This window comes from Corallincola spongiicola, assembly GCF_004284785.1.
Lineage (GTDB): Bacteria > Pseudomonadota > Gammaproteobacteria > Enterobacterales > Neiellaceae > Corallincola > Corallincola holothuriorum.
In genome coordinates, this window is record NZ_SHLY01000009.1 from 1 (window position 1) to 57,671 (window position 57,671).

General features: G+C 49.7%; 57 protein-coding genes (1 of these 57 running past the window's edge). 11 read left to right on the plus strand and 46 right to left on the minus strand.

All coding sequences use genetic code 11. The features are described 5' to 3' along the window. The first annotated feature begins 524 nt into the window (after window positions 1–524). Together EXY25_RS17620 and EXY25_RS17625 are read left to right on the plus strand one after the other, a co-directional pair. Window positions 525–2,117, plus strand: a complete 1,593-nt coding sequence (locus EXY25_RS17620; RefSeq protein WP_130567874.1) for a peptide MFS transporter — start codon at window positions 525–527, stop codon at window positions 2,115–2,117. Between the two features lie 784 nt (window positions 2,118–2,901). Continuing rightward, window positions 2,902–3,216 (plus strand): hypothetical protein, encoded by a 315-nt coding sequence (locus EXY25_RS17625; protein WP_130567875.1) that lies wholly within the window; start codon window positions 2,902–2,904, stop codon window positions 3,214–3,216. Between the two features lie 103 nt (window positions 3,217–3,319). Here the strand turns inward: EXY25_RS17625 and EXY25_RS17630 are convergent, their stop codons facing one another. The 10 genes from EXY25_RS17630 to ccmA are packed head-to-tail and all read right to left on the minus strand — an operon-like array spanning window position 3,320 to window position 11,527. Next, entirely contained in the window at window positions 3,320–4,135 is an 816-nt protein-coding gene (locus EXY25_RS17630) for an MlaA family lipoprotein (RefSeq protein ID WP_246019585.1), read from the minus strand. 47 nt (window positions 4,136–4,182) lie between these two features. Further along, window positions 4,183–5,535: a c-type cytochrome biogenesis protein CcmI gene (gene ccmI, locus EXY25_RS17635; protein ID WP_130567876.1), complete on the minus strand. Its 1,353-nt coding sequence runs from the start codon at window positions 5,533–5,535 to the stop codon at window positions 4,183–4,185. Beyond that, window positions 5,535–6,077, minus strand: coding sequence for a cytochrome c-type biogenesis protein (locus tag EXY25_RS17640; RefSeq protein ID WP_233496539.1), 543 nt, complete (start codon window positions 6,075–6,077; stop codon window positions 5,535–5,537). Before EXY25_RS17640 ends, ccmI begins: the two co-directional genes overlap by 1 nt. Next, the gene (locus EXY25_RS17645; protein WP_114339727.1) at window positions 6,077–6,670 is read right to left on the minus strand and encodes a DsbE family thiol:disulfide interchange protein; all 594 of its coding nucleotides are present in this window, start codon (window positions 6,668–6,670) and stop codon (window positions 6,077–6,079) included. The genes EXY25_RS17640 and EXY25_RS17645 overlap by 1 nt, the downstream gene beginning before the upstream one ends. Next, window positions 6,667–8,667: a heme lyase CcmF/NrfE family subunit gene (locus EXY25_RS17650; protein ID WP_130567877.1), complete on the minus strand. Its 2,001-nt coding sequence runs from the start codon at window positions 8,665–8,667 to the stop codon at window positions 6,667–6,669. The genes EXY25_RS17645 and EXY25_RS17650 overlap by 4 nt, the downstream gene beginning before the upstream one ends. Window positions 8,668–8,669: 2 nt before the next feature. Continuing rightward, the gene (ccmE, locus tag EXY25_RS17655) at window positions 8,670–9,146 is read right to left on the minus strand and encodes a cytochrome c maturation protein CcmE (RefSeq protein ID WP_114339729.1); all 477 of its coding nucleotides are present in this window, start codon (window positions 9,144–9,146) and stop codon (window positions 8,670–8,672) included. After that, complete coding sequence (gene ccmD / locus EXY25_RS17660) at window positions 9,143–9,346, minus strand: heme exporter protein CcmD (RefSeq protein WP_114339730.1); 204 nt, start codon at window positions 9,344–9,346, stop codon at window positions 9,143–9,145. The genes ccmE and ccmD overlap by 4 nt, the downstream gene beginning before the upstream one ends. Further along, a complete protein-coding gene (locus tag EXY25_RS17665) occupies window positions 9,343–10,119 on the minus strand; it encodes a heme ABC transporter permease (protein ID WP_130567878.1) in 777 nt (258 codons plus the stop codon). The genes ccmD and EXY25_RS17665 overlap by 4 nt, the downstream gene beginning before the upstream one ends. A gap of 45 nt (window positions 10,120–10,164) precedes the next feature. After that, window positions 10,165–10,833 carry a heme exporter protein CcmB gene (ccmB, locus tag EXY25_RS17670; RefSeq protein ID WP_114339732.1) on the minus strand — a complete coding sequence of 223 codons (669 nt, stop codon included), beginning with the start codon at window positions 10,831–10,833 and terminating at the stop codon, window positions 10,165–10,167. A 1-nt stretch (window position 10,834) separates the two neighbouring features. After that, on the minus strand, window positions 10,835–11,527 hold the full coding sequence (gene ccmA / locus EXY25_RS17675; protein WP_114339733.1) for a cytochrome c biogenesis heme-transporting ATPase CcmA: 693 nt from the start codon (window positions 11,525–11,527) through the stop codon (window positions 10,835–10,837). Window positions 11,528–11,698: 171 nt separating this feature from the next. On the opposite strand from ccmA, the gene fliK reads away from it, so the two are divergent. Beyond that, a complete protein-coding gene (gene fliK / locus EXY25_RS17680) occupies window positions 11,699–14,014 on the plus strand; it encodes a flagellar hook-length control protein FliK (RefSeq protein WP_130567879.1) in 2,316 nt (771 codons plus the stop codon). A 15-nt stretch (window positions 14,015–14,029) separates the two neighbouring features. Continuing rightward, complete coding sequence (locus EXY25_RS17685) at window positions 14,030–14,374, plus strand: EscU/YscU/HrcU family type III secretion system export apparatus switch protein (protein ID WP_130567880.1); 345 nt, start codon at window positions 14,030–14,032, stop codon at window positions 14,372–14,374. Between the two features lie 27 nt (window positions 14,375–14,401). Here EXY25_RS17685 and EXY25_RS17690 read toward each other — a convergent pair whose 3' ends face one another. From EXY25_RS17690 to EXY25_RS17845, 32 genes are all read right to left on the minus strand, one after another. Continuing rightward, window positions 14,402–14,809 (minus strand): DUF2802 domain-containing protein, encoded by a 408-nt coding sequence (locus tag EXY25_RS17690; RefSeq protein WP_114339736.1) that lies wholly within the window; start codon window positions 14,807–14,809, stop codon window positions 14,402–14,404. A 27-nt stretch (window positions 14,810–14,836) separates the two neighbouring features. Then, window positions 14,837–15,316 carry a chemotaxis protein CheW gene (locus EXY25_RS17695; protein ID WP_114339737.1) on the minus strand — a complete coding sequence of 160 codons (480 nt, stop codon included), beginning with the start codon at window positions 15,314–15,316 and terminating at the stop codon, window positions 14,837–14,839. Window positions 15,317–15,375: 59 nt separating this feature from the next. Then, window positions 15,376–16,338 (minus strand): chemotaxis protein CheW, encoded by a 963-nt coding sequence (locus tag EXY25_RS17700; protein ID WP_246019586.1) that lies wholly within the window; start codon window positions 16,336–16,338, stop codon window positions 15,376–15,378. Beyond that, window positions 16,335–17,126, minus strand: a complete 792-nt coding sequence (locus tag EXY25_RS17705; protein ID WP_114339738.1) for a ParA family protein — start codon at window positions 17,124–17,126, stop codon at window positions 16,335–16,337. Before EXY25_RS17705 ends, EXY25_RS17700 begins: the two co-directional genes overlap by 4 nt. 31 nt (window positions 17,127–17,157) lie before the next feature. Then, window positions 17,158–18,114, minus strand: coding sequence for a flagellar motor protein MotB (locus tag EXY25_RS17710; protein WP_114339739.1), 957 nt, complete (start codon window positions 18,112–18,114; stop codon window positions 17,158–17,160). Window positions 18,115–18,116: 2 nt separating this feature from the next. Continuing rightward, window positions 18,117–18,860 (minus strand): flagellar motor protein, encoded by a 744-nt coding sequence (locus EXY25_RS17715; protein ID WP_130567881.1) that lies wholly within the window; start codon window positions 18,858–18,860, stop codon window positions 18,117–18,119. Beyond that, a complete protein-coding gene (locus tag EXY25_RS17720; RefSeq protein ID WP_114339741.1) occupies window positions 18,853–19,986 on the minus strand; it encodes a protein-glutamate methylesterase/protein-glutamine glutaminase in 1,134 nt (377 codons plus the stop codon). Before EXY25_RS17720 ends, EXY25_RS17715 begins: the two co-directional genes overlap by 8 nt. Before the next feature lie 59 nt (window positions 19,987–20,045). Then, the gene (locus EXY25_RS17725; RefSeq protein ID WP_130567882.1) at window positions 20,046–22,196 is read right to left on the minus strand and encodes a chemotaxis protein CheA; all 2,151 of its coding nucleotides are present in this window, start codon (window positions 22,194–22,196) and stop codon (window positions 20,046–20,048) included. Between the two features lie 14 nt (window positions 22,197–22,210). Further along, window positions 22,211–22,942 carry a protein phosphatase CheZ gene (locus EXY25_RS17730; protein ID WP_130567883.1) on the minus strand — a complete coding sequence of 244 codons (732 nt, stop codon included), beginning with the start codon at window positions 22,940–22,942 and terminating at the stop codon, window positions 22,211–22,213. Between the two features lie 21 nt (window positions 22,943–22,963). Beyond that, window positions 22,964–23,347: a chemotaxis response regulator CheY gene (gene cheY / locus EXY25_RS17735; protein ID WP_114339744.1), complete on the minus strand. Its 384-nt coding sequence runs from the start codon at window positions 23,345–23,347 to the stop codon at window positions 22,964–22,966. Between the two features lie 48 nt (window positions 23,348–23,395). Continuing rightward, the gene (locus EXY25_RS17740; RefSeq protein WP_114339745.1) at window positions 23,396–24,112 is read right to left on the minus strand and encodes an RNA polymerase sigma factor FliA; all 717 of its coding nucleotides are present in this window, start codon (window positions 24,110–24,112) and stop codon (window positions 23,396–23,398) included. 4 nt (window positions 24,113–24,116) lie between these two features. After that, a complete protein-coding gene (locus EXY25_RS17745; RefSeq protein WP_114339746.1) occupies window positions 24,117–24,989 on the minus strand; it encodes a MinD/ParA family ATP-binding protein in 873 nt (290 codons plus the stop codon). Continuing rightward, window positions 24,982–26,448 carry a flagellar biosynthesis GTPase FlhF gene (gene flhF, locus EXY25_RS17750; protein ID WP_130567884.1) on the minus strand — a complete coding sequence of 489 codons (1,467 nt, stop codon included), beginning with the start codon at window positions 26,446–26,448 and terminating at the stop codon, window positions 24,982–24,984. Before flhF ends, EXY25_RS17745 begins: the two co-directional genes overlap by 8 nt. A 27-nt stretch (window positions 26,449–26,475) precedes the next feature. Beyond that, window positions 26,476–28,590 (minus strand): flagellar biosynthesis protein FlhA, encoded by a 2,115-nt coding sequence (flhA, locus tag EXY25_RS17755; RefSeq protein WP_114339748.1) that lies wholly within the window; start codon window positions 28,588–28,590, stop codon window positions 26,476–26,478. A 151-nt stretch (window positions 28,591–28,741) separates the two neighbouring features. After that, entirely contained in the window at window positions 28,742–29,872 is a 1,131-nt protein-coding gene (gene flhB / locus EXY25_RS17760; protein WP_114339749.1) for a flagellar biosynthesis protein FlhB, read from the minus strand. A gap of 9 nt (window positions 29,873–29,881) precedes the next feature. Continuing rightward, on the minus strand, window positions 29,882–30,661 hold the full coding sequence (gene fliR / locus EXY25_RS17765; protein ID WP_130567885.1) for a flagellar biosynthetic protein FliR: 780 nt from the start codon (window positions 30,659–30,661) through the stop codon (window positions 29,882–29,884). After that, the gene (fliQ, locus tag EXY25_RS17770) at window positions 30,661–30,930 is read right to left on the minus strand and encodes a flagellar biosynthesis protein FliQ (RefSeq protein ID WP_114339751.1); all 270 of its coding nucleotides are present in this window, start codon (window positions 30,928–30,930) and stop codon (window positions 30,661–30,663) included. Before fliQ ends, fliR begins: the two co-directional genes overlap by 1 nt. Window positions 30,931–30,940: 10 nt before the next feature. Next, on the minus strand, window positions 30,941–31,693 hold the full coding sequence (fliP, locus tag EXY25_RS17775) for a flagellar type III secretion system pore protein FliP (protein ID WP_114339752.1): 753 nt from the start codon (window positions 31,691–31,693) through the stop codon (window positions 30,941–30,943). Then, window positions 31,690–32,097: a flagellar biosynthetic protein FliO gene (fliO, locus tag EXY25_RS17780; protein WP_114339753.1), complete on the minus strand. Its 408-nt coding sequence runs from the start codon at window positions 32,095–32,097 to the stop codon at window positions 31,690–31,692. The genes fliP and fliO overlap by 4 nt, the downstream gene beginning before the upstream one ends. Beyond that, the gene (gene fliN, locus EXY25_RS17785; RefSeq protein WP_114339754.1) at window positions 32,094–32,513 is read right to left on the minus strand and encodes a flagellar motor switch protein FliN; all 420 of its coding nucleotides are present in this window, start codon (window positions 32,511–32,513) and stop codon (window positions 32,094–32,096) included. Before fliN ends, fliO begins: the two co-directional genes overlap by 4 nt. Then, the gene (gene fliM / locus EXY25_RS17790) at window positions 32,513–33,583 is read right to left on the minus strand and encodes a flagellar motor switch protein FliM (RefSeq protein ID WP_130567886.1); all 1,071 of its coding nucleotides are present in this window, start codon (window positions 33,581–33,583) and stop codon (window positions 32,513–32,515) included. Before fliM ends, fliN begins: the two co-directional genes overlap by 1 nt. Before the next feature lie 10 nt (window positions 33,584–33,593). Next, window positions 33,594–34,127, minus strand: a complete 534-nt coding sequence (gene fliL, locus EXY25_RS17795) for a flagellar basal body-associated protein FliL (protein ID WP_130567887.1) — start codon at window positions 34,125–34,127, stop codon at window positions 33,594–33,596. 81 nt (window positions 34,128–34,208) lie between these two features. Continuing rightward, complete coding sequence (locus EXY25_RS17800; RefSeq protein ID WP_130567888.1) at window positions 34,209–35,906, minus strand: flagellar hook-length control protein FliK; 1,698 nt, start codon at window positions 35,904–35,906, stop codon at window positions 34,209–34,211. A gap of 101 nt (window positions 35,907–36,007) precedes the next feature. After that, window positions 36,008–36,466 (minus strand): flagellar export protein FliJ, encoded by a 459-nt coding sequence (fliJ, locus tag EXY25_RS17805; RefSeq protein ID WP_114339758.1) that lies wholly within the window; start codon window positions 36,464–36,466, stop codon window positions 36,008–36,010. A 16-nt stretch (window positions 36,467–36,482) separates the two neighbouring features. Next, entirely contained in the window at window positions 36,483–37,880 is a 1,398-nt protein-coding gene (fliI, locus tag EXY25_RS17810) for a flagellar protein export ATPase FliI (protein WP_130567936.1), read from the minus strand. Beyond that, window positions 37,861–38,892, minus strand: a complete 1,032-nt coding sequence (gene fliH / locus EXY25_RS17815; RefSeq protein WP_130567889.1) for a flagellar assembly protein FliH — start codon at window positions 38,890–38,892, stop codon at window positions 37,861–37,863. The genes fliI and fliH overlap by 20 nt, the downstream gene beginning before the upstream one ends. 27 nt (window positions 38,893–38,919) lie before the next feature. Next, window positions 38,920–39,972, minus strand: coding sequence for a flagellar motor switch protein FliG (gene fliG / locus EXY25_RS17820; protein WP_114339760.1), 1,053 nt, complete (start codon window positions 39,970–39,972; stop codon window positions 38,920–38,922). A gap of 20 nt (window positions 39,973–39,992) precedes the next feature. After that, window positions 39,993–41,741 carry a flagellar basal-body MS-ring/collar protein FliF gene (fliF, locus tag EXY25_RS17825; protein WP_130567890.1) on the minus strand — a complete coding sequence of 583 codons (1,749 nt, stop codon included), beginning with the start codon at window positions 41,739–41,741 and terminating at the stop codon, window positions 39,993–39,995. Window positions 41,742–41,770: 29 nt separating this feature from the next. Then, a complete protein-coding gene (gene fliE / locus EXY25_RS17830; RefSeq protein ID WP_114339762.1) occupies window positions 41,771–42,097 on the minus strand; it encodes a flagellar hook-basal body complex protein FliE in 327 nt (108 codons plus the stop codon). A 173-nt stretch (window positions 42,098–42,270) separates the two neighbouring features. Further along, window positions 42,271–43,635 (minus strand): sigma-54-dependent transcriptional regulator, encoded by a 1,365-nt coding sequence (locus EXY25_RS17835; RefSeq protein ID WP_114339763.1) that lies wholly within the window; start codon window positions 43,633–43,635, stop codon window positions 42,271–42,273. A gap of 1 nt (window position 43,636) precedes the next feature. Then, window positions 43,637–44,836, minus strand: a complete 1,200-nt coding sequence (locus EXY25_RS17840; protein ID WP_233496542.1) for a sensor histidine kinase — start codon at window positions 44,834–44,836, stop codon at window positions 43,637–43,639. A 251-nt stretch (window positions 44,837–45,087) separates the two neighbouring features. Next, entirely contained in the window at window positions 45,088–46,530 is a 1,443-nt protein-coding gene (locus EXY25_RS17845; RefSeq protein ID WP_114339764.1) for a sigma-54 dependent transcriptional regulator, read from the minus strand. A 280-nt stretch (window positions 46,531–46,810) separates the two neighbouring features. Here EXY25_RS17845 and fliS point away from each other — a divergent pair, with 280 nt between their 5' ends. Genes fliS through pseI form a run of 7 tightly spaced genes read left to right on the plus strand, consistent with a single transcriptional unit; the run spans window position 46,811 to window position 53,046 of the window. Beyond that, a complete protein-coding gene (fliS, locus tag EXY25_RS17850; protein ID WP_114339765.1) occupies window positions 46,811–47,230 on the plus strand; it encodes a flagellar export chaperone FliS in 420 nt (139 codons plus the stop codon). After that, window positions 47,223–47,528 (plus strand): hypothetical protein, encoded by a 306-nt coding sequence (locus EXY25_RS17855; RefSeq protein ID WP_114339766.1) that lies wholly within the window; start codon window positions 47,223–47,225, stop codon window positions 47,526–47,528. Before fliS ends, EXY25_RS17855 begins: the two co-directional genes overlap by 8 nt. Window positions 47,529–47,560: 32 nt before the next feature. After that, on the plus strand, window positions 47,561–48,568 hold the full coding sequence (gene pseB, locus EXY25_RS17860) for a UDP-N-acetylglucosamine 4,6-dehydratase (inverting) (RefSeq protein ID WP_114339767.1): 1,008 nt from the start codon (window positions 47,561–47,563) through the stop codon (window positions 48,566–48,568). Then, window positions 48,565–49,731: a UDP-4-amino-4,6-dideoxy-N-acetyl-beta-L-altrosamine transaminase gene (pseC, locus tag EXY25_RS17865; RefSeq protein WP_130567891.1), complete on the plus strand. Its 1,167-nt coding sequence runs from the start codon at window positions 48,565–48,567 to the stop codon at window positions 49,729–49,731. Before pseB ends, pseC begins: the two co-directional genes overlap by 4 nt. Then, on the plus strand, window positions 49,728–50,438 hold the full coding sequence (gene pseF / locus EXY25_RS17870; RefSeq protein WP_246019587.1) for a pseudaminic acid cytidylyltransferase: 711 nt from the start codon (window positions 49,728–49,730) through the stop codon (window positions 50,436–50,438). Before pseC ends, pseF begins: the two co-directional genes overlap by 4 nt. Next, the gene (pseG, locus tag EXY25_RS17875; protein ID WP_130567892.1) at window positions 50,438–51,976 is read left to right on the plus strand and encodes a UDP-2,4-diacetamido-2,4,6-trideoxy-beta-L-altropyranose hydrolase; all 1,539 of its coding nucleotides are present in this window, start codon (window positions 50,438–50,440) and stop codon (window positions 51,974–51,976) included. The genes pseF and pseG overlap by 1 nt, the downstream gene beginning before the upstream one ends. Window positions 51,977–51,987: 11 nt before the next feature. Next, window positions 51,988–53,046: a pseudaminic acid synthase gene (pseI, locus tag EXY25_RS17880; protein ID WP_130567893.1), complete on the plus strand. Its 1,059-nt coding sequence runs from the start codon at window positions 51,988–51,990 to the stop codon at window positions 53,044–53,046. Between the two features lie 62 nt (window positions 53,047–53,108). Here the strand turns inward: pseI and EXY25_RS17885 are convergent, their stop codons facing one another. The 4 genes from EXY25_RS17885 to EXY25_RS17900 all read right to left on the minus strand — a co-directional run. Further along, window positions 53,109–55,148 carry a motility associated factor glycosyltransferase family protein gene (locus tag EXY25_RS17885; protein WP_130567894.1) on the minus strand — a complete coding sequence of 680 codons (2,040 nt, stop codon included), beginning with the start codon at window positions 55,146–55,148 and terminating at the stop codon, window positions 53,109–53,111. Window positions 55,149–55,274: 126 nt separating this feature from the next. Beyond that, on the minus strand, window positions 55,275–56,816 hold the full coding sequence (gene fliD / locus EXY25_RS17890; protein WP_114339772.1) for a flagellar filament capping protein FliD: 1,542 nt from the start codon (window positions 56,814–56,816) through the stop codon (window positions 55,275–55,277). A gap of 20 nt (window positions 56,817–56,836) precedes the next feature. Then, the gene (locus EXY25_RS17895; protein WP_114339773.1) at window positions 56,837–57,241 is read right to left on the minus strand and encodes a flagellar protein FlaG; all 405 of its coding nucleotides are present in this window, start codon (window positions 57,239–57,241) and stop codon (window positions 56,837–56,839) included. 97 nt (window positions 57,242–57,338) lie between these two features. Continuing rightward, a protein-coding gene (locus EXY25_RS17900) for a flagellin N-terminal helical domain-containing protein (protein WP_130567895.1) crosses the window boundary here: on the minus strand, window positions 57,339–57,671 show its end. Its footprint extends 1,410 nt past the window's final position; the window shows 333 of its 1,743 coding nt (coding positions 1,411–1,743); the start codon falls outside the window, past its right edge; the stop codon is at window positions 57,339–57,341.

Here is a 57,671-nt window from a genome sequence, read left to right on the forward strand (position 1 = left end):
GCGGCAATGCGCAAGCTGACTCATATTTGCTTCGGCGTGCTTAAGCACCAGAGCGAGTATCAGCCTCAAACAGCGTGAAAATCACTGCTTGAGGCATGACGAGCAAGATGGTATCTCTCCCCTTGGAGAGGGAGCAAAAGCTTATCATGTCGCTGAATGAATTAAACAATGGGGTAGTCTCCACCAGGAGTTAGGCAAAATTAGTTCGTTGTTGCCTTGTCTGTTTACCTCTTCTCCCTTGGGGAGAAGATTGAGATGAGGGGACTTTTGCTGTTGCTACTATATAGTGGCGGTATTTCAACAACTCTGGCGCCAAACACTCGTATAAAAAACAAGCTACACGGCTATGTGACAGGCTCGCTCTAGCGCTAAATCATTGAGTTGACACTACGGGCTTCGCAAAAATACGCTTACTTGACGCGCTTGATTGATTTTATCCCCCCTTTCTAGGTAAGGTTGCAGCGATTTTTCAAACAATAACTATATAAATAATTCTAAATATTACTCCTCCAGGGTGAAAAAACATGAGCAACACACCTTCTCAGGGAACCCTACTTGGGCATCCTAAGGGGCTTTTCCTATTGTTCGGTACCGAACTATGGGAACGCTTCAGTTACTATGCAATGCGCGCCATTCTCGTACTCTATCTAGTTGATAAGGTCAGCGGTCAAGGCGGTAATGGTCTGGGCTGGACCGAACAAGACGCCATCAGCCTTTACGGTACCTTCACTATGTTGGTGTACCTGACCCCCCTGATTGGCGGATGGTTGGCTGATAACCACTTAGGTCAACGCAAGTCGATCCTCATCGGTGGCTTTTTAATGGCCATGGGCCAGTTCACTCTTGCCATGCCACACGGCTGGTTTGTAGGTCAGGAAAACACGGTTTTCTATGCAGGCTTAGCCCTGCTTATCTGTGGTAACGGTATGTTCAAGCCGAACATTTCAACCATGGTTGGTGATCTGTATGAAGATGGCGACCATCGCCGTGACGGTGCATTCACTATCTTCTATATGGGTATCAATATCGGTGCTTTCCTTTCCGGTATCTTGGTTGCCAGCGCTTATCAGTCGTTCGGTTATACCGAAATCGTTAACGGCAAAGAGATCTTCGTAAACAACTACCAGGCAGGCTTTGCTGCTGCGGGTTTCGGTATGCTGCTGTCTCTGGTTATTCAGGGCATTTTTGCCCGTAAATTGCTGGGTGACATTGGCACGGTGCCGGTAGCGAAACTAAAAGCAAACCAAGCATCCAAAGATGAAGGTCAGACAGGTCCTCTGTCAAAAGTTGAGCGTGACCGCATCAAGGTAATTTTCGTATTGGGCTTATTTACTATCGTATTCTGGGCTGGTTTTGAACAAGCTGGCGGCCTGATGAATATCTACGCAGACAAGTTTACCGACCGTATGGTAGGTTCATTTGAAGTGCCTACGGCATGGTTCCAGTCGATCAACGCCTTCTTTATTGTGTTGTTTGCTCCTATTTTTGCCAGCCTGTGGATTAAGCTAGGTGATAAAGAGCCTAGCTCGCCAGCCAAATTTGCACTCGGTTTATTTCTGTTAGGTCTTGGCTTCCTGTTCATGGTTGCTGCATCTATGCAGATCGCCGGTGGCGACGCCAAAGCAAGCCTGTGGTGGTTAGTCGGTGCTTACCTATTCCATACACTGGGTGAGCTTTGCCTTAGCCCGGTAGGACTATCCATGGTAACCAAACTAGCCCCTGTGAAACTGGCCAGTCTATTTATGGGTCTATGGTTCTTCTTTACCGGCTTGGCTAACTATGTTGCTGGCTTTGTGGGCTCCTTGATTGGTGTACACGGCGATGGAGAAGCATTTAGCAGTCAGTGTACCGCTCAAGGCATCACCGACGCCGTTAAGTTGACCGAGTGTGTTGATGGTCTAAAAGAAGCTGCGATGATCGACAAGTCTTTGTCTATCTTCATCGGCTTGGTGATCACCGGTGTCGTGTCAGCGGCTATTTTGTACCTGATTTCAGACAAGCTGATTGATTGGATGCATGGTGCAGAAGACTCTCATCCAACCACAGAAGATGAAGCGTTGGAAGAAGAGATGCAAGTGACAGGTACACACGAAGCGATGCCTGAAACCAAGCGTTAATCTCCAATAGAGCGATTTACGATTGCTATCGAAGCCCCGCACAGTGCGGGGCTTTTTGCTTTCTAATATACCCTGTTTGACCTCTTCTCCGTTGGGGGAGAAGATTGAGGTGAGGGGACTTTTGCTTTTTAATGCGGCAGCATCAGCAAGCGCCAACCTGAACATATTTGCGTTACCAATATTGCTGACTCTCGTTTCAAATACCCCTCACCCCAGCCCTCTCCCCTTGGAGAGGGAGCAAAGCTTATCGCCTTGCTGAACAAATGACATAAGAGAGCAAAGTCCTCTTAAATAGGCAGCAAACCACGCTAGTCGTTGCCTTTAGCCTCTTCTCCCTCGGGGAGAAGAATGAGATGAGGGGACTTTTTCTTTTTAATGCGGCAGCATCAACAAGCGCCAACCTGAACGTATTTGCGTTACCAATATTGCTGACTCTCGTTTCAAATCCCCCTCACCCCAGCCCTCTCCCCTTGGAGAGGGTGCTAACAACAGAGATTAACGACTATGCGCTACTACTGACGAGGAAGATAACAACAGAGATTAACGACTAAGCGCTACTACTAACGAGGGAGCTAACAGCAGAGATTAGCGACTAAGCGCTATTACGAACGAGGGAGCTAACAGCAGAGATTGACGACTAAGCGCTATTACTGACAAGGGAGCTGCTACTGAGATCAGTGGTGAAGCGCGCTACTTATAAAGGAGCTAGCTGCTGATAACAGCGGCTAAGCTTCATACTAACTCTGCGCTCTGTCATAATGCGTTGCGGTTCACAGGAGCAGTTATGACAATACATTTTACTTTGGCAAAGCATCCGCTATTACGCGATTTTCGACCCACAGATCGTCTCGCTATATTTTCCCTTGCCTATATGGATGTGAAAGGTTGGCCCAAATTGGCTGTGAACATCTTTAAGCTGGCTCTTTTGATCCCACCATTTCTGTGGTTAGCCAATATTGATGTCTGGTGGCAAGCATTACCCGTCGTGTTAGCGATCCCGCTTTACCCCCTGCTGACCCGCCCTGTGCAGCTTTGGGCAGTGAGTGAGCTGCTACCGGCGGCAATTAAAACCCATCAGCAGCAAATGGCATCAAATTAGTGTTGCGCAAAGCTCTAAAACCATAAAGCCCAGCAATGGCTGGGCTTTATGGTTAAATATGACGAGATAAACTTATCTGTTCAAACCTGCAGGGATTTCCAACTCAAAGGTCGAGACCGTCGATAAAATCGTCAAATTCCTCTTCCTGTTGAAAATCTTCTGGCACGTTACCGTCATGAACTTTCCACTCCATGTGCTTAAAGTAGGCTTCACGCACAAATGCATAGGGATCCAACGAGTCATACAGAAGCTTTTCCTGACTCATCAACTCAGCACGTTTATACAGGCCGCTCATCAAACCTTTGATCAGCTTTTGGGTAAAACTAAGCCACGATAACGGTGGATACATGTTATCAACGTAATCACCCACCTCTTCCCGCACCGCGGTCGGGCCTAGCACCGGAAACATCAAATAGGGGCCATTACCGACACCATAAAATGCTAGTACTTCACCAAACTCATCCTGCTTGCGCTCCATCCCCATACGTTCTGCAACATCGATGGTGCCTAATAGACCCACCGATGTATTAATCACAAACCGCCCTGCGCTATTGCCGGCATCTGAAAATTTGCCCTGCAGCGTATTATTCACTGTGCTCGATGGCTCGTTGAGGTTCTCAATAAAATTATTGATGCCATCTTTCATCATATCCGGCACGGCATGGACATAAACAACGGCCGTGGGACGGAACAAGTACTGATCGAGGAAGTTAAAGTTAAAGCGCCAGATCAGACGGTTAATCCCTTCGATAGGGTCGCGATCATCGTCATAGCGGGCATCCAACCAGGGATCCTGATACGCCGTCTGCGGCAGATCGGGCACACTGAACTTGGCCGCAAAAGCGGGTTGGCTGACAACGCCAACCGCAGACAAGAGGGCAAGGGTGATCACCCGCTTGATTTGTTTCATCAACATCATTGAAAACGTATTTCCCTAACTTAAAAAACGTCGCGTATTCGCGCTATTTAGTGCTTGGTATTAATTGTCACACTGGTGGCATGTGGCTCACCATTGAGCGACAAGGCATCACCGATCCCTTCCAGTTCACCCGCGGACAATTTGACATCCTGATCCACCGATATCCGCGCAGTAACATACACTTCCGGAAAACTGGACAGCTTCATCGCTGGCATCATCGCATCACTATCCGATAAAACGACTTTAACTGGAAAGTTACCCAACGGCATTCGCTTAACGGCCAGTGGCATCGGCGGACCATCTTTCGCCCGAGCAAACACCACCAAATTACCATTCGTTGGTAACTGACTCCGCAGTTCCGGGGCAAGCTTGACCACCACAGAGAGTTGCTGGCCTTGCACCTCTTTAGATTGGGGCGCAGCTGCCTCTGCCACGGGAGTCGATTTACTAGCCGCAGCAGCGGGTGAAGTTGCTGGTGATGCCGCACCGCCTTGGGCTAACTGCATCTCCACCATTCGCAAGGTGCGCTCGATGGTTGCTTTACGCGGGTCGTCCGCTGGCAGCAGCGTGGCCATTTTCCGCCAAACTGTTGCTGCAGTTCCATGATCGCCCTGCTCAAATGCTTGAAACGCTTTTAATGATAATGCATCTAGATTTTTAGGTTCATGGGCGATCAACGCATCAAGAATGCGGGCACCACGATGAACCACTTGCGGATCCTGCGCATACATCGCCACTTGCGCATATCCCAGCGCCACCGATGAGTTAGTTGGTGCTAACTCATAGGCGCGTTCCATCGATGCCATCGCCAGCTCACCATCATTCACCGCCATACCAACACGACCAAGTAACAACCAGACCGAGGGGTCATCCGTTGGTTTGTGGTGCAGTTCGGTACGCAGGGCTAAGGCGAAATCACGCATCTCTGTTTCAGAAAGCGCCTCCCCCTGCTGCATCACACCGCGTTGGATATACTGCTGCAGTTGGCTGTGAACATTTTGCCAATGGGTCACATGCTGATACGCACCAAACTGCCAATACCAAACCGCTGGCACAGCAACCAGCATAACCACACCGATGCCCCAGGCCAGCAGATGCTTGTCGCTACTAGGTGACTTTACGGGGGCGCTTAGATCACTATCAACGTCATCCAGCAGACTGGATTTCAACTCTAATACCATGGCATCAAAACTGGCTTGCTCTAATTCACCGTTGGCCAGCTCAGCTTCCAGTTCAGTCAGACGCTCACGATAAATGCCTTTATTCAGTTCCGCCTGTTGTCGACCGTCACCCACCAGCTGCTCATCGTCAGCTGAACTTTTATAGCGTCGAAGCGCAGGAAACAGCAGCACAAGCGACAAAACCACCAAGACTACGGCAGCGATCCAAAACAGTGTCATTACTTTTCCTTATTGGCCGAAGTGTTTGGCGAATCTGCTGCAGCAGGTGTGGAACTCGACGCACTGGGTATCGCCTCACCTAACAGCTTCTGAACTCTTTCATCATCGACTTGAATATCGCTACGCTGTGATAGTTTGCGCCCGGCACGAACACGCCATACCACAACGAAACCAGCGATCAGTATTAGCAAAATCGGTCCGGCGATGATCACGGACGCCGCCGAAGACGGCGGCTGGTAATGCACAAAATGGCCGTAACGAGCCACCATATAATCCACCACCGCTTGCTTGTCCTGACCTTCGCTGACCATCTCATACACCTTGGCTCGAAGATCCTGCGCCAATGCCGCATCGGAATCAGCGATATTTTGATTTTGGCATTTCGGGCAACGCAGCTCAGCGGCGAGTTCGCGGAACAGGGCTTCCTGCTCATCAGACTGAAACTGATAGGCTTCAATCGCGGCACTGACAGGGAATACCAATAGTGATAATGCGATAGCCAGCAGTTTAAGCGGCTGCATCAATCTCATTCTGGGCTGCATTATTTAGCCACCTCACGCAATCCTCGAGTTAACGACGCTTGTGGTACCGTCTTTGATTGGCTCGCTTCACGGTACAGAGGCTCCAATAACGCTTTCCAATTACGCGCGTTAACGTCACCAACATGGCGATATACCACCACACCATCAACATCGATAATGTATGTTTCCGGCGCACCATAAACCCCGAGATCCAACGCCAGTGTGCCCCGCACATCCAGCAGATTTACCGCGTAGGGGTTACCCAGTTGGGCTAGCCATTGCTTGGCTTTTACCGGGTCATCTTTGTAGTTAAGACCGATGATATGAACGCCAGTCGCGGCCAATTCATTCAAAAAAGCATGCTCAGCACGGCAAGTGGGGCACCAGGTAGCCCAGACATTCAGCAGCGTAGGCTGTCCCGCCAATACCGCTTGATCACGGATGACGCTTGGCTGATAAAGATCTGGCAGTTTGAACGCCGGCACCGGCTTGCCCACAAGCACCGACTCCAGCTCTCTCGGATCAGAGAACAGTCCGCGCATTAAAAATGCCGCCAAGCCTAGGAACAGCAAAAACGGGATAAGAAAAACGAATAAACGCTGCTGACGGCTCATACTGCCTGCGCCTCCGTGACTTTAGTTTCATCACTTTTGGGTGAAGCAGGCGTAACCACTGTTTTTTTCGCCATACGGTAACGACGATCCATCAACATCAGTAAGCCACCCAAAGACATCAGCAATGCCCCCGCCCAGATCCAGCGGACAAATGGCTTGTAATAGATACGTACTGCCCAGGCACCATCGGTTAACTCTTCGCCCAGCGCCATATACAGATCACGGGTAAAGCCAGCATCAATAGCTGCTTCTGTCATAACCGAGCGTTGCACTGGGTAAAAACGCTTCTCCGCCACCAAGGTGGTCAACTGTTTACCGTCCTCGAATACCGTAAGTATGCCCGCACTGGCGCTATAGTTTGGTCCCTGAACATCCTTAACGCCCTCAAAACGAAACTGATAATCGCGCATTTCAACCGTGTCGCCCGGCACCATACGGAGATCTTTTTCAATGGTATAGCTGCTGGTCAGTGCAATGCCTATCAAGGTCACGGCAAAACCCAAGTGCCCCAAAACCATTGCCCAGTGGGAGCGGGTCAAGCGGGTTAAACCGCGCAAACCGTCATTCTTCACTCCGATACGTAGGCGGATCTCCTGCACCGTGCTCAAGGTGACCCATAGCGCCAGGGCTAGCCCCAACACCGCATGCCAAGGCATGCTATCGGCATAGATCACCGGCAACACAAAGGCCAATAACAGTGCCATACCGCCAGCAATGGTCAAAGGCATAGCCAAAGGCGACCAAGCTTGACGGCGCCAACGGGTCAAAGGCCCGATACCTAACAAAATGGCAAAAGGGATCACCAACACGGTAAACATATCATTAAAGAATGGCGCACCAACGGAGATACTTCCCAGCCCTAACTCTTTGTAAAACAGAGGAAGCAAGGTACCAAGCAGCACCACTAAGGTTGCAGCCGTGAGAAACACGTTATTACCGATCAGCATGACTTCGCGGGAAAACAGTTCATAGCGACCATGGCTTTTCACTTCACTGCCGCGCCAGGCAAACAGCACTAATGAACCACCAATCACTATTCCCAAGAAAGCAAGAATAAACAAACCCCGCGCCGGATCACTGGCAAAGGCGTGAACTGACACCAGCACCCCAGACCGCACAAGGAAGGTACCTAACAGGCTTAACGAAAACGCCGAGATCGCCAGCAGTACTGTCCATGCCTTAAACACACCACGTTTTTCTGTCACCGCCAATGAGTGGATCAATGCGGTGCCGATTAACCAAGGCATAAACGAGGCATTCTCTACCGGGTCCCAGAACCACCAGCCGCCCCAACCCAGTTCGTAATACGCCCACCAACTGCCCAAAGCGATGCCTAAAGTAAGGAATATCCATGCCGCCATTGTCCAGGGGCGCGACCAGCGAGCCCAGGCGCTGTCTAAACGCCCAGTCATCAGCGCGGAAATAGCAAAGGCAAAAGCCACGGAGAAACCCACATACCCCATATACAGCAAGGGCGGATGGATAATCAGCCCCACATCTTGCAACAACGGGTTAAGATCCCGTCCATCGATAGGGAAGATTGGCAGTAAACGGTCAAACGGATTAGACGTGAGTAAGACGAACAGATAGAAACCTATCCCCACCATACCCATCACGGCCAGCACACGTGCAACCGCATCAAGCGGCAGGGCGCGACTAAACAGGGCAACGGCGGCTGTCCAACCCGACAGGATCAGCACCCATAGTAATAGCGATCCTTCATGGGCTCCCCATACCGCTGACACCCGATAATAAACAGGTAACGCAGTATTTGAATTGTGCGCCACATAGGCAACGGTAAAATCGTTGTAGACAAATGCCCATACCAGACACAAAAACGATACAAACGTAAACGCAAATTGACCCAACGCCAGCGGCCTTGCCAGTTTCATCAGCCCCTGTTTTTGGGTTAACGCACCATACAGCGGATAACTGGCTAACAAAAACGAGAGCGTCATCGCGATGATCAGGGCAAAATGGCCAATCTCTGGGATCATGACTAGCTCTCCGTGTTGCCGTAATCAGACTTCATATGATCCATGCCTTTGAGTGCTTCAGCTACTTCAGGTGGCATATACTCTTCATCATGCTTGGCCAGCACTTCGGTCGCCTGCACGGTATTAGCATCTAGCAGTACGCCCTGCGCGACGATCCCCTGCCCTTCACGAAAAAGGTCCGGCAAAATGCCATCAAACACCACGGTGGCCACAGGGCCTGAATCAATTACGTCAAAACTGACTTTCAGTGATTGTGGATCTCGCACCACAGAGCCCGGCACCACCATACCGCCAATCCGCAGCCTTTGGCCGACGGCAGGTTTTTCCAGATTAGGGCCTTTGCCGTTAACCAGCTCACTAGGGGTATAGAACAGATCGATATTCTGATTCAACGCATACAGCATGAGCGCAATCACCGCTCCGGCACCAGAGATGATAGCAATGGCCGTTAATAGGCGCTTTTTACGTCTTGGATTCATAGGGCGCGCTCCAGTTTCTGTGCTTGGTTACGACGAACATCTCTAGCCATTCTCGACATAATCTCTTTCTTTAACGCTTTCTTTGACCAAACAATCCATCCCACCATGGCCAATAAAACAACGGCCGATAATGCAAAAGAGGCGATGATATAAGCATCATGGATACCGGTTTGCAGGCAATCACCGATCACTGGTGTCATAACTGAGCCCCCTTCTCATTTGTGTTTGCGCTGGTGTCACTGATATCTAATACCTTAGCGACCCACGGACGGTTAGCTTCTCGCCGCAATATCTCATTACGGAAATTGGCCAATCCCATCGCGACCATCACCAACGAGATCGCCAAGATATTGATAAGCAAGGGCCACAACATACTGCTATCCATGGATGGTTTTTCGAATTTACTGATGGTGGCACCTTGATGCAGCGTGTTCCACCATTCGACGGAGTAATGGATGATAGGTAAGTTCACCACCCCAACCAAAGCCAAAATGCCGGCAGCGCGTCCGGCTAAGGTGCGATCGGGAAATGCGTTGTATAAAGCAATCACGCCGAGATAAAGAAACAGTAGGATAAGTTCGGAAGTGAGTCGGGCATCCCAGATCCACCAAGCGCCCCACATCGGCTTGCCCCAGATAGCCCCCGTTGCCAAGGCAATCACAGTAAAAGCGGCGCCCACCGGCGCAAATGCCGCCACCGCATAGTCGGCCTGACGGATCTGCCAAACCATGCCCACCAACGCAGCGATCGCCATCGTCACATAAGCGCCCATGGAGATAAACGCCGCAGGTACATGAATATAGATAATGCGGAAACCATCACCCTGTTTGCAATCCGTTGGCGTAAAGCCTAGTCCCCATACCGTACCAATCAGCAATAGCAGCGCCCCCGGCACCATAAACCATGGCAACATACGACCGGCCAGTCGGTACGCATTTTCAGCTTTTGCGTAAGGGTGTAACCATTTCCACATAGCATATCCTGATATAACGGGTGGCTAGATTTAACGCTATCAGCGTTAGCTATTACTTACTTTTAATCCTGCGGCAGTCGCTATGGGTGCCAGAACCAAAGCACCGACGAAAAACGCAGTCAAAATCGCTAATTGGCCATTGTATGGCATATTCAAACCCGCAGCATCTATCGCCGACGTAGCAAAAATTAACACTGGGATATAGAGCGGCAAAATCAGCAAACTCACCAACACGCCGCCGCGACCAATCCCAACCGTTAATGCCACACCAATAGCGCCGAGCAGGCTCAATGCTGGTGTGCCGATCAATAACGTCAACACCACAGCTTCAAACGTGTTGAAATCTAACCCCAGCAGCACTGCCAGCAAGGGTGACAGCAAAACGATAGGCAGACCGGTTAACAGCCAATGGGCAGTGACTTTCGCCAACACCATAATGCTGGCGGGAATAGGCAACAACAGCATCTGTTCCAGCGTACCATCGAGAAAATCATCCCGGAACAGACGCTCCAAGGCCAACATAGAGGCCAACAAAGCCGCTACCCAAACAATTCCAGGGGCCATACGTAGCAACAGATTTGGCTCAGGCCCGATACCAAGGGGAAACAGCGTGACGACAATCAAGTAAAACAACAGCGGGTTGATAATATCCGCTTTACGTCGCAGGGCGATTTTTAACTCACGGCCGATAAGATAACGGTAGGTCGCTAACAACTTATTGCACCCCACCTGAAACGAGTACTTGCTGAGGGGCCGGTTCAGATCCTGTTCCCGCCCCGGCAACGTCTTCCACAGAGCTGCCCAGCATCAAACGACGAACCGGCACCGTTGGCATGTGCAACTCTTGATGGGAGGTCATAATGATTGCACCGCCTTGCTGCAGGTGGGCGGCAAAGTGTTGTTGCAAGCCTGCAACACCTTGCTTGTCCAATGAGGTAAATGGCTCATCTAAGATCCACAACTTGGCACTGCTAAGCCACAACCGTGCCAAAGCAATACGACGCTGCTGTCCAGCACTTAGCTTACCGGCAGGCATATCCTCATAGCCGGCCAAACCAACTAAAGCCAACATCTGCCACAATGACGCATCCACTTTTGCTGGGGCGACCTGTTGGTAGAACTCTAAATTCTCCAACGGCGTCATCTCTTGTTTGATGCCTGCTTTATGGCCAAGATACAATAACTGGGAAAAGTAACCTTCACGATCGCTGTCAATCGCTTCGCCGTTAAACAGAATACGTCCTTGCTGCGGTTGCGATAACGCTGCGAGAATGCGTAATAAACTGGTTTTTCCTGCACCATTAGGGCCTTCGATCTGCAATAACTCACCACTACCCACAGCAAGATCAAGTGACTGAAACAGTAACCTATCGTCTCTTATACAGCAGAGCCCCGTCGCTTCCAGCATTACTCAGAGTTATCCCAGTTAAGAATTAAAAATCCCACCCGATGTTAACACAGCCCGTACCGGTAACAAGGCTACAAAATGTATGGACATTAAGGAGTGAAAACGTTGTCACAGTCAAACTGCAAATAACCGATCATTGCTCTTACTTCACAAGCACACTAGGCTAGCGATATGAGTAATGAGATCCCACCATCGCCGCCCCAATCAAGCAAGCTGTCAGCATCCGCTGCGGCACTTGGCCTTGGCGATAATCAGACGGGGATCGCCTCCAATAGCGCTAAACTGGCCAACGGCACCTATCTAGCGACCGGCGCGTTAAGTTACCAGCAGGGTCAATGGCAACTAACAACATCAGCCAACTCAGCAGCAGCCACAGGCCCCGGCCAATCGACCGCAACCAACAACGAAAAACCGTTACCCCTGCCCGGCAATACAAACCTGCCCGCACCGATTAAACAAGCGCTGCAATCAGCCACGCAACAACTGGCAAGTTCAAATGCTGGCAATCCAGCACTGACAGCAACACCGGGGCAGCTTCAAGCCACACTGGCGGTCAATATTGAAATCAAAGTCACTGGCCAGCAGGTCACTGTAACATTGCAACTTCCGGCGCAATCAGGACAAGTTGTGCTGCCATTAACGCTGACGGATAAACAAGCACAGAGCTTACTCAATCAACTCAACCAAGGTGCCCAAAGTGTCGGCTATCAACGGCCCAGCCTCCACCCGACGCTTCAGCAGCCAATGCAGGGGCAACCCTCTGGACAGAATCCACAGCAAGGCATTCTCTCTTCACTTTCTCCGGCACAACTAAAAATCCTTGCCAACATGTTTACCGTCACGCAAGCCGACCAACGTTGGCAAGTAACGATGAATCAAATCACCACGGTACTGCCTCCGGCAGCCCAGGCGCAGTTACCAGCAACACTCCCTCTCGCCCCTGAGTCTGCAACATCACTGCCGAAAGTGGAGATAGCAAACGTAGCGGTGATGCCAGCAAAAACCGTAGGCGAGGCGCTTAAGCAGATTGCCGTGTCATTACGCTGGCAGCAACCGAGTCAACCTGTGGCACAATTTCAGTTAGCCAAAGAACTGGCAGGCACACTGCTAGGAACGGAGGCCAAAGCCCAGCAATTGAACCTCCCCTTGCAAACAAACCGCGATGGTGGGATCGCAATCCAACTGCCTAACGGTCAGGCGCAACCGCTGCCCAAAGAGCTCCAAGCACAACTTACCAGTCTCGCCGTTTTACCTAAGCAACTGACGATCGTAAAAACCAGCAATGGTTATCAGGTAAGTTGGCCAACGCCCCCCACTGCAGGCCAACCGGGACACTCACAAAACCACCAGATCAATGACAACTCTCAATTAGGCAGAGAGTTGGCAAAATTGCTGATCTTAACGTCTGCCATACCGCGCACCGACAAGCCTCTACTGAACAACGCCCAACCGGGACAGATCACCTTGTCTCAGCAGGCGGGAACGCCACCACCTAAGCAGGTTTCAGCAACGCCAGAGCTAAGCAACGCCCAAGTGGCTAGCTTGAAACAGCTACTGCCCCTGCTATCGCAAGGCGTAAAGCCTTTAGACAGCGCACTAACGAACCTGCAAAAAATGGTTAATGAACTAGCAACACCTAGCCAGCCATTACCCGCTGATGGCGCACAGAAAATAGCGGGTTCGGGGGCAACGGAGCTGGCCAACGGCATCAAAGCACTGACGGAGCAGTTTCTTCAACAGACGCCTAAAACCAGCGAGGTGAAACCGGAGCAAGTGCAGCAATGGATCCGGTCACAATTACTATTTCAGCCTTTCTCACCACAACTGATGGCGATGACCTTAGCGACACTGCAGGGCGGTAGTCCGATGGCCGCGCCTGCCAATGATTCGTTAGGGCTACTGATGAATCTGCTGTTTTCAGGGAAGCTATCCACCTTATTGAATAAAACAGCGGTTAAGGCTGGTGCTACAGGTCGTTCGTTTGAACAACGGTTGTCCGGCAATTCGCTTCCGGCCCGACAACTGCAGGGGTTACAACAAAGCGTTGGTCAGATAGCCCAACAAACGCAGCTATTTCAGGCGCAGAGCAGCGAACAAGCAAGTGGCTCCCCCAGCTATTTTTCCCTGCCAATCAACGAGGGGGGTCTATTTAAGCAAGTTGAAGGGCGCATAGATCCGCCCCGCGATGAAGATAATAAAGACAATCCAAATCAGGATGAAAAACTAAAGAACTGGCAGCTGACATTAAAACTGGATGTGGGTGAAAATGGCGCGCTCATGGCGCAAGCCAGACTGCATGAGCAACAACTAAAGCTGCGTTTAGTCGCTAGTAAAGGCGGACTAAAACGACTAGTCGACAACCACCTTTCAACACTCGACACCCGTCTACAACAAATCGGGTTTAATACAGAGATCGCCAGTAAACAAGGCACCGTTCCTGCCACCTTGTTGCCAAAAGAGCACCAGCTGATCGCGGTGCAGGTATGACAGGAGATTTAATCCATGAGTGAAGATGAAAGCAACGAGGAGTTTCCTACTGAGCAGCCCGCAACCAAGCAGCTCGAAGCGATCGCGCTCGGGTTTGATGGCAACCAAGCCCCAGAAGTGCTTGCCAAAGGATATGGGTTACTGGCAGAAGAGATCATCAACGAAGCACAAGCCCACGGCATTCATATTCATCAGGACCCAGCGCTGGCGGCCTTTCTGCAAAAAATCGAATTAGGTGAGGAGATCCCAAAGGAACTGTTCACCGTGATCGCTGAACTGATCGCGTTTAGTTATCTACTGCAGGGTAAAATGCCGGAGTTTTGGAAAACAGCTGGCGGCGGCATCGGCGCCAAAGTCTAATAGAACAGAGCGCTGCTGGAGTGCGCTTTAGCTGGTGGTTTTATTGCGGTGAAGAGTAAATAGCAGCTCCGCTTCCGCCCGAGGCAACTCACATTCAGTCATTACCTCTTCTAGATCGGCCCCGAGCGATACCATTTTCATCGCTCGGTTATACAGTCGATTCTCTGGGTCATTGAGCGCCATGGCTTCTTGCTTTTCAGCCGTTTCTAGCACCTCTTGTTCCAGTAGCTTCACTCGCTTAACCACGCCTAACGCACCAGCGCGGATCTCATGCAGCTCCTGTCGCACTTCATAGAGCTGCTGTTCTGCATTGTCTCGGTCTGACTCCAGTATCTGCATCCGCTCATTCACGCCATGCAGCCACCACCAAACGCCCACAGCAAAAACTACAGGCATCAAAACAGATAGTACCAGCGCTAATTCAGCAAGGGTCATGCAATCATCATCCGACAAGCAGCCAGCTTAGAAGCCGTGCAGATCTTCCCACTCTTCATCGGTCAATAACTTGTTGAGATCAACCAAGATAAGCAGTTCGCCATCACGATTTGAAACACCCTGAATAAACTTGGCGCTCTCTTCAGTACCGACATTTGGTGCCGTATCAATCTCAGACGATCTGAGATAAACCACTTCAGCAACACTGTCGACCAAAATACCGATGACCAGCTTTTCCGCTTCAATAATCACAATACGGCTATTATCAGTCAGCTCTGCTGGCGGCAAACCAAATCGCGACCTGGTATCGATCACGGTAACCACATTACCGCGCAAATTGATAATACCCAATACGTAGTCTGGAGCACCGGGTACAGGGGCGATTTCGGTATAACGCAAAACCTCCTGAACCTGCATTACATTAATGCCGTAGGTTTCATTTTCCAGTCGGAAAGTCACCCACTGCAACACTGCATCATCACTCTGGGTATTACGCTCTTCAGCCATTAGTTACGCTCCTACGCTTCTAAGCTAATGCTTAATAGACTATCCACCGAGTCTTAAACTCAGCTTTCTAGCCCCTTATCTAGCAGGGAAATTAATTGTTCAACATCCAATAATGCACACATACGGTCTATGGCCATCCCTGCTAACCAAGGACGTTTACCACGCTCTGTACGCCACTTGATACCCTCTTGAGATAATGGCTCTGCGGTGACAATGTTTTCCACAGCCAAACCCCAAGGCGAACTATCAAGCATTATAAGATATTGATAGTTTAGGTGCTCTGCCAATTTCTTATTGTATTTCTCTGGCATGACCCACATCGCAGTATCTACCACATTGTGCTTCTCTCCGCGGACGTTCATCACACCTTTGAACCACGAAGGCTTGCCAATCAACTTGTGGATCCGCCCTATCTGCATGATCCCCCCTAGCTGTTTAAGAGGAACAGCCAGGGTTAAACCTGCCACTTCAAAGAACAGAGTCTGAAATTCACTATCGTTGAGTGGACTATCCACCTTAGTTGGCGGAATAATAGTTTCCGTTAGCTGGTCTAAACCAGATTCGGCCAACAGGTTTTTCAACCCTTGCAGCTCAGGATCGGTTGCTATCGTTAGTGGCTCAGCTGGCGCGCTTTCGATCACCGGTGCAGGCTTCGCAGGTTCTTCGATAACCCAATCCTGGATCTCTTCTGGCAACTCCTTAACCGGCTTTTCAGCTGACGTATCAGCTGACGTATCAGCTGTCGTCAATGATGCCAAAGGAGAAGCCGTATGTTGGGCGACCTGCTTCAGTAAATCTTCTACCGGCTGCGCCTGGCGCACCAAGGTTGATGTCTCAACATCAGGTCGCTCTGGCTGTATCTTAGCTTGAGGCTGCAACGACGAAGTGGTTGAGCGAGATAAAACATGCGCTGCTTCCACCGGTTCTTTTGGCATCACCTCTACCGCGCCATCATCCTCATGCAGCATAGCGCCAAAGTACTCTGCCATGGTGCGCTCTGTAGCGCTGAGGAAATCCTTCATGGCATATCCTGGGAGGCGGTACCCACCTGCTGCAGGTAATTCAGCAGGGTTTTATAGGCAATCACGCCGCGAGAGTGTGGCGTGTGCATGCTGGGTGGTCGATGATGCAGGCTAGAATCACGAAACTTGGTGTCAATAGGAATAGCCCCATTCCACACTTCATTGGGATGTCGCTGCTTTAAGTGCTCCAGCGCCTGCAATGAGGCGCGGGTACGCTTGTCGTACATGGTTGGTACGATGGTTGACTTAAATTGATTGTCACAACTGCGCTGCATGATCTCCATAGTGCGAACCATGCGCTCCAAGCCCTTTAAGGCAAGAAACTCAGTCTGCACTGGGATCAAAATACGATCACAGGCAGCAAGTGCATTTACCATTAGCACCCCCAGTACAGGCGGGCAATCAATCAGTGCATAATCATATTGGTCTTCCACTAAAGACAGAGCGCGCCTTAGCACTAACCCCATTCCGTCTTGCTGACCAAATTTTCTGTCTAGTGTCGCCAGCGCCATGGTCGCAGGCAGTAAGTCGATCCCTTCAAACGGGGTTTTTAAACGTGCAGCTTCAACCATTTCACGCTTAACAGCACGGCCAGCAAGAAACAGATCATAGGTGGTTATATCCAGAGATTCGGCATCAATTCCTAGGTAATAGGTCAATGAAGCATGGGGATCAGTATCGATAAGCAGCACATTGTGACCCCGCTCAGCCAGGATCCCAGCGAGAGTGATCGCAGTCGTTGTTTTACCAACGCCGCCTTTTTGATTTGCGATTGTCCAGATCTTCAATCTGACTACTCCCAACCTTACCTAATTCTGTTCAATCATCACGCGTGGTAATACGCAATGCGCCGTTCGGTAGCCGAATAAAGCGTATCTTGCTACGTTTTTCATCGCTCTGAGTATCCGCCGCTGGCGTATCTGCACCTTGCGTATCCATATCATCGTCCGCTATGAGAATTTCATTAGCGATTTGGATCTCAGGAGTCCAGGCATACTTAGAGACAGCAATCACTACGCGACGATTTTCCGCTCTCCCCCGCGCCGTATCATTCGATACTTTTGGCTGATAAGGGCCATAAGCTTCTATCGCCAGCCTTTCAGGATCCAGTTGCTGCTCCAACAAGCGCAGCACTGATGTAGCCCGAGCAACAGATAATTCCCAATTGGAAGAGAACTGTTCGTTACGAATTGGCTGATCATCAGTGAATCCCCTCACTCGAATATAGTTGGCCGATTGAGAAAGTGTATCAGAGATGGAGGAGAGCACAGGCTGAGCATTCGGGCCTAAACCGGCAGAGCCACTGGCAAATAACAAGCCACTGCGCAGCTCTAAGATCAACCAGTCGCCATCTATCTCAACATCAGCTAAGCCACTTTCAACCACGGGAAGTAGCGCTTCGTTTAACTGGTTTTCCAATTCACTCAGTGGCGTACCGGTGCGCTGTTTGTCCAGCGTTGTCAGCTCAGTGTCGGCGTCAACCAACTTTGACCCTTTAGCATCAACTAAGCTCTCACCATAGAGAGGGGTATCTGCATGCTTCGATTCATCTAGCAGTCCTTCACCAGGTACACCTGTGCCAGGATCTTTTTGCTGACTGAAAACTTCACCCAGCTTATCGGATAGCTGTTCAAACTTTTCGTTATTAATCATTGCCATCGCATAGAGCACAACAAAGAAGGCAAACATTAGCGTCATGTAATCGGCGTAGGAAACCAACCAACGATCTAAGTTTTCATGGTCTTCGGTAAGGTGGCGACGACGATAACGATACATAATCAGCGCGGAACAAAGGCGAGTAACCGATGTTCTATCCGATGTGGATTCTCTCCCTGAGCAAGCGCCAGGATCCCCTCCACTACCATCTCTTTGCCTAACACTTGCGAATGCACCAAAGCACGTATCTTATTGGCGATCGGCAGAAAGAGGATGTTAGCGAAACCCACGCCATATATTGTGGCAACAAACGCTGTTGCGATCCCTTTGCCAAGTTCGTTCGGATCAGAAAGAAACGTCATGGCCTGAATCAAACCCAAAACAGCGCCGATAATGCCGATGGTGGGGCTATAACCTCCCATAGATTCAAACACTTTGGCAGAACGTAACATATGCTCTCGATACAAAATAATCTCTGTATCCATCGCGTCACGGATCACTTCAGGCTCTTCTCCATCAATCAACATAATCAATGCCTTACGAGTAAAAGAATCCGATTCTTTCGATAAAGCATCTTCCAGTGCTAAGAAGCCCTTTTGCCGTGCGACTTCAGACCAAGCAAGCAGCTGAGAAACAAGACGTGGATGCTGCTCTGGCGGTGGAAGGATCATCCACTTTAGCAAAACAAAGGAGTGTACAAATTGTCGCCATGGCGTTTGGATCATCACCGCACCCAAAGTGCCACCAAAGACGATTAAGAAAGCAGGCCCGTGGAGCAATGACAATGCACTGCCACCTTCCCATACCTGTCCGCCAATAATGGCAACCAGCGCAACAACAAACCCAACAAGGGTGAGTTTATCCATTCCCCGCTTCCACGATGATGCGCTCCGCGCATTGATCTAATGGGATAGAGGCTTCAGACAAGCCTGCGGCAGCGACCGCCTGCGGCATGCCATAAACCACACAGCTTTTCTCATCTTGCGCCCATATTTTGGCGCCCTTCTGCTTTAACAAACGTGCGCCATCACGACCGTCAGCCCCCATCCCGGTCAACACGACAGCTAACACGTCACCACCGAAAACCTTGGCACAAGCAGCAAAAGTGACATCAACACAGGGCTTGTAATTGACCTTGTCACCACCGTCTATAATGCGCAACCGGGCATTACTATCGCGCCCTTCCACTAACATCTGTTTGCCGCCGGGTGCTAGATAGGCATGTCCGGGACGCAGTACGTCGCCATCCTTAGCCTCTGACACCTTCAGCTTACAAATCGAGTTTAAACGCTGAGCAAATGCCCCGGTAAAGGACGCCGGCATATGCTGGATCAAAATAATCGGCTGTGGAAAGTTGGCAGGAATTTTGGTCAAAATAGTTTGAAGTGCAACGGGGCCACCGGTTGATGTGCCAATGGCCACCAACTTATATCGTTTACCACTGCGTTTCGCTGGCAGTGAGCGCCGGGCGTCACTGCTTGCAGTTGAAGCGGTTACCGATGGTGTTCTTCCTGCCAAAGGCCGTGGCGTGACGGGCGTACGACCGCCAGCGCTAGGTGTTGGTGCTGGAGCGGCCCTGCGCGCAGGCATAGCCCGGCGACGCCCCAAAGCAGTCACCCGAGACTGTAATAAGCTCGCAGCCTCGTCTCTGTCTTTGGCAATGTCTTCAAACTTTTTCGGCAGGAAATCCATTGCGCCAGCGTCTAAAGCGTCGAGTGTTGCTTTAGCTCCCTCTTGTGTGAGAGAAGAAAACATCAGGATCGGCGTGGGGTTTTCCGCCATAATCACTTTCACGGCCGAGATACCATCCATTACTGGCATCTCAATATCCATGGTGATCACATCAGGCTTTAATTTCTTTACTTGTGCGACTGCTTCCTTACCATTATTCGCACTTCCAACAACCTCTAACCCTCGATCTTTTTCAAGGATCTCGCTGACTCTGCGACGGAAAAAACTGGAGTCATCGACAACCAGTACTTTAATGGCCATGAATACCTACTCGCCTTATCGGCCGCCTAGAATGCTAACGGCGACCTATCAATTCACTGTTATTTTTTTGCGTAATTTTTAAGCAGACTTGGCACATCCAAGATCAGTGCAATACCGCCATCACTTGTAATTGTTGCCCCGGCCATTCCCGGTGTGCCATGCAGCATTGCGCCGAGAGGCTTGATCACTACCTCTTCCTGCCCAATCAAAGAGTCAACAACAAAACCTATCTGCTGCGTCCCCTGCTGAACAATCACCACGTGTCCGTTGCCGCTTCTCGCTGGCGGTTTTGAACCAACCAACAGCCACTCGTCAAGGTAGAACAGCGGGATCGCTTTGTTACGAACAATGATAGTTAGCTGGCTATCGACCATGTTGGTCTTCGTCAGATCCAAGTGGAAGATCTCATTCACCGCAGCCAACGGCAGCGCGAATGTCTGTTTGCCGATAACCACCATTAATGTTGGCAAAATCGCCAGCGTTAACGGCACCTTAATCTCTAACGTGGTGCCTTTGCCCCGTTCCGAATCGATATAAACAGAGCCATTTAGCTGGGTGATCTTGGTTTTAACCACATCCATACCCACGCCACGGCCTGAAATATCTGAGATCTCAACTTTGGTTGAGAAGCCCGGAGCAAAAATCAGATTATAAGCTTCGTTATCGGACATCCTGGCGGCACTGTCTTCATCCAGTACCCCACGGGAAATAGCGATCTGCTTGAGTTTTTCTGGATCCATACCCGCGCCATCATCTTCGATGGTTAACAGGATATGGTCACCTTCCTGCGAAGCTGTCAGCTTCACTATACCGCAACGTGGCTTTCCAGAGGCCTCACGTATATCAGGCATCTCAATGCCGTGATCGACGGAGTTACGCACCAGATGCACCAAAGGATCTGCAAGCGCCTCAACTAGGTTTTTATCTAGATCGGTTTCTTCCCCTTCCAGTACCAGGTTGATCTCTTTCTTCAAGCTTCTGGCAAGATCTCGTACAACCCGGGGGAAACGACCAAATACTTTCTTGATCGGTTGCATCCGGGTCTTCATCACGCCGCCCTGCAAATCGGCAGTCACAACGTCAAGGTTCGCTACCGCTTTTGCCAGGTCTTCGTCATCACGACTGGCACCGACCAAACTCACCAAACGGTTACGTACTAAAACCAGCTCACCGACCATATTCATAATTTGGTCGAGTCTCGCCGTATCAACACGAACCGTGGCTTCCGCCTGAGGTGTCACAGGTTTAGCTGGCGCTTTAGGTTTTGCTGCCGCAGCGGGAGCTTTCGCCGCCGGTTTGGCGGGTGCTTTTGCCGCGGCTTCCTCCGCTTTAGGCTTCGCCGGTTCAGGTGTCGGTGCAGGTTTTTGCACTGGTGCCTTCGCTGCGGGCGCTGCCGGAGCGGCTCCCTCTAGGGTTGGCCCCTTTCCTTGACCATGAAGCTGATCCAATAACGCCTCAAACTCGTCATCCGAGATCTCATCATCACCGGCGGCAGGCGCAGGGTCCGAGGCTGGTGTTGCTGGTACATCAGGTTGACCACTGTGCTGACCTTTACCGTGCAACTGGTCCAAAAGCGCTTCAAATTCATCATCGGTAATGTCGCCATCATCTGCCGATGGTGCGGCGGACTCAACGGTAGGGCCACCACCTGGGCCATGTAGCTCATCTAATAAGGCTTCAAATTCATCATCTGAAATCTCATCAATGCCACCTTCCGCGCGATGCTGCTCCGCTTCAACCACCTCAGGGTCATTGGCGAGCTCTTCCACAACATCTTCAACGACAGGTTCAGATGCGGGTTCAGCAGGGGCTTCTGCACCTTCAGGCGAACTGAGACGATGCAGCTCGTGTAATAGCTCAGGGTCAGCAGCTGTGAGGGGTTCACCACCTTGAACCTGACCAAACATTTCATTGACGCTATCCAACGCTTGAAGGATCACATCCATCAACTCTGGGGTAACTTGTCTTTTTCCTTGGCGCAATACGTCAAAAACGTTCTCTGCGCCGTGGCAAGCATCCACAAGTTCAGCCAACGAAAGAAATCCTGCACCGCCTTTTACCGTGTGAAAGCCACGGAAAATGGCATTTAACAGGTCAGAATCTTCCGGATTGTTTTCCAAATCGACCAACTGTTCTTGCAGTTGTTCGAGAATTTCACCGGCTTCTACCAGGAAGTCCTGGAGGATTTCCTCATCAACTTCAAACCCCATGGGCGGCTTTCCCCTTAAAATCCGAGACTGGACAGAAGATCATCAACATCATCTTGATCGTTGACTACGTCTTCTCTCTCTGCTGCATCAACTATCGGGCCTTCAGCCTCAATTTGAGATGCACTGGTTTCTTCCACTTTCTCTGGAGCACCGAACACTTTCAGCAGATGAATGAGGTTGTCCTCAACTTCTGTTACTAATTCGATGACTCTCCGTATTACCTGTCCTGTTAAATCCTGAAAATCCTGTGCCATCAGGATCTCGGTCAGACGTTCTCTAAGTACATCTGAGTCCTTTTCGGCAGATTCAAGGAAATCATTAAGACTATGGCACAACTCTTTGAACTGACCCCGCTCTATCTGCCTTTCCATCAAGGATTTCCATGATGGCATTAGCTTGGCAAGTTCTGAATGCATACGATCAGCGATGGGCAGACTGGCATCCACGGCGTCCATCGTGCGGTTAGCCGCATCTTCAGTTTTCTCTAAAACGTAATTTAATCGTTGTGTCGCGTCTGGAATATCGTCAGTGGCCAACTTACCTAAGCGCGGATCAAGTTGAAAATCCTGCAAAGCGTCATGCAATTGGCGTGTGAGTTTGCCGACCTCGGAAAAAAGGTCGCTGGAGAACGCCGGATGCGACGTTGAAAGTAACTGCTGCGCCTTCGCTTCTTCCCCTTCTTCAAGGAGTGAAACCAAGTGTTTAGCCTGCTCAAGCGTTAAGCTTGGCAGATTTGAATCAGCCATAAAGCTCCCCTTTGAACCGCATTAACCCAGACGCTCAAAAACCTTGTCGAGCTTTTCTTTCAGCGTAGCGGCTGTAAAAGGCTTCACGATGTAACCGTTTACTCCGGCTTGAGCAGCAGCGATGATCTGTTCTTTCTTCGCTTCTGCTGTCACCATGAGTACCGGTAAGCTTTTCAGCTTATCGTCAGCTCTAATAGCACGTAATAAATCAATCCCCTGCATGCCTGGCATATTCCAGTCGGTGACAACAAAATCAAAATCACCGCCCTGTAACATAGGCAGCGCAGTGTTGCCGTCATCGGCTTCATGAGTGTTGTTAAAACCCAGATCCCGCAGCAGGTTTTTGATGATGCGCCTCATCGTTGAGAAATCATCAACGATCAGAATTTTCATGCTTGTATCCAAGACGCCCTCCAGTGAGCTTTACGTGACTGTGACGCAACACAATGTTGGTCAGCTAGTCCAATGTTTCATTCTGGCTTTAAGCCGATGCATCGCCTGCGAGTGAATTTGACTGATACGTGATTCACTCACGTCCAGTACCTCCCCAATTTCTCGCAGATTTAGCTCTTCATCATAGTAGAGCGATAACACCAGCGCTTCCCGCTCTGGTAGGCTTTTGATGGCGGTCACAAGAGCGCTTTGAAAACGCTCTGATTCTATGCCATCAAAAGGCAGACTTCTTGTCGTATCCTGATCTCCGCTTATCACATCATCGGATACACCGAGATCTTCTAAGCCTATGATCTTCCCTGTACTTACTTCGTTAAGAATATGATGGTAGTCCTGCACCGTGATATCAAGTTTTTGAGCGATTTCTGTGTCCAATGCATCACGACCGAGCTCTTGCTCCAAGCTAGTGATGGCATCAGCAACACGCCGACTGTTACGGTGGACGGAACGAGGGGCCCAATCACCCTTACGGATCTCATCGAGCATGGCTCCACGAATGCGGATCCCGGCAAAGGTTTCAAAGCTAGCGCCTTTGGTGCCATCATAGTTTTTACTGGCTTCCAGCAAACCTATCATGCCCGATTGGATCAAATCATCCAGCTGTACATTAGCTGGCAAACGCCCTTTGAGGTGGTGCGCGATACGCTTTACCAAACCAGCGTGTTGCTCAACAATCGTTTGGCGCTGCTCTGCGATATAGGCCGCGGCTTTATTCACGCGTTTATTCTTCGATTAATTCAGGGTTCTGTAGCAATTGTTCAATAAAAAACTCTAAGTGGCCTGTCGGTTGTGATGGAATCGGCCAATTCACAGCCTTGGCTGCCAAGGTTCTAAAAGCAATAGATGCAGCAGATTTTGGAAACGCATCAGCTACCACTTGTTGCTTACGTACCGCTTTACGCACGTTTTCGTCAAAAGGAATGGTCGCAACCAACTCTAATGCGACATCGAGAAAACGATCCGTGACTCGCGTAAGTTTAGCAAACAACTCCTGACCTTCCCGCAAGCTTCTCACCATATTGGCGACAATCTTAAAACGGAACACGCCGTGTTCGCGGCTTAATAGCTTGATCAACGCATAGGCGTCGGTAATTGAAGTGGGTTCATCACAAACCACCACCATGACATCCTGAGCTGCGCGAGAAAAACTCAACACCATCTCAGAGATACCTGCCGCTGTATCAACAAGCAGGACATCAAACTCCGTCCGCAATTCGCTAAACGCGCGGATCAGTCCAGCATGTTGCGTTGGCGACAATTCAACCATTGATTGTGTGCCAGAAGAGGCTGGAACGATCTTGATACCTTTGGGACCATCCAACAGGATATCATCCAAATCGACTTCACCAGAAAGCACATGGGATAGATTATGCTGCACCCGCAGGCCTAGCATCACATCTACGTTACCCAAGCCTAAATCGGCATCCAGCACCAATACCCGCTTTCCCTGTTCGGCCATGGCCACTGCGGTATTGATCGACACATTCGTTTTGCCTACGCCACCTTTACCACCGGTGACGGCAATTACTTTTACCATCTGAGCGCGCTTCATTTTTCTTAAACCACTCGCCTGGTCGGAAAACTCATTAATCATATAATTCAGAATTCATCTCACTGAATGCATCGGTTGTCCAGAGATAACCCTCACCCTGGCTATTACTTTCCATCAGCTCTGTTGCTTTCGTCACAAGATATGCAGGATCTGCGACCTGAATATCTTCTGGAACCCTTTGTCCATCGGTAAGATACCCGATTGGCAAAGCGTTTTGAATTGTAACACTTAGAATTTCCCCTAAACTCAAACACTCATCAAGTTTGGTGAAAATACAACCTGCCAGCGGTATGCGACGGAAGTGAGAAACGGCTTCTTGTAATACTTGTCGCTGAGCCGTTGCCGATAACACCAAATAGTTCTTAATCTGATGCTCACTATTACTCATCAATGTCTGCAACTGTTCTGTCAAACGAGTATCACGCTGTCCCATCCCCGCGGTATCTATTAATACCAATGAGCGATGACGCAACTGGTGTAATACATTCGCTAACTCATCAGCGTCTTTCGCGACTTTTACCGGACAACCAAGAATACGACCGTAAGTCGACAGCTGCTCATGAGCACCAATACGGTAGGTATCTGTTGTAACTAACGCCACCTGATCCACACCATATTGCATCGCATAACGCGCAGCGATTTTGGCGATAGTCGTGGTCTTACCAACCCCTGTTGGCCCCAACAGGGCAACAATACCGCCGTCACGCATGATTTCATCATTATTAGTCAATAATTGGTCGGCGACCAGCTGTTGAACTTTAGGCCATGCTTCATGCCCGGCCATATCTTCGGGAATATAGCAGGCCAGTTGGTCTGCCAGTTCATCAGCAAACCCCATGCTTTTAAGCTGTTTAACCAGCATGGCACGCATTGGCTCTCTACGCTCAACTTCTTGCCACATCAACCCAGACAGTTGGTGTTCTAGAAGTTTACGCAGCTGCGCCATCTCAGCTTTCATCTGCTCCATGTCACTATTATTGCTGCCACGAGAAGGCGACTGAGGTCGCAATGAAGCCGCCGCTGCAGAACGTTCAAATTCGTTACGTTGACCGATGGGCTGCGGCGCTTGTCTCGAAGCCAATGGCCGTTGTGCAGAAGCACCCATAGGCGGCATTGACTCATCAGCTGACGATAATTCCTCTGGCGACATGGCTGACTTGTTCTGACGAGATAACAGTGCCTGGAGGGAATCCGCTACAGGCTCCTGTTCTGGCATCTTCTTATGAATACGCGCTTCAGCAATTGGCTTTGGCGGTTGCTGACGAGCGACCTGATTCAATTTGTTTCGTAAGCTGGCGAATGATGGCTCACCCTCCATGCTTGCCGCCGGCGCTGCTTTTTCCGTTTTCTTTTTCGCGGCGTCGTAATCAACGGCAGCAACAATTTCAATACCACCGGTCACTTTCTTATTGGACATGATGACAGCATCCGCACCCAAGGTTGCTTTAACTTCGTTTAATGCTGTGCGCATATCTTTGGCAAAAAAACGCTTAATCTTCATGTCCTACTCTCCGTTGCCAGGCAACTTCTACTGTCCGATAGACGAGATAATCTTTATCTGCTTGTCGTCAGGTATCTCCTGATACGACAGCACTCGCAGGCTAGGAATTGTATTCTTCACAAAACGCGATAGCGTTGAGCGAAGGATCCCTGAGGTCAGTAAGATGGCTGGTTGCCCTGCCAATTCTTGCTGCTGGGCTGATTCAATCAAAGCCCCCTGCATCCGCTCGGCCAACCCAGGTTCAATACCTGCACCTTCATTTCCGGCGGCCTGCATAGACTGGTGCAACATCTGTTCCAACTCTGGCGCCAATGTGATAACTGGCATTTCTTCGTCTATCCCATTGATTTCTTGGCAGATCATCCGACGAAGAGAGATTCGACAAGCCGCAGTCAGGACGTCAGGATCTTGACTCTTCATCGCGTACTCTTTTAACGTCTGGATGATGCTACGCATATCTCGCACGGGCACACCTTCATTCAGCAGGTTTTGCAGCACCTTGGCGATATGGCCTAACGGCAACATTTCAGGTACCAAACCTTCAACCAGCTTCGGATAGTTTTTCGCGAGAATATCCAATAGATTCTGCACCTCTTCGTGACCCAGTAAGCTTGCGGCATTGTTGGTCAACACTTGTGACAGATGTGTGGCGACAACCGTTGCCGCGTCAACCACGGTATATCCGAGTGTTTGGGCATGCTCACGCTGATCAGGTGAGATCCAGGTTGCTTCTAGGCCAAAGGCCGGATCTTTTGTGTCGATACCATCGACACGACCAAACACTTGTCCTGGATTGATGGCCATCTCGCAATCATGACGGATCTCCGCTTCCCCGACAGAAACGCCCATCAATGACACGCGATAAGTATTTGGCGGCAGATCTAAATTATCCCGAATATGCACAGCTGGCACGAGGAAGCCAAGTTCTTGACTCAACTTACGACGCACGCCCTTAATACGATTAAGTAACTCACCACCTTGGCCTTTATCCACCAGCGGAATGAGACGATAACCCACTTCCAGACCAATAATATCCACTGGGCGAACATCATCCCAACCCAACTCTTTCGGCGCTGCCGCTGCGGCAGCCGCTTGCTGTTCTGGGCTGGCAGCTTTGGCTGCCGCCTCGGCTTCCGCAAGTGCTGCAGCAGCCCGGCGACGGTGCATCAGGTAAGCCATACCGCCAGCAGCAAACGCCAGTGTTAAGAAAGCCAGGTGAGGCATGCCAGGTACAATACCCATCAGGAACAGTAAGCCAGCGGAGATAATCAGCGCTTTCGGGTTATCAAACATCTGTGACAACACTTGCTGCCCCATGTCAGCCGAGGCGCTTTGACGTGTCACCATAATGGCGGCACCGATAGAGAGGAGCAGCCCAGGGATCTGCGCCACCAAACCGTCACCGATAGTCAGCAGGGTGTAGATCTCTAGCGCTTCAGAAAACGCCAGATCATGCTGCACCATACCGATGATAAAACCGCCGATCACGTTAATAAATAGAATAAGAATACCGGCGACAGCATCACCTTTAACGAACTTACTGGCACCATCCATCGAGCCATAGAAGTCTGCTTCACGGGCAATGTCATCCCGTCGAGTTCTTGCCTGATCCTGACTGATTAAGCCGGCATTCAGGTCGGCATCAATAGCCATCTGTTTGCCGGGCATCGCATCCAAAGTAAAGCGTGCGCTTACTTCTGAAATACGCCCAGCACCTTTAGTGACTACCACAAAGTTAATAATGACCAGAATGGCGAACACCACCAGACCGACGGCGTAGTTACCGCCAATCACCACCGAACCAAACGCCTCAATCACATTACCCGCAGCGTCAGGGCCTTCATGACCACGCAATAACACCACTCGTGTTGAAGCAACGTTCAATGCCAAACGCAGTAAGGTGGTCACCAGAAGTACGGTAGGGAAAGCGGCGAACTCTAATGGCCGCAGCGTATAGATGGTGACTAATAAGACCACCAACGCCAGCGCAATATTAAATGAGAACAGCATATCCAGCAGCAGTGCAGGCATCGGCAACACAACCATGGCCAACGCTGCCAATACAATAATCGGCGCCCCGATCCCTTGGATCTGACGTACCCGTTGAAAATCCAGACTGCCTAATGTTGCTTTAAGATCCATAACTCACTGCGACACAAAATTGACTCTAGGACTGATTCTGCAAGAGTCAGGCCAGCACGAAGTCAATTAAGAGATGAGCGCTAGAATAGAAGAGGAATAAAACAGCACGGAGGAGAAAAAGCGTATTAAGCGATGAATAGAATGACCGACATTAATGCTTTAGCTCATCCGGGATAGGTAACTCTTTTGGCAGAGGCGTCGGCTTTTTCCCGGTGCCCTTCTTGTACTCATTTAACTGGTATACATAAGCGAGCACTTGGGCAACCGCAACGAACAGACCGTCCGGGATCTCCTTGCCCAGCTTCGTGGTGTAGTAAATTGCCCGAGCCAATGGCGGTGCCACCATTATTGGCACCTCTTTTTCACGGGCAATCTCACGGATCTTCATCGCCACCTCGTCATTACCTTTTGCGATAACTCGCGGTGCGCTGACGCCATTCACATCATACTTCAAAGCCACGGAATAGTGCGTCGGGTTAGTCACCACAACGTCCGCTTTCGGCACATCCCCCATCATCCGGCGTTGAGCAATTTCTCGCTGCATCTGACGAACGCGCCCCTTCACTTCCGGACGCCCTTCTACATCTTTCATCTCATCGCGCACCTCTTGCTTGGTCATGCGCAGCTGTTTGGTGTGATTCCAGATCTGAAACGGCACATCGATCGCGACAATAAACAGTAGCGAAAGGCAGAGAATGATAAACATGAACAGCAGCAGCTCTACTGCATGGGCGATGTTGCCAGGAAAAGACTCGACACTGATATGCAGGATCTCTTCGAATTTAAACGACAGCAATAAGAATGCAAACAGGGCAATAAATGCAAATTTCGCCACCGCCTTCAGCAGCTCCACCAGCGCTTGCACCCCAAACATCCGCTTAAAGCCTTTGGCCGGCGACATCTTGCTCAACTTGGGAGCCATCGCTTGACTACTAAAGGTGATCCCCCCCATCAAAATGGAGCCAGCCAGCGTTGCCACGAACAACATGGCAATAAAGCCCCCCATGGGAAACAGCAGTTGCATCAGCGCATCGGGCCAGGCACTCATCATCTGGTTAACGTCATGGCTCTCATCACGATTCAACGTAAACAGACGCTTCATAACCTTAGCGAGCGTTTCGGCCAGCGATTGGCCAAAGATCATCATGCCAAATGCCGATGCCAGCAATACCGCAGCGGTATTAAGCTCCTTAGAGCGAGCAACCTGGCCTTTTTCTCGCGCCTGTTGTAATCGTCGGGGTGTGGGGTCTTCTGTACGTTCCTGATCGGTATCTTCAGCCATACGACGCCTCTAACACGGATCATTAAGCACTTGGCACATCAGGGCGACGCCCCGGTACCATTGCGCTTCAAAGTGGCCAACGAAGTTACCCAAGGTAAGCCAGATAATAAGCAACCCTGACAACATAGTAACGGGAAAGCCGATGGTGAAAATATTCAGCTGTGGTGCCGCCCGGGTCATGACGCCAAATGAGAAGTTAATCAATAACAGCGCAACCAGCGCACTCAACGCCAAAGCTAAGCCGCCGGCAAACACCCAACTCATCCAGCGAGCCACCGCATCAAACTGAGGCGCCTCAATACCATTCGCGCCGACAGGCAAGGTGTGGAAGCTTTCAATGATGATACGAATCATCAACAGGTGGCCATCAATGGCAAAAAACAGCAATGTCGCCAGCATCAGGTAAAACTGACCAATGACCGGCACTGACTGACCGTTACTAGGATCAACCAACGAAGCAAAACCCAAACTGGTTTGCATCCCCACCACCTGACCGGCGACCACAAACGTATGCAGTGTTAACACCGAGATAAAGCCTGTTAAGGTACCAATGAGCACCTGATGCATGGTGACCAGAGCACCTTGAATAGAAAACGGATCAATCGGTGGAGGAGCCGGCAACGCGGGCACGGCAGCCAGTGTCACAGCGACAGACAAACCTAAGCGGATGCGTGTGGATACATTTTTGGTGCCAATGGCTACCATCACCATCAACATGGAGGATATACGCACCAATGGCCAAAGATAACTGGCCATGGTTTCCATGATGATCGACATGGGAAATTCCATCAGCCAATAACCATAGGGATCTCTTTAATCATATTGATGGTGAAGTCCATCAATACGCGCACCAGCCAGTTGGCAAGAAACATCAACGTCAACAGAGTGACTATCAGGCGGGGTAAAAAGCTAAGGGTTTGTTCATTAATCGACGTCGCGGCCTGAAATACCGCCACCACTAAACCAATACCCAAAGAGGGTAAAATAATCGCAGCGACCATGGTCAACACCACAAACAGTGCATCACGGAAGATGTCGACAAACATTTCTGGGCTCATGAGGTACCTCCTAGAGACCGAAACTGGTCGCTAACGTGCCCATCACTAGATTCCATCCATCCACTAACACAAACAACATCAGTTTAAACGGTAGAGAAACAATCATCGGCGACAGCATCATCATACCCATCGCCATCAAAACGCTGGCAACCACCAAATCGATAATCAAAAACGGAATGAATAGCATAAAACCGATCTGAAATGCCGTTTTCAACTCACTGGTAATGAATGCTGGGATTAGCACCGTCATCGGTACATCTTCCGGTGCAGTCACCTGATCTTGAAGGCCAGCGATCTCAACAAAAGTTTCCAGATCTTTAACCCGAGTTTGTCCCAACATAAATTCACGAAATGGCATCTTGGCCTGAGTGAACGCGTCATTCATTGCCAACCTTTCATTCATGTAGGGCTCAACAGCATTGTCATACACCTGATTGAGCACAGGTGACATGATAAAAAATGATAAAAACAGTGAGATACCAACAATGACCTGATTCGAAGGCGTTTGCTGCAACCCCATCGCTTGTCTAAGAATAGCTAGCACCACGGTAATGCGGGTAAAAGAGGTCATCATAATGACAATCGCTGGCAAGAAAGTCAGCATGGTCATTAACGCGAGGATCTGCAGCGTCACCGAATAACTTTGTGAGCCGTCTGCCCCCGTAGTCACAGTCACGGCGGGCAGCGCGGTGCCAATAGGATCCGCGGCGAAAACGTTAGGCGCCAACAACACTAAACTGGTGAGAATGAGCGTCCTTATCATGATTTTTCCGTCTTATTCAAAAATCCACGAAGCTTTTCCTGAAACAGCAACGGCATCGCCTGTGCAGAGTCGGCGGTGTCCAGCGATATAGGCTCGTCAAAGGTATGCAACAGGTTTATCTGTTGTCCGGTGACACCGAGCAGGAGTTGCTTATCACCTAAAGAGACCAATACAACCCGTTCGTTGCGACCCAGCGCTAAGGTGGCAACAACTTTCATTGCACCACGGCCACCAGCGGCACCAATATTAAATCGGCGCAGTAGCCAAGCCAAAATAAGAATAATGGCTAAAACAGTGATCAGAGAAAACAACAATGAGAGCAGTTGTGACGTGGCAACGCCGCCACCAGCACTGGGTTGTGCGACGACAGGCGCTGAAAATAACAGCAAATTAGCGATACTCACTTGAGTTTCTTGATCCGCTCAGTTTGACTAATCACATCCGTTAGACGGATACCAAATTTGTCATTCACCACCACCACCTCACCATGGGCGATGAGGGTACCATTGACCAATACATCCAGAGGCTCACCGGCCACACGATCCAGCTCAACCACCGATCCCTGATTTAACTGCAATAGGTTACGAATGCTTATCTGACTACGCCCCACTTCCATCGAAATGGTAACAGGAATATCCAGAATGGTATCCAGGCGGCGCTTCTCTTCAGCAGTGAGAGAGGTTTCTTCCTCTTCCAGCTCCTCAAATTCCGCGACTTCAGTCGTCGCCGCTACGTCTTCTACCAGACCTGCTTCGGCTGCTTCTTGTTCAGCAAAAGCCGCAGCCCAATCATCAGGGATATCTTCATTATCATCACTCATCAGGGCTCCCCTATGGTTCGTTCGAGTTCTTCTAATTCGGCTTCGCTATCAATGCGAACGCCTTGTCGGGTGACCATCTCCAGATCTGACTTCACAGATTCAGGACGTTTAATCTTTTCGGCGATCTTAAGCGCTAAATTGTCTCTGGAGCGGCCTAACTTGGCGCGATAGGTTGGTAGCTCTTCGACATACACGGTGGCATGCTCCGGCATCTCCACCGGGATCACATCGCCAACCTTGAGATCCATAATCTCTTTTAAACTTAAAACCTTATCCAATAACATTGCATGAAGACCCACCGGCACGTCCATGATCTCATCACGCAACGCCTTAGACCAGCGCATGTCTGTGTCTTCTTTATCACTCTGTACACCGGCATCAAGCAGTTCACGAATAGGCTCAAGCATCGAATAGGGCAAAGCGATGTGGAAGTCACCGCCGCCACCATCCAGTTCGATATGGAACGAGCTCACCACGATCACTTCGGTTGGACTGACGATGTTCGCCATGGCGGGGTTAACTTCTGAATCGAGATACTCAAATTCACTGTCCATCACCGGCGCCCAAGCTTCACGATAATCCTCAAAGATAATCTTCAGCAGCATCTGAATAATACGGCGCTCGGTCGGCGTAAATTCACGACCTTCAATCTTGGCGTGATAACGACCATCACCACCAAAAAAGTTATCCACCAAAATGAAGACCAACCTGGCCTCCATGGTGATAAGGCCGGTACCTTTCAGCGGACGAAAACGCACCATGTTAAGTGATGTAGGTACAAATAGAGTGTGTACATATTCACCAAACTTAATCATCTGTACGCCGTTGATCGACACCTCAGCAGTGCGGCGCATCATATTGAATAAGCTGATCCGCATATGACGGGCAAAGCGTTCATTAACGATCTCCAAGGTCGGCATACGACCCCGAACAATTCGGTCTTGAGAAGAGAAGTCATATTGAGCAGCACCGTCGCCGCCACCATCACTGGCCTCATCCTCTTCGACGTCATCAACACCATGTAACAGCGCATCAATTTCGTCTTGTGATAAAAGATCGCTTACCGCCATAGGACTATGCTCACTGCATCACGAAGCCGGTGAATAACACTTGTTCCACCACTTCCGTACCTTCCAATCCCTGCAGAGCAGACTTAATGTCAGTCAATGCCTGCTCGCGGAGACGCTCTTTTCCTTCCAGCGTGGACAATTCGTCTGCGTTGGCGCCTGAAAAGGTTTTTAACAAGGTGCCTTCAATCATCGGAATATGTTTTTTTGCTAACGATTCGTTATTGCCACCACGTACCAAAAGTTGCACTTTTATCTGTACCAGGCGGTCTCGCCCTTGCCCCGGCACGTTAAAAACAAACGGTCTAGGCAATGCAACATAGAGCGCATTACCTGTCGTTGCGTCTTCACCACTGGCCGCAGGCTGGGCTCCTTCTGCCGCCGGTGCACTCTCATCCGCCACTGGCTGCGCATCATCACCACCAGACAAAAAGTAGAACGCTGCACCAGCGCCAAGGAGGACAACCACCACAGCGATGATGATCAGCATCACCGGCTTCTTTTTACCTTCACTATCGTCGAGCTCTAATTCCAGATCTTCAGCCATAATCGTTCGTTTTTTCAGCGTAATTTATGAGGGATATAACCTGCGAAAAGCTAACATATTTTTGCAGGCGCTCCTATCGGCTCAAGCGAAGTAATCAACCCTACCCTGCGCAATCTGGCGCTGGATCACAGGGATATCAATTTCGGCTTCAAGCATCTCATCCTGTGCTTGCTCCCAAGCTAATGCAGGATCCGACTCCGAATCTTCCATCTGCTGTTGCTGACTTTGTTGCTGCGATACTTCAGTATCACCCAATGCAATCCCCTGCTGCTGCAACAATTCCCTGAGTCTAGGCAAGGTTTGCTCTAGCATCTCTTTCGCTTGCTGGTTTTGCGTCACAATCTGCACCTGAGCCTGCTCATTTTGCACCTGAACTCTGACCATCATCGAGCCTAACTCTGGCGGATCAAGGCGAATTTCAGCGCGGTTCAAGCCACCAGCCACCATCAACATCATACGTTCACGCAGCTGTCCGGCTGCCTGCTCCTGCTGGCGAATATCTACCGCCTGTTGCAGCAAGGTTTGAATGTCGGCGCGTGCTTGCTGTACCGGCGTTTGTTGGCTTGTTTGCTGATGCTGAGGCGTCATTCCAAAATCAATACGTTCAGCCCCCGTCGCCGTTGGGGTTGAAGCAATCGCGGAAACAAGCGGCTCCGCTGCTCTGGCACCCAACTCACTATTCGCCACCGCTTTGGCTATCGGTGCCAGCGCCTGCTCAGCTTCACCATCTAAAGCGGCGTCATCACTGCCACTACTTAGTGCTTCAAACAGTGCATGCTTAGATTCTTCTCCACTTTCGCTACTGGCATCAGTTGCAATTGAAGCGGTCAACCCTGTGGGTGCCCCCTTATTTGCTTTTGCATGCAGTTGATTGAACGCTGTATCGCTAAAAACTGTCGCTGGATTACCATTCGTAGCATTAACGGTTGCAGCTGTCTGAGCTGCAGCAAGCGGAGTCACACTCACCTGCTCATCAGGGTGCTCAGGGGCTAAGAAGCCACCACCATGGCTCAGTGTGTTAGCTGTCGGCTCATCAACTTCAACCTCGCCGTCTTTACTTTGCAGCGCCGCATCAAGCGTTAGCTCCGAAGTGACCCTACCAGCAGTCTCTTGATCCAAATTAGGATCTGAAGCTTCTGCCATAGCCCAATCAACATTGACCGAGGTCTTTATCAGCTCATCGCTGTTCTCTAATAGGCTATCTTCTCCGGGAGGAGCCTCTATTACCTTAGTTGTACTACTGAACAGCGGCTCTTCGTCGGCCACCAACGAATTATCAACCACCTCAGCAACAACATCCGCGTCAGTCACTCGCGGCTGTAATGTTTTCTCTGACCAAGCGAGAAGATCCAACATGTTATCAGGGGAGTCAGGCGCAGTAGGCAGCTCAGGTGCGAACTCTACCAGCACGTTACCATTTTCATCGGTGACAGGTTCAGACTCCGGTGCTAAATCAATACTGTTGTCGGGCTTGACCAACATCTGTTTAACATCAGGCTCGATCTGCCCACTTTCATCGCTAGGTAAACTCAAACCCAGCTTTGCCAGCAAGGCATTCAAGTCACCTTCATCACCCAGTTGCTGTTGCAATGACTCCAGCCAATCGGCACTGATCTCTTCGCCCTCAACCATCGCTTGATTGAAGGCGGCAAGGGTTTGCTGCAAGGTATCAGAGAATTGCGCGCCATCGCCGTCCCCCTCCACTTGCGCAGAGAAAAGACCACCAAACAGACCCGCTTCTTGCTCACTCAGCCCATTAGTCATCTGCACCGAAGCCATGCTCACCTCTTAGGTGCGGCAATTATTGCCGCTTTTGCCATTCTATTTATCCAGATACAAGTACTAAGCAAATCTCATTCCAAAACGAAAAAATGGAGCACTTAGCTATTACGGGCGCTCATCAGACGCCGCACAAGCTGTTGTGAAGAGAACTCATCGGCTTGTTTCTGCTCTAGGCGGCTCTCTTTCAATGCCTTGGCCGCTTTGCTTTTTTCGATCAACAGATCGATAGCGTTACGTTTTTGTCGGCTGCGATCCCATTGCGCTTTGCGCTCTATTTGCGCTCGTCTTGCTTCGGAGATCTTTTGTTGCTGCCCCACGATCACACCATCCAATCGTTCTAAAAACTGCTGGAATTGGATATAAACTGCCGAGCCCATGCCGCCATTGCCACGCGACCTAAGCTGATGCAGATAATCAAAGCGATACTGTTGCAATAGTGTCTCCTGCTGCTCTTCTGCCATCACACGATCTGCCGCTTGCTTCAATAATCTAGCCGCTTGTTGCTCCTCCTCCTCGGCTAGTTTAGCCACCAACAAGAGCTGCTCTATCTTCGCCATCTCGCTCTCCTAGTGGTTACATCATGCCTTGTTGCGGTGGCATGCCTTGCGCGGCATTTTGTTGGCTCTGCTGCACACTCTGCATCAACACCTGCTGCAGTGCTTGCAGGCAGCCATCATAAGGTTTGGTATCTTTCATGCCCTGCTGTAAGAAGTCATTTATCACTGGCATCATTTTGATCGACAGATCAACTTCGGGATCACTACCACGGGCATAAGCACCAATAGAGATAAGATCGCGATTACGTTGATAAGTGGCATAGATCTGCTTCAGGCGGCGCGCCAGTAGCTGGTGCTGTTCACTGGTCACCATTGGCATCACCCGGCTGATCGACTTCTCAATATCAATCGCGGGATAATGTCCTTCGTCAGCCAGCTCACGGGACAACACGATGTGACCGTCAAGAATGGCTCGAGCAGCATCGGCGATAGGATCTTGCAAATCATCCCCTTCCACCAACACAGTGTAAAAGGCAGTAATAGAGCCTTGCCCTTCGCCACCATTCCCGGCACGCTCCACCAGCTGGGGTAACTTGGCAAACACTGATGGCGGGTAGCCTTTGGTGGCAGGCGGCTCACCAACCGCCAGTGCGATCTCTCGTTGTGCTTGGGCAAAACGGGTCAATGAATCCATTAACAACAAAACATTGAGCCCTTGATCGCGGAAATACTCGGCAATAGAGACCGCCGTTTCACAACCTTTGAGACGCATCAATGGCGAAGCATCAGCCGGAGCTGCAACGACGACGGCGCGGCGTCGTCCCTCATCGCCCAAAATATCATCAATAAACTCTTTAACTTCTCGGCCACGCTCACCAATCAGACCAACGACAATGACATCTGCGGTGGTACCGCGGGTCATCATCCCTAACAAGACACTTTTACCCACCCCGGAACCGGCAAATAGCCCCATACGCTGCCCTTCACCTATCGTCAGCGCGCTGTTAATTGCCGTCACGCCAACATCCAGAGGCTTCTCTATAGAGCGGCGTAACATTGGATTAATTGGTTCAGCTTTTACTGAGGCGCGTTCATTAGTGATCAGGGGGCCACGACCGTCAATGGGATGACCATTGCCATCAACCACACGTCCTAATAGCTCCATACCGACGGGGATACCATACTCGCTAGAAGTCGGAGTGACTTTGGCACCAGGCACCACCCCTTTAACTTCGCCACTGGGCATCAGATAAAGGATCTCACCAGCAAAGCCGACCACTTCGGCTTCGATCTCCCCCTCCAGGGTTTCAACTTTACAACGACTACCAATTGGCGCTCGGCAGCCCACCGCTTCAAAGGTGAGCCCAACCACACGGGTCAACATGCCAGACACGACCGGTTTAGGCACTCGAATAGATTTACGGTAGTGATTGAACTGAGAAACCAGCGCAGCGCTATTTCTGAGGTTGTGCATCACTGTCATCCTCATCTGCTGGCAGTTGTTCAGCAGACGGTTCGTCGACCTGCGCTGCGCTTGCAACATTCTCTGCCGCATCGTCAGCTCTTGGTTCAATCGACTCAGGCATCGCAGGCGTATCAACTAAACTGTCGTCATGACTCTGTTCAATTTCAGCTTCGCTCTGCTCACGCGGAGAGTCAGCCATACCGACACTTTCCGGCACCAGCACTTTTGCATCATCCAGCGTTACCGCGGGCACACTCTGATGCAGGAATCTCTCCATTAACTCTTTCACCCGCTGCTTAAGTGACACGCTGACATAAGATTGTTCAGAGGTGATTTGGCAGTCACCACGATTAAGCGTTGGGTCCGGCGACACAAGCCAACCACGCTCGGAGAGCATCTCTTCCGTGAACGATTGCTCTACAAGCGCGACGTCGTCGGGATTCAAACTGATAGATAGTTTTCGTGCAGACAATGGCAAGGCATGGGTCGCCTCGCGTAGCACTTTTAGGATCACTTCAGGATTCGTGTCAATTTCACAGCGGATCACCTCTTCCGCCAATTCCACAACTAAACCAACCAAGCTTTGCTCGACTTCACTATCCACGTGCATAAGCGGTTTTTCTAACTGCCGAGCCAACGCCGACCAAACTTGCGCGCGCTCTTCGATGATTGCTGCACCGGCCGCTTCACCTTCTCGCTGGCCATTTACCAGCCCTTCGCTGTGACCTTTTTCTAAACCCTCTTTGTGACCCGCTTCATAGCCTTTTGCATGCCCCTCTTCATGGCCTTGCAACATCCCCTCTTCATAGGCCGCTTTACGAATAAGCTCTAGCTCTTCTGCGGTCAGAACCGGGATCTCTTCCTCTTCCTCAACGATAACTTCGTGATTTTCGCCCGGTTTAAGGCCTAATGCATTGGTGGGCAACGCTTCATAATCAACCTCTTCGGTGACATCAGGCATTGCCCAAGGATCGACGGTATCGTCTCCCTCTCGAGGAGGTTTAATATAGCGTTGGCTCATCCGCTTACGCTCCCAAGCTGTGCCGAATTAGAGGAACTCTTCACCGCCACCAGCGCCTCCCAACATGATTTCACCCGAGTCAGCCAGACGACGGGCAATGGAGAGGATCTCTTTCTGCGCCGCTTCAACCTCACTGATCCGCACTGGTCCCATCGCTTCAAGGTCATCTTTAAGCATTTCCGCAGCACGCTTGGACATGTTGTCATAAACTTTATTTTTCAGCGTATCATCTGCACCTTTCAGCGCTTTCAGCAGCTGCTCTTGTGGCACCTCGCGCAACAGCGCCTGAATACCACGATCATCGACATCAACCAGATTCTCAAACACAAACATCAGATCCTGGATCTGTTGTGCCATCTCTTCGTCATTTTCACGAATTGAATCCATCAACTGCCCCTCAATATTGGTATCGAGGTAGTTCATGATGTTGGCAGCCGCTTTCAGGCCACCCATTTTCGCCGCTTGCGCGCCAGACTGACCAGCAAATTGTTTCTCCATGATCTCATTCAACTCTTGCAAGGCGGCCGGTTGCACCTCTTCAAGGTTGGCAATACGCATGGTGAGATCAAGACGAACCTTTTCCGGAAACTGGTTAAGAATTTCTGCCGATTGCTCAGGCTCTAGGTAGGACAACACAATAGTTTGAATTTGCGGGTGTTCATTGAGAATGATATTCGCCACCTGACGGGCATCCATCCATTTCAATGAATCCAGGCCTTTGGCACCGCCACCCATAATGATCTGATCAATCAGGTTTCCGGCTTTGTCTTCACCCAATGCCTGGGTTAAGGCATTACGCACAAACTCTTCACTATCTAAGCCGATGCTCGAGTACTTCTGAATATCGTCGAGAAACAGGTTGTGGACCGCGCTAATCTTGTCTTGCGAAAAGTCCTGCATGCCTGCCATCGCCATCCCCACTTTCTGTACCTGCTTAGGCTCTAAGTGGCGGAGGATCTGCGCGGCGTCTTCCTCGGTTAAGCTCAATAGCAATATCGCAACCTTATCGAACGCAGCAATCGAATCAACATCGAACTCCTGGCTGCCAGCGGCTTCGTCTTTTGCGTTTTCTTCTGCCATTACCCTTTCCTCAACCGCGCTTACTTTTTATTTGCTTCTTGTTCAAGCCAGCCTTTCACTACCTGTACAGATAGATCAGGTTCATTAGCCACCAGTGCCCGCACTGCTTTGAGGACATCTTCCTCTTTATGTAGATCAGGCAACTGTACTTTGCCACCAACAATACTGCCGATCAGCTCTTCATTTACTTCACTGTCTAGCTCGTTTTCAGCAGCCAGCAGCCCACCTTCAATTCCTCTGGATACCGCACCTTCAAGCAGCGATCTGTCTTCGTCAGCCACACCGTCATCAGAAGCGGTCAGCTTACGGATCATCGGACGAACCACCATCAATACTAGGATCAAGACAATAATGATGCCCATCACCAGTCGCATCGCTTTCCAGAACCACGGTTGTTCAATGATCGGCACTTCAATCTCAACCATATCATCGGAGCGAACAAATGGGATGGTGACAACTTCTAACGAGTCACCACGCTGCACATCAAAGCCCACTCCACCTTGCAATAAGCGACGTAAATTGGCTAACTCCTGCTGCGCTCGCGGCACCAAATCAATACCACTACCATCGGCATTCGCTACTGACTTATAGTTGACGGCCACTGAAACACTGACTCTTCTTACCACACCCACCTGCTGTCGGGTATGGCTCAAGGTGGTATCTAATTCATAATTGCGAGTGGCTTCACGGTGGCTTCTTCCAGGAGCTGCGCCACCGGCAGGGCCACCACCGATCGCTTCTTCCGGGATCTCTGCGGCCACAGGCGGTTGATTAGTCAATGCGCCTGGGATACCACCCAAAACACCACCGACGGAGTTATCTTCAACAGTCATTTCACTGCGTAATGCTGGCAAGTCAGGATTATAGCGGCGCTGGGTTTGCTCAACCGTGGTGAAATCCATACTGACATCGACCTGAGCGGTGTAATTACCTAAGCCGACGACAGGAATCAGAATAGAATCAATTTTGTTCATGTACTCAGCTTCACGCTGACGCTCAAGATCATACTCTTTGCGCGAACGTGCTGAGCTGGCATCTTGACTACCTGAATTAAGTAAGCGGCCACTCTGGTCTGTCACTGTCACCCGCGTCGGTTCCATGCCATTGACCGCAGAAGAAACAATATCAACCACAGAGTCGATCTCTTCGCGACTCAGCGCTGAGCCACGGCCAATAGTCAGCACGACTGTGGCACTGGGGCTTTTCTCACGACGGGCAAATACCGATTGCTGGGGAATGGCGAGCAGTACACGTGCTTTTTTAACATTACGCAGATCCTCTAAGGTGCGTGCGATCTGCTGTTCACGGCTGTGCTTTAGGCGCTCTCGCTCCAGTCGCTGACTCACACCAAAACCCATATCCTGCATCAAGATATCGGTACCGTTCTCAGGAGTTGCTTCCAGCCCGGCACGAGCCAACTTGAGTTTGATATCCTGATACTCCTCTGCCGGAATAGACAACACATCACGCTCAAGTTTATAAGTGATCTTATTTTGATCGAAGAAGTCGAGTGTTTGCAGCAGTTCGTCACTTTCCATTTGCGGCAAAGGACGCATCTCTGGCTCTTGTGCCCAAATAAGCACAAACACGGCAAGAGCCAAACAGATTGCCAAGGCGAGAATAATTGTAATTTGGCGCAGAACATCGACATTGCCAATATGGGCCAATACTGAAGATTTTTTCTCTCCACTGTCGACCTGCGCGTCTTTACTCATCTCGCCGCCTGCGGCGGGAACCATCAATTCTGTATTTTGCGTTGCTTCAGCCACGACTCAACTCTCCGTCTAAAATACGCCGATTAAACCGGCATATTCATGATCTCTTTGTAAGCCTCAACCAGCTTGTTTCTAACCTGAACAGTCGCCTGAAATGCAACGCTCGATTTTTGTGAAGCGATCATCACGTCACCTAAACTGACATTGCGATCGCCCATCTCGAATGCTGTTCTCAACTGACCCGCCTGAGATTGCACATCATTGACACCATCAATGGCATTCTGAAGTAGGCCACCAAACTTGTCTCCGGCAGAATTTACAGGGACAGCATCAGGTCGCATCTCTGGAGCCTGAGCCTGGCGCATCATCGCCTGCATTTCGCTGTATAGATCGTTGGCTTTCACTTGCATTTGAATGCTCCTGACGCCTGAGCGTCAAAAATTTCACATATAGCAGAGTAACTGCAAGGAGCCTGCCAACACGTTAAACAAATGCATAAAGGGAGGAGTATTACGAGGGTCGTTAATACCTAACAAATTGAAAAGGCAGGTATTTAACCTGCCTTATATTTGTAGATAAAAAGTTAAGCGGGCAACTCGATACCCAGATCGCGCATCCTTGCCAGCTTATATCTGAGGGTACGGGGGCTGATCCCTAGCTTTTCCGCGACATCTTTTCGACGCCCTTGGCACGATTCCAATGTCTGCAGAATAATCTGATTCTCTTGCACCTTAAGCTCACCGCCCAACCCCTCAGCATCATCCATGGCCACTTCTGGCTCTGCGCTATGAACTGCCGTGGGTGTATGCAGTTGAACCGTAATCTCATCTTCAATGATCAGATCGTCTGCATCGACCTTACCAGCAGATTGCAGAATCAACGCACGTTGGATCACGTTATCCAATTCACGCACATTACCCGGCCACGCATGATGTTGCAGGCGATGTTTAGCCGCCGCAGTCAATGTAGGGATCTCTGAGCCAGAAACCTGACTATGACGAGCCAGCAGATGCTCCGCTAATGGAATAATGTCACCAGGACGCTGGGACAGTGGCTTCCAGGTCAACGGAAATACGTTTAATCGGTAATAGAGATCTTCACGAAACTGACCATCACTCACGGTTTGCTTCAGTTCGCGGTTACTGGTTGCTAACACCCGCACATTCAACTTGACGGTTTTGCGGCTGCCTAAGCGCTCAACTTCCCGCTCTTGCAGTACGCGCAAAAGTTTAGCCTGCAAACCAAGATCCATCTCAGTGATCTCATCAAGTAAAATTGTACCGTTCTGTGCTTGCTCAAATTTTCCGGGGCATGCCTGCAACGCGCCGGTGAATGCGCCCTTTTCATAACCAAACAGTGTCGCTTCCAGCATATTTTCCGGGATCGCCGCACAGTTAATGGCAATGAAGGGACCATCCGCGCGCGGCGAATTATCGTGAATATAGCGCGCCAACACTTCCTTACCTGAGCCACTGGGCCCAAGTACCATGACATTCGCTTCCGACGCAGCCACTTTGGCCGCCAGCTTTAGTAAAGCTTCACTTTGCGGATCGCCCACAACTGGTGAGTAGCGTTCATTGCCGTCAGTTGGCGCGTACCGACTAACCAGGTTGAGTAATACTTCTGGAGCAAACGGCTTCGCCAGATAATCATTAGCCCCTTCCCGCATGGCTGCCACAGCCGCATCGACGGTGGCGTAAGCTGTCATCATCAGCACGGGCAGTTGCGGCAGTTTACTGCGAATAGACCGCAACAACTGTAGCCCACTCATCCCCGGCATCTGCACATCACTGACGACAATATCAAACTTGCCACGGGACAGTTGTAACAGCGCAGCCTCGCCGCAATCGACTTCAGTTACCTGATACCCGGAAATCATCAGGGTATCCACTAAGGCTTCACGCAAGCCGGCGTCATCTTCAACGACGAGCACTTTGGTATCGGCCATCTTAACCTCCCCACGCCTCTTTTAGTGGCACTTCAGCGCTAAGCTCATCTTCATTACGTATGGGAATGAGCAGCTGCACACATGTACCCTGACCCTCGCCGGAGACAAGGCTCACCGAGCCTTTATGCGCCGACGCCACCGCTTGAACCACGGCAAGGCCTAAACCTGTTCCTTGACTGCGGCTGGTAAAAAACGGTTCTAATACTTTCTTCTGCATCGCCTCAGGGATCCCTTTGCCGTTATCCCGGATCTCGATTGCGACCATCTGCTGCTGACGTTTCGCAGAGACATGAATATTGGTCGCTGATGCTTGTAAACTGTTGTGCACTAGATTGCTGATGGCGCTGGCCAGACTACTGGCGTTACCTAGAATCTCGATATCTGGCTCAGGCAACTCAATCTGCAACTGACTGCGACTTTTACTAACCATGGCTTCGACCCGCGACTGCAGATCGGACAAAAGCTGTTTCATGGAGAGTGGTGTAGCGGCGATCTGACTGTCGCTGCGGGCAAACAGCAGCATATCGTTCACCTGCTGCTCTAAGTCTTGTAAGCGTGCCAAAAGCTTAAGGTGAAACGCTCCACGATTTTCTGTTGTGAGGGTGTTATTACCTAAATTTGCCGCGTACAGCATGGCAGCGCTAAGTGGCGTTCTCACTTGATGAGCCAATGACGCCACCATTTTTCCAAGCGCCGACAAACGCTGCAAATGACTGATCCGATTTTGTAGTTCACGGGTTTCGGTTAGATCCGTCATCAAAATCAACTGACCAGGCTCAGGCGATAATGCAGTCAACGCCAACTTCACTCGCCGACCACTGGCCAGAGAGATCTCATGACCATCATCAGCCTGTGGCGAAAACGCCCGAGAGATAATGTGTCGCCATGGCTGACCGATCAGCGGCTCACCCAGCATCTCGAGTGCAATAGGGTTGGCTTCACGCACGATGCCGTTACCATCCAATACCACAATCCCAGCAGGCAGGATCTCCATCAGGTGCTGCATACGACTGGCGTTATTCTGCACCCCGGTCGACGATACCTCGGCGTGAAGGCTCTGTTCATTCAACTGGCGCTTTGCCATCTCACCCATCACTACAGATTCAGATCTGAGTGGCACCTTCTCGGTAGCGAGAAGCTGGGGAGGAAACTGTCCATTGCTGGACTTGGCTTGATCGGCAACATTGCTCGACTGTGTCATCTCTATGTCGCTCCTTTTGACGCGATACCGAGATAAAGCCAAGAGCGTGCCAACTATTTCAATCTCATGTTTTAATTAATAAAAACTGAAACAATCTAGTTAGAATAGTAGATGTAGACAGGGTTTTGACGCTTTCAACAGCGGGAAATATCAAACACGTTCATTGCCCCAAGAGAGCTGGAAGATAAAAAAAGCACCTCAATTTGAGGTGCTTTTTTATTCAGTAACAGATGAAGCAGTTAAACCGGTAGCTATTCATCATCTCTGGCGATCTGATACTTACGCATCTTCTCGACCAGCGTGGTACGGCGCATACCTAACTGTTCCGCAGCGCGAGCCACGACCCAGTCTTGGCGTACCAATGCCTGCTGAATGTAGTCAGTTTCCAATTCAGATAGCATCTCTTTGAGATTGATCCCTTCATCCGGCAACTCATGGGGAACTTGAGGCTCAGCAATCAGTGGCTCAGCGTCTTCACGGAATAGTGCGTTTAATGACTCACGCTCCATCACCTCTTCGGAATAGACCGGCTCATAAGGATCAACGTCAATATGCCGGTACTTAGGCGGCAAGTCACTGACATCAACCACACCATTGGGATAGAGGATCACAAGCCGCTCAACCAAGTTGGAAAGCTCACGGACATTCCCCGACCATGGGTGCAGCATTAAGGAGTCGATCGCTTTATCAGTAAAGCGTACCGATGCATTGTGCTCAGCTTCTAAACGAGAAACCAGCTCCTGCAATAACAGCGGTATATCATCCTGACGCTCACACAGAGCGGGCATCTCAATAGGAAATACATTCAGACGATAGTAGAGATCTTCACGGAATTTACCCTCCGCGATCATCCCTTCAAGATTTCGATGCGTCGCCGCAACAATACGAACATCGGCCTTAACCAACTTCGCACTGCCTACCCGCTCAAATACCCGCTCTTGTAGCACGCGCAGCAGTTTCACCTGCATATTGGTGGGCATATCACCGATCTCATCAAGAAACAGTGTGCCCCCCTGAGCAAGTTCAAAGCGACCTTTACGGGTGGTTATCGCACCAGTAAACGCACCTTTCTCGTGGCCGAACAATTCGCTTTCCAATAACTCAGCCGGAATAGCACCGCAGTTGACCGGAACGAAAGGGCCATCACGGCGAGAAGAGAGATAATGGATATTCCGCGCAACAACCTCTTTACCTGTACCCGAATCGCCGAGAACAAGCACATTGGCGTCTGTCACTGACACCTGTTCAATAAGTTGCCGCACTTGGGCAATAGCGTCGCTGCGCCCCACCAAGCTGCGGAACAGTTTAGTCTGAGTCGATGTTTGCGGTTGTCCACCAGGACGCTTGCGATGATAGTCTTGACAGCGGTGGATCACTTCGGTCATCTGGGGATAATTAAATGGCGCCATCAAAGACCCCACTAAATTGGGTAAAACGACCCCTTTATCATCACCAAGCAGCACATAAGGCTGTAGTGGATGGACAGAAGCTAAACGCTGAATGAATTCTAATGGGTCTTCATCGGCAATATCGCCAATAAATACCGCACGCCAGCAGTCTTCACTGTTAATCAGAGAAATATTGCTAGAGCTAGTGATGCGGCATGATTCACCAACAAATCCTAATAAAAGCTCTAACTGTGCTCGGCGATCACTATTATCATCAATGACGAGAACGTCAGATAATCCCTGCATAAATGAAACCTTTCACCCTCTGGGCCTGCGGAGTTCCCGCCATTTCCTTGACGCAGGAGAAACCGTCTTTTTTTCGAATCATATATTATTATTGGCTTCTATTGTATTGAAAGTGCCTGATAGAGCAACAATGGAGTGCGAGCCAGCTCTCAGTTTAGATGGCTGGCACTCAATTTGCTTACACAAATGAGAAGCAGATCCGTCTGCGCAGATATTTGACGCTGCTACTATGAGTAGCAACTGCACAAACGCGACTAAGAGCAGAGTAAGGTACTTAAAAATGGCAAGAACATCGATCCAACAATATGGCAAAGGAACGGTTAACTCGTTGACTGACGCCGATCCCCATACTCAGGTTGCCGCAATCATGGCTCATATTCTGGGCAACGTGGCAGCAGCCAGAGGGGCAATTGAACGGAAAGATTTTGAAGTTAAAGGCCTGAAAATTGGTAAAGCCATTGAGCTGCTAACGGTTTTGCAAGCCAGTTTAGATATGGAAGTTGGCGGGGAGATCTCGCGCAATCTGTTCGATCTTTATGACTTCTGTATTTTTAAGCTGGGCGAAGGTTCAGTCTCTGGAGATCTTGAAGCCTTAGATGCTGTCACCGGCGTGATGCGCAATATCAAAGAGGGCTGGGACGGTATACCACAAGATGTCAGAGATGATTTAGCCCAAAAGAAGGCTGCTGAAGGTGGCTAAAACGGAGAGCGATACAGCTTCAAGTTTGCTATCCCGAGGCAGGCAACTCACCAAGCAACTCGAAGCGGAAATATCAGCCGATGCGACACTCCAGGCACTTGAGATAGAGGCTTGGCTGGCCGACGTGCGCTCATTTGCGGAAACATCAGAAGCGCAAAGCTCACTGGAACAGCTAAAAGTGATAATCGACAAAGTGAAGATAGCGAGCACCAGTGCAAGAAAAAGAACCAAAGAACAACTACTGAAATCCAAGCGCGCCAGCAAAGGCAAATTAGCCTACCAACAACAAAATAAATAGAAAGACGCTAAATAAGAGGGTAAGGAATTAGGATGTTTGACGGCAAATCGATTCTCATTACAGGTGGTACAGGGTCTTTCGGCAAAAAATACGTTCAGACCCTACTTAAAAACTATCAACCCAGAAAAATCATTGTTTACTCACGAGACGAACTGAAACAGTTTGAAATGCAGCAGCGCTTTAACGAGCCCTGTATGCGCTATTTTATCGGTGATGTTCGAGACAAAGAGCGTATGATCCGTGCGATGAAAGGCGTTGACTACGTCATTCACGCTGCCGCGCTAAAACAGGTTCCAGCGGCCGAATACAACCCGATGGAATGTATCAAGACCAACATCAACGGTGCCGAAAACGTCATTGATGCCGCGTTGGCCAACAACGTGGAAAAAGTGATCGCGCTATCCACCGACAAAGCCGCCAGCCCGGTCAACCTTTACGGCGCCACTAAGCTCTGTTCAGACAAGCTGTTTGTCGCGGCAAATAATATCTCGGGAGGCCATGCGACCCGCTTTTCTGTTGTTCGCTACGGTAACGTCGTCGGCTCTCGCGGGTCTGTCGTTCCCTTCTTTAACAACTTGATCGCCGAAGGCGCAGATCACCTCCCTGTCACCCATGAAGAGATGACCCGGTTCTGGATCACCCTGCAGCAAGGGGTCGACTTTGTCCTTAAGAACTTCGAACGTATGTTAGGGGGTGAAATATTTGTTCCCAAAATTCCTTCCATGCGTATCGTTGATCTAGCCAAAGCGATGGCTCCAGATTTGCCGATTAAAATTATCGGTATCCGCCCAGGCGAGAAGCTACACGAAGTGATGTGTCCAAGTGAATTAAGCTACGACACATACGAATTCCATGACCACTACGTTATCACCCCAGCCATTCGCTTTTACAGTAATGAACGTTCAAACGAATTCACCACCAACGCCATAGGTGAATCAGGAACGCCAGTGGAGCACGGGTTTGAATATAACTCGAAGAATAATCCAGACTTTTTGGATCACGAGGGGTTATTAGCTTTTAACGAGATGGCTAACGCATGATCCCTTACGGTAGACAATCGATTGACAGTCATGACATAGACGCGGTCGTTGACGTACTCAAATCTGATTTTTTAACGCAAGGGCCGCAAGTACCGAAGTTTGAGCGAGCTTTAGCGGCATACTGCAATGCAAAACATGCCGTCGCGGTCAACAGTGCAACTTCAGCGCTACATATCGCTTGTTTAGCATTAGAGCTCAGCGCTGGAGACCTGCTTTGGACATCGCCCAACTCGTTTGTCGCTTCGGCCAATTGCGGACGTTACTGCGGTGCAGATATCGACTTTGTCGATATCGACCCTGACAGCGGTAACCTCAGTGTTGCTGCACTGGAAAAGAAACTCACCATTGCGAAAGCCAATGGCCGCTTACCCAAAGTGATCGTGGTCGTGCATTTTGCCGGGCAACCGTGTGATATGCGCGAGATCCATGCGTTATGTCAGCCGTTTGCTATCAACATCATCGAAGACGCCAGTCACGCGGTGGGAAGTGAATACCAAGGCGTGAAAACCGGCAGTGGTCAATACAGCGACATTACGATATTCAGCTTCCATCCGGTAAAAATCATTACCAGCGCGGAAGGCGGTATGGCGCTTACCAATGACCCTGAGTTGGCAAAGCGAATGTCACTATTTCGCTCTCACGGTGTCACGCGCGATCCAGAATTATTACAAGAAGAAGCCCCTGCCCCCTGGTATTACGAGCAACAGGAGCTGGGATTTAACTATCGCATGACAGAGTTACAAGCTGCCTTAGGCTTAAGCCAAATGCGCCACTTAGATAGGTGGGTTGAACAGCGCAACCTTTTAGCAGAACGATACCAGCAAGCATTCAGCAACACCGTCATCAAATATCTACCGGTTAGCGATGACAGAATAAGTGCCTATCACCTGTTCGTTATCTGTTTACCGGACAACTTAAAGTTACAACATCAAACGATTTTTGAAGCACTTAGGGCTGCAAATATTGGCGTAAACCTGCACTACATGCCTATTCACCTTCAACCCTATTATCAGGCGCTTGGCTTTCAAGTCGGAGATTTTCCGCAAGCAGAAAGCTATGCAACAAAAGCGATCTCTCTTCCCCTGTATGCTGAATTGACCACTGAGGCGCAAGATCTGGTGATAGAAACGGTCACACAGCTTTGTGAGGGGGAGATGCAGTGAAATGTATTGCGGTCATTCCTGCACGAGGTGGCAGTAAAAGAATACCAAGAAAAAATATTAAGCCTTTCTGCGGAAAACCATTGATTGCCTACTCCATAGAAGCCGCCATTGCATCCAAGCTGTTTGCTAAAATAGTCGTCTCTACTGATGACCAAGAGATAGCTTCTGTGGCAAAGCAATATGGCGCAGACGTTCCTTTCATCCGACCCGCCACGTTATCAGATGATTATGCTGCAACCCTACCTGTCGTAGCTCATGCATTAGAGCAGGAAATGACGCAGACAAAGGAGATTACCCATTGTTGCTGTATCTATGCCACTGCGCCGTTAATTCAGGTAAACCATTTAAAGGCCGTACAACAGCTGCTTGTCGACCGCCAGGCTGACTATGCGTTTCCAGTAACGGAATTTGATTTTCCTATTTTACGGGCGGTCAGTATGAATGAAGACAACATACTGACCCCCAGTTTTGAGCAACACATCAACGCCAGAAGCCAGGACCTTCCCGATTATTATCATGATTGTGGACAGTTTTATTGGGGAAAAGTATCGTCATTTCTAAACCATACCCCGATCATCTCAAAGGCCGCTCTGGGTTACCCCATTCCAAGGCGTTTCGTCCAGGACATTGATACCCCCGATGATTGGCTCGAAGCGGAGTTGAAATATCACGCGCTGAATTCCGGCCTATCCACAGATAATTCATAATGCGTATCGTTTTCAGAACAGACGCTTCGACTGAGATAGGCAATGGCCACTTAGCTAGATGCCTTACCCTCGCCCATCAGCTTCAGAGCAAAGGTTGTGAGATATTGTTCATCTGCCGAGAGCTGCCAGGGCATCGCGCAGCGCTGATCAAAAAGCAGGGGTTTCAGCTCGAACTATTAAAAACCGATAAAAGTGATGAAAGCAAGCAAGCACAGGTCACGACAGAATGCTTGCCCGCACACAGCCCATGGCTGGGGTGCCTCTGGCAACAAGACGCACAACAAACACTGACACGACTATCAAATCAGCCCTGTGATTGGCTTGTCGTCGATCACTATGCGCTTGATAAGCAATGGCAAGCAAACGTCAAAGCGGGATATCACAAGTTACTCGTTATTGATGATCTAGCGGATCGTGAGCATCTTGCTGACATACTGGTTGATGCCTCTCCAGGGCGCCTAGCTGCGCACTACAAAGCGTTAGTGCCAGAACATTGCACACTGCTCTGCGGCCCCAACTTCGCCCTGTTGCGTGGCGAATTCTCAGGCTTTAAGCGCCCCGCTTATCAAAGTAATAACCCGATAAAACTGCTCATTGCGATGGGCGGCGTCGACAAAGACAACGTAAGTGACTGGCTGCTAAAAGAGATTAATCAAATGCAGCCACCGCCAAATATTGCAAGCATCGAGGTATTATTGAGCGAAAGTGCTATCCACCTAGCACGAGTAAAATCTCAAACCGAATTGATGACAATAAAAACAGAACTGGTCGTTGAACCAAGCTCAATAGCAGAGCGGCTCGCACATGCCGACCTCTGTATTGGCGCCCCCGGTGGCTCTGCACTTGAGAGGTGTGCGATGGCACTTCCCTCGCTACTGATCACTACCGCGGAAAACCAGCGCCACAATGCAATGGAATTAACCAAAGCTAAAGCAGCGTTAGGCATAGGCTGTTTCAAAACACTAAATCCGCAACAGTTCAAAGAGCAGCTGTTAACCATCAGCACCGCACCCGACACGCTGAACCAGCTTGCAGGCTGTGCCGTACAGCTCTGCGATGGGCATGGTGTGAAGCGTGTGTTGCAAGCACTTTTTCAGGCCGAGTGTCAGGTAAGAGCTGTCACCGCGATGGATAGAGATCTGCTCTATCGCTGGCAAACCGCTCCGGGGGTTCGAGACTATTCCAGAACTCCAGAGCCGCCAAGCTACCAAACCCATTGTCAGTGGTTTGAAAAAGTATTAGCTGATAACGAACGCTCCCTGTTGATACTGGAGCTAAGCGACGACGCTGTGGGCATGTTACGGTTTGACCGTCAGCAAGAAGGCTGGGAGATCTCCATCATTATCGCCCCTGAGCATCAAGGCAAAGGTTTGGCAAGAACTGCGCTGGATTGGGCAAAGCAATCGCAATTTACCCCTATTTTTGCCGAAGTTCATCCCGATAACCTAGTATCACAGCAACTATTCAGTCGGGCGGGTTTTAAACGACTCAGTGAAAATCAGTTTAAATACACCCAGACCCAACAAGATCCTCGATAAGGTATAGCGCCATGGAAAAGCCAAACAAAGCAGTCATCATCGATGGCAGACCGATCGGTCCTGAACATCCGCCTTATATTATCGCGGAACTGTCAGCCAACCATAATGGCGATCTGTCACGTGCACTCAAGCATATTGAAGCGGCGAAGGCTGCTGGTGCCGATGCGATAAAGATCCAAACTTATACAGCCGATACCATGACCATTGATTGTGATAAGCCCAATTTTAAAATTAAGGGCGGCCTCTGGGATGGCTATTCTCTATATCAACTTTACCAAGAAGCACATACGCCCTATGAATGGCATCAGGCTATCTTCGACAAAGCCCATGAACTGGGGATCACCTGCTTCAGTAGCCCATTTGATGAAACCGCTGTCGACTTACTGGAATCGCTCAATGCCCCTGCTTACAAGATTGCATCCTTTGAAGCTGTCGATCTGCCGCTAATCAAACGCGTAGCAGAGACGGGTAAACCGATGATCATCTCCACTGGAATGGCGAATTTATCGGAGATAGAAGAAGCCGTCACAACGGCAAAAGAGAATGGCTGCAGTGACATTATTCTACTGCACTGTATCAGTGGCTACCCGGTGCCAGCCGAGCAAAGTCATTTAAGTACAATCCCTGATCTGGCCGCTCGCTTCAACGTACTGACAGGGTTATCAGATCATACTCTGGGCACGACGGTTGCCGTGGCATCTATTGCCTTAGGAGCAAACCTGATAGAAAAGCACTTTACTCTCAGCCGCGCAGATAAAGGTCCAGACTCCTCTTTTTCGCTAGAGCCAGAAGAGCTCAAAACCTTATGCCAGGAGACGAAAATTGCGTGGCAAGCCATAGGCAAAGCTGGCTACGAGAGGAAGCCTGTAGAAGAAGCTAATCTGACTTTTAGACGCTCGCTCTTTTTTGTTAAAGATGCCTTGGCAGGAGAAACGATCACGCCGCAGCATGTGCGCAGGATACGACCAGGCCAGGGGCTTGCGCCAAAGTTTTATGATGACGTTATTGGAAAAAAAGCGGCAAAAGATATCACAAGGGGCACTCCGGTCAGTTGGGAGTTATTAACCTAACACCACAAAAACAAAAGGCGACTGATTGTCGCCTTTTGCTTAAATTACAATGACAGCAGTTATTACTTTCGGCTCTCTTCCAGTTCTTTCAGCTCTTGCTCCAACCCCTTGAAAATCCCCTTCATCTCCTTGAAGTACTGATGAAAGATCTTCATCGCTGCGGTTACAAATCGCGCCCGAATCTCAGCGTTAGGCATCATGTGGAGATAGCCCAAAATGGTGATCTGCAGGTAGGTCACACTGCCCTCGATCATTCGCACCGCAGGGTTGTCCTGACCACCAATATGCTTACGAAGTTCGAGATGGTTTCTTTGGAACAGCTCAAAGACATCATTCGTTGCCCAATCGATCTCCTGCACCCGCTCGTCAGTCAGAAACTTAAGTAGCTTCCTGATAGTACGCTGACGCTGTTTGAAGTTGTCGTACAAGATCTCAAACGTCACCGGCTTCTTAACCCTCGCTGCTGCGATCCATGCATCAGGATCAAAAGGCTCGCTCTTAGGTGCTGGCAACTCAATATCTTCAATACGACAGGGGGTGGTACCTTCTATACGTGCACCGTCTGCAGTATTAAACACCTCGGTTCCTTCACCCTTAATACGGATCACCAACTCAAGCACATGACGGCACCAGTCAAATACCGCACTGGTCGAAACCTTTTCGCGGAAGTTACCGGGCACCGGCTTATGACTCCCGGAAGAACCTTTCTCAAATGCGCCTTTAAACTCACCATAATATGCGCTGTCTTTAGAGTGGTGGTATTTCGGATCCACGTACCCCACATCAACACCAAATAGATAGACTTGAGGCGCCTTAAAGTGGATAGCCAATGCCATCGCAGCATTCGATACGGTTGGATTGGAGTTGAAGAGATGCAGATATTGATGAAAATCCTTCATCAACGTGACGCGAGCCAGCTCTGTGCCGACATCATTCGGTTTCCAGAAAAGGGTCGCTTCTTTAAACTGCTCAACCACACCGGGTGATAGAGTATTCATCCCCACTAAGTGAATATCCCCAACGAACTCACCTGAAGGATCGACCTCCCGAACCCAGTCGGCTAAATATTCAACCCGTTCAATCTCAATATGGATGTGAGGCTTAATTCCCGCATTATGTAATGTTTTTAACGCGGTACCACAAGAGACCAAAATAATATCGTCGCGATGCTCTCGAATATAATCGAGGGAATAATCGATAGAGGGGCCATTTGCACAAATAAATACGGGGCGATCGAATTCATGCCCTGAAGGGCTATCAGCCATGAGATTGCAACCGCCCGCCATGTTTTTCATGGTATGACGCGTGGAGATAACTTCATCTTCAAAGAAGCCAAAGCCAGCATAAAAATTACTGAGGTTATCAAAGAAGCGCTTTAAACTTTCATCCGCGGTTTTACTGTCATAATGTCGATAAATCGGTAACACGCATGACTTAAAGATACCAATTTTAAACATCACTTTTTGTACAGTATGAATAAACTCTTCCTGTTCGCAGCCAACCAACAGGGTGATGCCTTTATTCTGCTTAGTGAACGCTTCAAACAACTGCCGATAATCAAATACATGTAGCGAAGCAAAAAACAGATCATCGTTAGGCTCATAGATAAACAGGTGACCTATCTTTTCTGCGTGGGCAAGAATGGTTTCCAAGTGATACCCAATACCTACCCCCAGCACGGTAAAGAAAGGAAACCAATGGTAGGGATCCCGCTCACCCAATGCGACGGCTTCTTTAGAGTGTTCTTCACCGAGTTCAACCAGCTCTTTCAATAGATTGGCATGACGGAACAACTTCATTGAAGCTTCCCAGCCTGTTTGGCTGAGTCGATATATTCCTGTGACTGGGCGGTCAAAGTAATCTTTCGCTTGTTTAGCGCAGATCTCTTTCGGATCACCGTCATAGATAAACCCTTCCGCTCCGCAGATATTCAGCCTGCCAAGGGGATCCATCTCCAGCCCCATGCTTTTCGGTTTATGCTCTTTAAAACGAGCAGCAATATGAGGAAAGCGCTCTTGCAAAAACTGTAGGTTCTTATTGAAGGTTAGATTCAATACCTGACGTAAGATATTCAATCCATTTTTATCGATCTGAGTTGCCATACAGTAGGCTCCGAGTACCACGCCCCATCAAACTGGCTGCGCGCAATGTCAAAATCTTGTCTACTAAGAGCTTAATGCAAAAAAGGCACCACTTGGGTGCCCTTTGAAAGAAGTGTGGAGTAAAACTTATTTCTTATCTTTCACTACGCCAGGAAGGTTGCTTAACTGCTGTTCCAAGAAAGAGCTGACGGAGTCTAATTGTGCAGATATCTTATCTAGATATAAGAACTGGTTGTAAAGCTGCGCTTCATAGCGCCCTATCATTTCATCAAACTTATCTTGCTCAGTATTGATTTTATCTACCGAGTCAGAAAAGGAGCTGGATTTAGTCTGCAATATGCCACCAAACTTCTCATACTCTCGCACAAGATCATTCAGTTTGTCGGCTACACCTGGCGTTGAGGAGATGACATTTCCATCGACATCCAGCGTGTCATAACCTGAAAACACTTCGCTGATTTGATCAAAATTTTCATTGAGTGCTTTATCAAGCTTACCCTCATCAATTTTCAAACTGCCATCAGATTGAGTTTCCAACCCGAGAACAGATAACGAGGTTGCGCTGCCATCCGAAGTCTTAACCGCATCGGCCATGGTTGCTCGGATCTGATTCATCATGGTTCTAACCGTTGAATCAGTGGCTAACGTACCCTTCTCGCGTTCAGCTTTCTGCGCCGCAATCTGTTCGTCTGTTAACGCGGTATTGTTGTCTTCGCTATTACTGTCTTCAACTTTGTTACCCGAGCCATCACGATTAACAAAGGTCAAATTATCAACAACAGACAAAACCTGATTATATGTATCGACGAATGTTTGAATCTTTTCTTTTGTGCTCTCTTTATCCAGCGACAAATTAAAGTTATCACTCTCACCTGGAGGGTGAGCTTCTTTTACTGAAATAGTGACGCCGTCGATAGCGTTTTCAAACTTATTGGTTGCAGAGCTAATTTCAAGAAAGCCATCCACCTTGATCTTGGCATCCTGAGCGAGCTGAACTTCCTGCATATCCGCACTGTAATTGGCATCGTACTGCAATCGGGATAGACCGTTGGCATCAGCAACACCATCAACGTCAGTGACTGCGATTTCTATCGCATTTGCTTCGCCAGTCTCTTTACTCGCTAACGACAAATGCACGCCGGTGTCGGTCTTTACAATTGACGCGCTCATACTGGCACCAGCGATATCGTTAATTTTATTTTTAACATCGTTGAGTGTGTCAGATGCACTCACTTCAATACTGTAGGTCTCACTGCCTACGGTGATATCCATGGTGCCTTCACCCACGGCCTCAAATTCACCGATCGCAAAATCTGAGGTCAACTTGTGAGCCTGTGCCGTCTGCATTACCTCAATATCGTAACTGCCTTCAGAAGCAGTAGAGTCACCGGTAACGGTAAACTTTTCTTCCGCTGCTTCATTGCCATAGGTAACTAAGCGTTGGTTGAAACTGTTATCTAGTTTCAACTCAAATAAAGATTTCTGCCAATCACTCAGTGCACTCCGCAGTGAGCCAATTGCAGATATCTGATTGCTAAAAGAATCAATTTTGGCATCATTTCGTTCCGTGATAGGTACCTTGCGCACATCAATAAGCCCCTGCACGATGCCATTTACATCGAGACCGGAACCGATACCGGGTACGCTAATCGTTGGAAGGTCAGCCATAATTTACTCTCTATACTTAGCTAGACTTCAGTTTTTAAAAACAAACTGTTGGACTCAGATAATCTAACGGCAAGTTTCAGCATCTCCTCGGAAGGAATTTGCCGCAACAAATCACCGCTAACCTTGTCCTTAACACTGATAACATCCCTGCCTGACGCATCATCGACACTGAACGTCAGTGATTTATTAAATGACTGCACAAACTCTTGCAGGTTTCGCGCCATCTCTTCTAATCGTTGGCGATCAATTTCTTGCTCTTGTTTCAGCTGTTGAGCCTGTTCCTGTATTTGCTCACTCGGCTGCACCTGTTCAGGCTTTACCTGGCTTTCCGTGGCGGTTTCAGTTTGTACAGGAGTGACCGCTTCAGGCTGAGTGCGCAACTGAGGATTTGATGTTGCTTGTGCTTGTATTGCATCGACGCTCATAAAAACTCCTCCAAAACTTACTTACCTGAAATGGGTAAACGGCAAGGAAGATTAGATCTTCCCTGCCGTTGTCATTTACCCACTAAGTCTAGCTCCGTTAGCCAAGAAGACTCAATGCGGCCTGTGGCAACTGGTTAGCCTGCGCTAACACTGAGGTTGCAGCCTGAGTCAACACCTGGTTCTTCGACAGCTCTGACGTCTCTTCTGCGAAGTCAGTATCACGGATACCTGAACGTGAGTTTGAAGCATTCTCACTAATGTTGCTCAGGTTTGAGATAGTGCTATCAAGACGGTTCTGAACCGCACCGAGTGATGCACGCTGACTATCGATGTAAGACAATGCACCATCAATCACCGATACCGCTTCCTGTGCGCCAATCGCTGTGCTGATATCAATATTATCAACAGAATCCAGCTGGCTTAGCTCTGC

What these genes read in the sequence shown, in the direction of transcription:
- EXY25_RS17845 (WP_114339764.1), bottom strand. Translation starts at nt 46,530, where the DNA reads ATGCAGGGATTATCTGACGTTCTCGTCATTGATGATAATAGTGATCGC.
- flhF (WP_130567884.1), bottom strand. Translation starts at nt 26,448, where the DNA reads ATGAAGATTAAGCGTTTTTTTGCCAAAGATATGCGCACAGCATTAAAC.
- fliS (WP_114339765.1), top strand. Translation starts at nt 46,811, where the DNA reads ATGGCAAGAACATCGATCCAACAATATGGCAAAGGAACGGTTAACTCG.
- EXY25_RS17710 (WP_114339739.1), bottom strand. Translation starts at nt 18,114, where the DNA reads ATGTATCGTTATCGTCGTCGCCACCTTACCGAAGACCATGAAAACTTA.
- EXY25_RS17745 (WP_114339746.1), bottom strand. Translation starts at nt 24,989, where the DNA reads ATGATTAATGAGTTTTCCGACCAGGCGAGTGGTTTAAGAAAAATGAAG.
- pseC (WP_130567891.1), top strand. Translation starts at nt 48,565, where the DNA reads ATGATCCCTTACGGTAGACAATCGATTGACAGTCATGACATAGACGCG.
- fliN (WP_114339754.1), bottom strand. Translation starts at nt 32,513, where the DNA reads ATGAGTGATGATAATGAAGATATCCCTGATGATTGGGCTGCGGCTTTT.
- fliM (WP_130567886.1), bottom strand. Translation starts at nt 33,583, where the DNA reads ATGGCGGTAAGCGATCTTTTATCACAAGACGAAATTGATGCGCTGTTA.
- EXY25_RS17650 (WP_130567877.1), bottom strand. Translation starts at nt 8,667, where the DNA reads ATGATCCCAGAGATTGGCCATTTTGCCCTGATCATCGCGATGACGCTC.
- EXY25_RS17835 (WP_114339763.1), bottom strand. Translation starts at nt 43,635, where the DNA reads ATGGCCGATACCAAAGTGCTCGTCGTTGAAGATGACGCCGGCTTGCGT.
- flhB (WP_114339749.1), bottom strand. Translation starts at nt 29,872, where the DNA reads ATGGCTGAAGATACCGATCAGGAACGTACAGAAGACCCCACACCCCGA.
- fliE (WP_114339762.1), bottom strand. Translation starts at nt 42,097, where the DNA reads ATGCAAGTGAAAGCCAACGATCTATACAGCGAAATGCAGGCGATGATG.
- fliP (WP_114339752.1), bottom strand. Translation starts at nt 31,693, where the DNA reads ATGATAAGGACGCTCATTCTCACCAGTTTAGTGTTGTTGGCGCCTAAC.
- EXY25_RS17685 (WP_130567880.1), top strand. Translation starts at nt 14,030, where the DNA reads ATGAGTGAAGATGAAAGCAACGAGGAGTTTCCTACTGAGCAGCCCGCA.
- fliK (WP_130567879.1), top strand. Translation starts at nt 11,699, where the DNA reads ATGAGTAATGAGATCCCACCATCGCCGCCCCAATCAAGCAAGCTGTCA.
- EXY25_RS17630 (WP_246019585.1), bottom strand. Translation starts at nt 4,135, where the DNA reads ATGATGTTGATGAAACAAATCAAGCGGGTGATCACCCTTGCCCTCTTG.
- EXY25_RS17640 (WP_233496539.1), bottom strand. Translation starts at nt 6,077, where the DNA reads ATGCAGCCCAGAATGAGATTGATGCAGCCGCTTAAACTGCTGGCTATC.
- EXY25_RS17700 (WP_246019586.1), bottom strand. Translation starts at nt 16,338, where the DNA reads ATGAAGGATTTCCTCAGCGCTACAGAGCGCACCATGGCAGAGTACTTT.
- EXY25_RS17645 (WP_114339727.1), bottom strand. Translation starts at nt 6,670, where the DNA reads ATGAGCCGTCAGCAGCGTTTATTCGTTTTTCTTATCCCGTTTTTGCTG.
- fliH (WP_130567889.1), bottom strand. Translation starts at nt 38,892, where the DNA reads ATGAGCCAACGCTATATTAAACCTCCTCGAGAGGGAGACGATACCGTC.
- ccmE (WP_114339729.1), bottom strand. Translation starts at nt 9,146, where the DNA reads ATGAATCCAAGACGTAAAAAGCGCCTATTAACGGCCATTGCTATCATC.
- EXY25_RS17895 (WP_114339773.1), bottom strand. Translation starts at nt 57,241, where the DNA reads ATGAGCGTCGATGCAATACAAGCACAAGCAACATCAAATCCTCAGTTG.
- pseG (WP_130567892.1), top strand. Translation starts at nt 50,438, where the DNA reads ATGCGTATCGTTTTCAGAACAGACGCTTCGACTGAGATAGGCAATGGC.
- EXY25_RS17690 (WP_114339736.1), bottom strand. Translation starts at nt 14,809, where the DNA reads ATGACCCTTGCTGAATTAGCGCTGGTACTATCTGTTTTGATGCCTGTA.
- EXY25_RS17885 (WP_130567894.1), bottom strand. Translation starts at nt 55,148, where the DNA reads ATGGCAACTCAGATCGATAAAAATGGATTGAATATCTTACGTCAGGTA.
- fliJ (WP_114339758.1), bottom strand. Translation starts at nt 36,466, where the DNA reads ATGGCGAAGATAGAGCAGCTCTTGTTGGTGGCTAAACTAGCCGAGGAG.
- EXY25_RS17800 (WP_130567888.1), bottom strand. Translation starts at nt 35,906, where the DNA reads ATGGCTTCGGTGCAGATGACTAATGGGCTGAGTGAGCAAGAAGCGGGT.
- fliG (WP_114339760.1), bottom strand. Translation starts at nt 39,972, where the DNA reads ATGGCAGAAGAAAACGCAAAAGACGAAGCCGCTGGCAGCCAGGAGTTC.
- pseB (WP_114339767.1), top strand. Translation starts at nt 47,561, where the DNA reads ATGTTTGACGGCAAATCGATTCTCATTACAGGTGGTACAGGGTCTTTC.
- EXY25_RS17620 (WP_130567874.1), top strand. Translation starts at nt 525, where the DNA reads ATGAGCAACACACCTTCTCAGGGAACCCTACTTGGGCATCCTAAGGGG.
- flhA (WP_114339748.1), bottom strand. Translation starts at nt 28,590, where the DNA reads ATGGATCTTAAAGCAACATTAGGCAGTCTGGATTTTCAACGGGTACGT.
- EXY25_RS17840 (WP_233496542.1), bottom strand. Translation starts at nt 44,836, where the DNA reads ATGACACAGTCGAGCAATGTTGCCGATCAAGCCAAGTCCAGCAATGGA.
- EXY25_RS17725 (WP_130567882.1), bottom strand. Translation starts at nt 22,196, where the DNA reads ATGGGGTTTGAAGTTGATGAGGAAATCCTCCAGGACTTCCTGGTAGAA.
- EXY25_RS17715 (WP_130567881.1), bottom strand. Translation starts at nt 18,860, where the DNA reads ATGGATAAACTCACCCTTGTTGGGTTTGTTGTTGCGCTGGTTGCCATT.
- ccmI (WP_130567876.1), bottom strand. Translation starts at nt 5,535, where the DNA reads ATGACACTGTTTTGGATCGCTGCCGTAGTCTTGGTGGTTTTGTCGCTT.
- EXY25_RS17665 (WP_130567878.1), bottom strand. Translation starts at nt 10,119, where the DNA reads ATGTGGAAATGGTTACACCCTTACGCAAAAGCTGAAAATGCGTACCGA.
- fliD (WP_114339772.1), bottom strand. Translation starts at nt 56,816, where the DNA reads ATGGCTGACCTTCCAACGATTAGCGTACCCGGTATCGGTTCCGGTCTC.
- EXY25_RS17695 (WP_114339737.1), bottom strand. Translation starts at nt 15,316, where the DNA reads ATGGCTGAAGAGCGTAATACCCAGAGTGATGATGCAGTGTTGCAGTGG.
- ccmA (WP_114339733.1), bottom strand. Translation starts at nt 11,527, where the DNA reads ATGCTGGAAGCGACGGGGCTCTGCTGTATAAGAGACGATAGGTTACTG.
- fliI (WP_130567936.1), bottom strand. Translation starts at nt 37,880, where the DNA reads ATGCACAACCTCAGAAATAGCGCTGCGCTGGTTTCTCAGTTCAATCAC.
- fliR (WP_130567885.1), bottom strand. Translation starts at nt 30,661, where the DNA reads ATGGAATTTCCCATGTCGATCATCATGGAAACCATGGCCAGTTATCTT.
- EXY25_RS17730 (WP_130567883.1), bottom strand. Translation starts at nt 22,942, where the DNA reads ATGGCTGATTCAAATCTGCCAAGCTTAACGCTTGAGCAGGCTAAACAC.
- fliL (WP_130567887.1), bottom strand. Translation starts at nt 34,127, where the DNA reads ATGGCTGAAGATCTGGAATTAGAGCTCGACGATAGTGAAGGTAAAAAG.
- fliQ (WP_114339751.1), bottom strand. Translation starts at nt 30,930, where the DNA reads ATGAGCCCAGAAATGTTTGTCGACATCTTCCGTGATGCACTGTTTGTG.
- pseI (WP_130567893.1), top strand. Translation starts at nt 51,988, where the DNA reads ATGGAAAAGCCAAACAAAGCAGTCATCATCGATGGCAGACCGATCGGT.
- EXY25_RS17625 (WP_130567875.1), top strand. Translation starts at nt 2,902, where the DNA reads ATGACAATACATTTTACTTTGGCAAAGCATCCGCTATTACGCGATTTT.
- EXY25_RS17720 (WP_114339741.1), bottom strand. Translation starts at nt 19,986, where the DNA reads ATGGCCATTAAAGTACTGGTTGTCGATGACTCCAGTTTTTTCCGTCGC.
- ccmD (WP_114339730.1), bottom strand. Translation starts at nt 9,346, where the DNA reads ATGACACCAGTGATCGGTGATTGCCTGCAAACCGGTATCCATGATGCT.